The organism is Holdemania sp. 1001302B_160321_E10 (assembly GCF_015552275.1).
In the GTDB taxonomy this organism is placed as follows: Bacteria; Bacillota_I; Bacilli_A; order Erysipelotrichales; family Erysipelotrichaceae; genus Holdemania.
Map to the genome: position 1 here is coordinate 57,672 of NZ_JADNEM010000007.1, position 57,671 is coordinate 115,342.

Below are 57,671 nucleotides of genomic sequence, written 5' to 3' on the forward strand. Positions count from 1 at the left end.
CGAACACAATATGCATCCGATCGGAACCGGTCCGTTCAAATTTGAAAAATATACGCCGGGCGTTTCGATTGAAATGGTCCGCAATGACGATTACTGGGATGGGGCGCCGTATTTGGACAAGCTGATCATTTCGATCATTCCGGATGCTTCCACCGCCTATCAATCTTATCTCAATGGCGAAGTCGACGATATGCAGAGCGGCGTTCCGACTTCCAATCTGCAGGAGCTGATCGACGATCCTGAACATTATTCTGTTTATCAGTATGTTTCCAGTTCCAGAACCTATCTGTCGTTCAATCTTGGCGAAGATAAACCGTTCAGCGACGTTCGCGTCCGTCAGGCGATCGACATGGCGGTCGACCGTCAGGCGGTCCTGGACAAAGCAGCCAAAGGCTTCGGTGCGGTTTCTGAATACTACATCTCGCCGATGTACCCGTGGGCGCTCAACGAGGACGCCCGAATTCCGGCCCGGGATGTGGAGGCGGCCCGCAAACTGATTGAGGAAGCCGGCTACACTGCGGACGCTAACGGAATGTATTTCAGCTGTGAGCTGACAACCTTTGATTCCGGCGACTTCAAGGATTCCGCGATCGTTATTCAGGACAGCCTGAAACAGGTCGGTATCGACGTGAAGCTGAATATTCTGGAAATGGGCGCGTGGATGACGAAAGTGATCGACGATTACAACTTCGATATCGCCTTATGCTCAGGCGGACAGGGACCGGACGTTTCCGCGATCCGCAACCGCGTGCATTCGGAAGGCTCGCTGAATCTTGACAAGTATGTCAATCCGGAGCTGGATGAAGCGCTCAATCAGGGCGTACAGGTCTTCACGCAGGAAGAACGTGCTCCTTATTACAAGAAAGTCCAGCAGATCATGCACGACGATGTTCCAATCGTCATTCTGAAAGATTTCACCGCAGTTTATCCTGTCAAGAGCTACATTCACAACAGTCCGTTTGAGCCGGAAATGGCCAGCTTGTACGGCACGTATGAAATGGCCAAGGTCTGGATGGATCCCCAATAATCGAAAATCATAAAAAGAACAGGCAAATCCAGTCGATTTGCCTGTTTCTCGGGTTATCGGAAAATAAAAAAAAGGAGAATTGAAATGGCTGATTTTATTCAAAAACTGATCGACAACATTCCGGATTATCAACAATTTCTGACTGTGGATGAGATGGATGAAAATTCCAGGCGGCTGGCAGCAGAATTTCCGGGGATCGTAGAAATTTTTGAGGCCGGGAAATCACGCAAGGGACATCCGATTTACTGCCTGAAGATTGGCAAAGGTAGCCGCAACGCTTTGATGTTCGGCTGTCCGCACCCCAACGAACCGATGGGCGCGATGCTGCTGGAGTATTTCTCACGGGCGCTGGCTGAAAATGAAGATCTGCGCAAAGAACTGGATTATACCTGGTATCTGATCAAAAGCATCGACCTCGACGGTACGCAGCTCAACGAAGGCTGGTTCAAGGGACCGATCACGCTGACCAACTTTACCCGTCATTACTTCCGCCCGGCCGGGTATGAACAGGTTGAATGGAATTTCCCGTTCCACTATAAAAACTATACCTACGACAAGCCGATTCCGGAGACCGTCTGCCTGATGAATTTGATTGACAAGATTCAGCCGCAGTTTATGTATTCGCTGCATAACGCCGGCTTCGGTGGCACGTACTGGTATCTGACCCGGGAGATTCCGGAATTGTGGGATAAGTTCTATGCCGCGACCGCGAAGCAGAATATTCCGCTGCACTTGGGCGAACCGGAAGTCAACTACATCACGCCGTTCTCTCAGGCGATCTATCCGATGATCAGCTCCAGGGATACCTACGATTACAATGAGAAATACGGCACGGTCGCGCCGGAAAAGCTGATGTCCACGGGCACCAGCAGCGCTGACTATGCCAGCCAGCAGGGCTACGATACGACGACGTTGGTCACCGAGCTGCCTTATTTCTACGAGCCGCGCATTCAGAGCGATAAGCTGATGGATTTCACCCGCCGGGAAGCCGCGCTGAAAGGCCGCGAAGTCCTGCATGAAAACCGCAAGGCGGTCAAAGCTCGTTATGATCAGATTGCGGATCTGATCAGCGCCGACAACAGCTTCGCCAAGATGGTCAGCAACGGTTATGAACATTTTGAGGAAGACTATCGTCAGGAATGTGATTTTATCCGTCAGGACCCGAATTACGACGAATTGTGCAAGGAGTCCGAAGCGTTTGACAACCTGGAGATTCCGAAGTACCGCGTACTGCTTCAATGGACGCTTTTAATCCGCGCCTGCGAGCATGAGCTGGCGAAGAACCCAAGTCCGGAAGTCACAGAACGGCTGCAGCGCATTCATGACGAGGGCGAAAAAGAATTTGCGAAACGGGCGGAAATCGCGGAGAAAGAACTGCATTATCAGGTCATTCCGATCCGCAAGCTGATCGCCGTGCAGCTGGAAAGCGGCATGCTGGTGGCAGATTATCTGCAAAAACATCGTTAACCGTCGAAGCAAGGAAGTTGATCTTCCTTGTTTTCATTTCTTACATTGTTCAATGAATATTTTCATAAAGAATACCGAAAACGCTTAAATTTCACATATTGTCGGACACATAGACTTCACATTTTTGAGAAAATCGTTTATTATTAAACTAACGGTTGCTTTAAAACAATCGATAGAGGAGGAAAGAATACATGAAAAAACTGCTTAAAGTTTTAGTCGTGTGTTTGGCCCTGGCAATGACGCTTGCTGGATGTGGATCCAACAATGGCGGCACTGCCAATGAAGGCGGACAGACAGACGGCGAAAACAGCGGAATTCCTACGGATCAGACATTGATCATGGTTACCACGCAGGATCCGCAGAGCTTCAACCCGGACTTCAAGTCCGATGACGGCGCCTGGCCGATCAACCAGAATATTTTCAACCGTCTGGTAAAACTGGGCAACAACACAAAAATCAACCTGGATTTAGCTGAATCTTATGAATTCAGCGAAGACGGCATGCAGCTGACATTCCATCTTCATGATGGTGTTAAGTGGCATGACGGCGAGCCGTTTACCTCGGCTGACGTCAAGTGGACTTACGATACTGCGATCGCTGAAAAGTGGTCAAAAGCCGACAACCTGTCGAATATCGAAAGCATTGAATGCCCGGATGACAACACGGTTGTTATGAATCTGAAAACGCCGGACGTTTCGATTATTGCGAAGCTGGCCTGGTATGGCACATTCATTATGCCGAAGCATTTGTATGAAGGCACCGATACGGCGACTAACCCATACAACCAGAATCCAGTCGGAACGGGTCCGTTTAAATTTGTTGAATACAAAGCAGGCCAGTATGTAACGTTGGAACGCAATGAAGATTACTGGGGCGATAAGGCGATTGCCAAAACGCTGAAGTTTGCGATCATTTCTGATGAAAACACACTGTGGGAAGCCTTTATGAACGGTGAAGTTGACGATCTTTGCCGCCAGATTCCTGCATCTCACGCGAATGATCTGGATGGCAATGATAACTATACATTCTATTCTGAAATGGGCATCAACCGGACTTATATCACATTTAATCTGCAGGATGAGCGTTTCCAGGATGAGCGTGTCCGCGAAGCCTTTGCTTTAGCGATCGACAACCAGGGATGCTGGGATAGAACCGCTGGCGGCAATGGCGAACCTTCCAAGTATATGATTTCGCATGCCTTTACTAAGTACTTAGATGAAGATTCCAAATTACCGGAACGGAATGTCGAACAGGCCATGAAGCTGTTGGAAGAAGCTGGTTATACGAAAGATGCTGACGGCTATTACCTGCATGTAACATTAGATGCGTTCGAAAGCGGCAACTGGAAAGATCTGGCTGCGATTATCCAGCAGAATGTCAAAGAAGCCGGCATCGATCTGAAGATCAACATGATGGAAATGGCTGCTTGGCAGGATAAGGTTCAGGTTAACCGTAACTTTGAAATCACAATGTTAGCGGGCTATCAGGGACCGGATATTTCCGGTGTATCCGGACGTGTTCAGACTGGAACATCCATGAACATGGCTGGCTATTCCAATCCGGAACTGGACGCTTTATTAGACAAGGGCGTTACGCTGTCGAATGAAGAAGAAAGAATCGAATGCTACAAGGAAATTCAGAAGATCATGCGTGCTGATCTGCCGATCATCCCAATCATCGACAACGGCTACAAATATGCAATCAAGAAGGAAATGAAGGGTATGCCAATGGAACTGGACGATAAGACAGCTTCTTCGGAATACACCTACACTTACCGCGCTGAATAATTCATATTAGATTCTTAAAGACATGCTCATAAGGAGCGTGTCTTTTTCTTATGGTCATTTTTTTACTTCTGTCCGTCCGTTGAAAAACACTTTTCATAAATGATGAAATTATTTACATAAAAGTATTGAATAATTTTTCATCGTCCTGTATCATACACTTATGTGAATGGGAGGGATTCTATTGGAAAGTGATAATGCACCATAGTTTTTCATTTAGACAGGGAGGGAGTTTAGAAATGAAAAAATGTTTTAAGATTTTGGCAGCTTTACTCAGCGCCGCACTCTTGCTGACGGGATGTCAGGGCGGCGGCGAAAAACCGGCGCAGACGACAGATTCGAAAACCGAAAATACAGAAACCATCGGCACATTTATCACGGCGGTACAGGGAGATCCATCGAGCTTTAATCCGGATATGAAATCGGATGATTATCTGTGGCCGATGGCTCAGAACTTGTTTAACCGCTTGTATAAGCTGGCGCCGGGCGATGTTCCAATTCCAGATTTAGCGACTTCCTACGAGTGGAGCGACGACAATATGACGCTGACTTTCCATTTGCGTGACGGCGTAAAATGGCATGACGGCGAACCATTAACATCCAAAGACGTAAAATGGACCTACGATACAATCATTGAAAATAAATGGTCGAAGTCTGATACTTTTGTCAATGTCGATACGATTGAAGCGCCGGATGACCTGACAGTCGTCTTCAATATGAAAAATCCGGACGCCGGGCTTGTTCCTCTGTTAGCCTGGTATGCAACATTCATTCTGCCGGAGCACATCTGGAATGATCCTGCTTATCCGGATTTCGCAAAGAATCCGGCAATGCAGAAGCCAATCGGTTCCGGTCCGTTTAAGTTTGTTGAGTATAAGAGCGGACAGAGCGTTACTTTGGAACGCAATGAAGATTTCTTTGGCGGAGCTCCGGAAATCGAACGTCTGATCTATCAAATCATGCCGGATTTGAATACGACGTTAGAAGCGTTTAAAAATGGTGAAATCGACTACATTACGAGCTTGCCGACGGCGAATCTGCACGATTTCGACAATGACCCGAATTATGAAGTCTTCTCCTTCTTAAGCATTAACAGAACGTATCTGACCTTCAATATGGAGAAGGAACCGTTTAACAATCCAAAGCTGCGTCAGGCTGTCGCGTATGCGGTTGACCGTCAGGCGATCGTTGACCGGATGGGCAACGGCGTCAGCGCTTTGCCGGAATATTTCATTTCTCCGCTGTTTAAAGATTATCTGAATGATGATTACAAACTGCCGGAACGGGATATTGCGAAAGCGCAGGCATTGATGGAAGAATGCGGATTAAAGAAGAATTCCGACGGCTATTATATGACAGTCACTTTAGACGCTTTCGAAAGCGGCAACTTCAAGGATGTCGCGGCGATTGTTCAGTCCAGCTTAAAGGAAGCTGGTATTAAGGTTGATCTGAATTTAATGGAATATGCGGCTTGGACGGATCAGGTCAAAGAAGGCCGTAAGTTTAATATGACGATGCTTGCGGGCTATCAGGGACCGGATATCTCAGGTATTTATATGCGCGTTGGGATCAATGGATCGAACAACTTTACCGGTTATGCCAGCGACATCATGGAAGCTGCGCTGGAAAAAGGTGCTCAGAACTCGGATCCGGCGATTCGTAAGGAAGCCTATGACGAAGTTCAGCGCTTGATGAGCGAGGATATGCCAATGGTGCTTCTGCTCGACAACGGCCAGGTCATCCCGGTTAAATCCAAATTTGACGGTACGCCATATCAGGTTCCGGATAAGGCGGCGACGAGCGAATTTACGTATGTAACATTAAAAAAATAGGAAATGTTCAAAACGGAGCGTTTTTTACAGAAATGCTCCGTTTTCACTGTTTTTTCTCGCCGCTATTCCTGATATAATGAAATTAAGAAAGAAGAGGAAAATTTATGAAAAAATTTCTCAAACTGCTTGCGGTAGGCTTGGTTGCGGCGATGGCGCTGACGGCTTGCGGCGGGCAGAATAGCGACAATGCCGGCGAGCCGACCTCAGAATTATCCAACGATACGCTTGTTGCCATTGTAGCGAATGATCCGTCAAGTTTTCATCCAGACTTTAAGTCTGATGATAATGCCTGGGGACCAAACCAGAACATTTTTAACCGTTTGGTTAAATTGAATGCCTATGATCAGGTGATTCCGGATCTGGCGGAAACCTGGGAATGGAACGACGACAGCACTCAGGTTACATTCCATTTGCATGAAGGCGTGAAATGGCATGATGGCGAAGCATTTACTTCGGCGGACGTAAAATGGACTTACGATACGTTGATCGCGGAAAAATGGAATAAAAGCGACAGCTTTGCTTCCGTTGAATCGATCGAATGTCCAGATGACAACACCGTTGTGATGAATCTAAAATATCCGGATGTTTCTCTGATCGCAAAATTATCCTGGTATGGCACATTCATAATGCCAAAGCATCTGTACGAAGGTACCGATACAGCGACCAATGAATATAACATGAAACCAGTTGGCACAGGTCCATTCAAATTTGTTGAATTCCAGAAAGGCGTTCAGATTGTATTGGAACGAAATGAAGATTATTGGGGCGATAAGGCTAGAGTTGCAAAGGTGATTTATTCAATCATTCCAGATGCGACAACAGCTTTGCAGGCGTTTATCTCTGGTGAGGTTGATTACTACACATCAATTCCGACGCAGAATGCCAATGATTTTGATAATGATCCGAACTATGAGGTTTATCCAGTGGTCGGAATGAATCGATCCTATGTTACGGTAAATATGACAAATGATAAATTCAAGGACCCACGAGTTCGTCAGGCAATCGCTTACGGAATTGACCGGCAGATGATCTGGGATCGCTGTGCTGGCGGAACAGGCGCAGTGGCTTCGACATTCATCGCTCCGAATACCGGTTTTGCGGATGAAAAATACCAAATGCCGGAACGTGACGTAGCGAAGGCTCAACAGCTTTTAGAAGAAGCAGGATTGAAGAAAGACGCAAATGGAATTTATTTTTCTACGGAAATGAAATTCTTTGACAGTAGTTATTTTAAAGATGCGGCGACAATTATTCAGTCGAATCTGAAAGAAGTCGGAATTGACGTCAAGTTAACAATGCTGGAATATGCGGCCTGGGGTGATACTGTAAAAATGAATCATGATTTTGAGATGACAATGGCTGCAGGTTATCAGGGACCCGATGTTTCTGGAGTTTCCGGACGTGTCGCTACAGGAGCTTCCATGAATTTCATGGGTTATTCCAATCCTGAGTTGGACGCATTACTTGAAAAAGGTGTTCAGGTATCTGATGAAACAGAAAGAAAAGCCGTATACAGTGAAGTTCAGCGCATTATGAGTGAAGAGATGCCGCTTATTCTGTTTATGGATAATGGCGCCAAAGTCCCGGTTAAAAAGATACTGAAGGGCACGCCTTATCAGGAACCGACAAAAGCCGCTTCCAGTGAATTAACTTACGTTGAATTTGTAAAAGAATAGAACAAAGAACTGCAGTAAGCTCAATGAAAATCATGAAGAGCACTGCAGTTTTTCTATGTTTGCTTATGTAAAATTTACATTGTGAATAATGAAACTTTCTCACAATGATGAAACATGACGTGAAATGGATTGACGATGTTTTCCAACAAGCGTAAACTTAAAATTATCATTCATTCTTCACAAGTAAGGAGGGAAAATTATGAAGAAACTGACAAAGCTCTTAGCCGCCATGATGGTGGCCTGCCTCATGATGGCCGGATGCGCCGGCGGGGGCGGCACGGATCAGAAAGACCAGGCTGTACCACAGGATGTTCTGATCGTCAATGTTACAGGCGATCCGCAAAGCTTTAATCCGGATATGAAATCGGATGATTACGCATGGCCGATCAATCAGAATATTTACAGCCGGCTGGTAAAACTCAACAGCGACGATCAGGTAATTCCAGATCTGGCTGAAAGTTGGGAATTCAGCGACGATGGAATGAAATTGACATTCCATTTGAAGAAAGATGTGAAGTGGCATGACGGCGAAGCGCTCACTTCGGAGGACGTGAAATGGACGTTCGATACGATGATCGCCAATAAATGGTCGAAATCTGACAGTCTGGCTTCGGTTGAATCAATCGAATGTCCGGATGATCTGACTGTTGTCTTAAATATGAAAGTAAAAGATGTTTCTATCGTTTCCAAACTGGGCTGGTATGCAACGTTTATCATGCCGGAACATATCTGGAATGATCCGCAATATAAGGATTTTACATCCAATCCGGCAAACTGGCAGCCAGTAGGAAGCGGACCATACAAGTTTGATAATTATAAGAGCGGAGTCGCGACGACGTTAGTCAAGAATAGCGACTATTTCGACGGTGAGCCGATTGTTGAAAAATTAATCTTTACAATCGTTCCGGATTCGACGACCGCATTCCAGTCGTTTGTCAACGGTGAAATTGATTACTTTAACATTATTGTTCCGACGGCGAATAAGCATGATCTGGATAATAATCCGGATTATCGTTTCTTCGACTACATTTCAATCAATCGGACTTATCTGACGTTTAATATGAAAGAAGGCCGCTTTACAGATCCGCGTCTGCGGCAGGCGGTGGCGAAAGGGGTCGACCGTCAGGGGATTTTCGACCGGGTTTCCAATGGCGCTGGCGCTTTGGCAGAATACTTTATTTCGCCTCTGTGGGAAGGCAAATACCTTGATAAGCAGTATAGAATGCCGGAACGCGATATCGAAGGTGCAAAGAAGTTAATTGAAGAAGCCGGTTACACGATGGATGAAGACGGGTATTATTTCTCAATGACACTGGACAGCTTCGATGACGGAAACTTTAAAGATATTGCCCAGATTGTCAAAGAAAATCTGAAAGAAATCGGGATTAACGTTAATCTGAATATCATGGAAATGGCTGCCTGGCAGGATAAAGTAATGGGAGAAAACCCGGACTTTGAAATGACAATGCTGGCAGGCTATCAGGGTCCGGACGTATCCGGCGTGGCCGGACGCGTGGCCTCCAACGGTGGGACCAATGTCGGTATGTATAACAATCCTGAAATGGATGCGGCGTTGCAGGCGGCCGTCGAAATAGACGACGTGCAGGAACGGGCCAAGTATTACAGTGAAGTTCAGCGTATGATGTACGAAGATATGCCGATGGTTTTCTTATTTGAAAACGGCGATCATCAGCCGGTCAAGATTTCTTTGGACGGTACGCCTCGAGATGTGCCGGATAAAGCGGCTTCCAATGAGTTTACATACACGATGTTTAAGTAAACAACGCAGATTTCTTTATGAATTATGCGCAAAAGCGCAGGTTTGACATAAACCTGCGCTTTGCTTTGCTCAATAAGAATTGAAAAATGTTTCAAAAGAAAATGATAGAAATATACATTTACTGAAATAAATGTAAAATATCATCTTGACGTTCGCTTTTCCTCCGTGTAAACTCAAACTATATTCTTCTAAAATGAAGGAAGACGCAAGGAGGGAAAGGGTATGAAAAAATTACCGAAACTGCTGACAGCCTTATTGATTGCGTGTTTAATGCTGGCGGGCTGCGGCACCGATGAAAAGAAAACCGACAAGGATGGGACAACAGGGGAAACACCGGCACAGGATGTTTTAATCTATGCCGTTAACGGGGATCCGCAAAGTTTTAATCCCGATATGAAGTCTGATGACTATGCTTATCAAATCAATCAGAACGTTTACAGCCGGTTGGTCAAGCTGAATGCAAACGACCAGATTTTACCGGATCTGGCAAAGAGCTGGGAGTTTTCCGAAGATGGTCTGACGCTAACCTTCCATTTACAGGAAGGTGTGAAATGGCATGATGGCGAACCGTTTACTTCGGAAGATGTCAAATGGACGTTTGATACGATGAAACAGAATTCCTGGACAAAATCGGATTCGCTGGCGGCAGTGACTTCGATTGAATGCCCGGATGACAATACCGTCGTTTTGAATCTCAGCCAGCGCGACGTCGGCATCGTTCCTAAATTAGGCTGGTATGCGACGTTCATCATGCCGGAACATATCTGGAACGATCCGGCTTATTCTGACTTTGTATCCAACCCGGCGACATGGAATCCAGTCGGAACGGGTCCTTACAAGTTTGAAAAGTATGATGCAGGGATCGGGACAACGTTGGTTAAAAATGAAGATTACTTTGGAACGGAAGCGACAATCGAAAGATTGATCTTCCAGGTCATTCCGGATCAGACGACGGCTTATCAGTCTTTCCTGAACGGCGAAGTTGACTATCTGGGCGTAAGCGTTCCGACGGCGAATAAGCATGAACTGGACAACGATCCGAATTATAAGCATTTCCACTATCTGTCGATCAACAGAACGTATATTACCTTCAACATGGAAACCAGCATCTTCAAGGACGTTCGTCTGCGCCAGGCTGTCGCGATGGGCGTTGACCGTCAGGGCATTTACGATCGGGTTGCCAACGGAACCGGGGCGTTAGCTGAATACTTCATCTCGCCGTTATGGGAAGGCAAGTATCTGGATAAGCAGTACACGATGCCGGCTCGCGATGTAGAAGCGGCGAAGAAGCTGATTGAAGAAGCCGGTTATACATTACGCGACGACGGGTTCTATTTCGATATGACGATGGATATCTTTGAAAGCGGAAACTTTAAGGATATCGCGCAGATCGTGAAAGAAAACCTGAAGGAAATCGGCATCAACGTCACGTTGAATATCATGGAAATGGCGGCATGGCAGGATAAAGTCATTACCAATTCCAACTTTGATATGACGATGCTGGCAGGCTATCAGGGACCGGATGTCTCCGGTGTTGCCGGACGCGTCGCTTCCAATGGCGGAACCAACGTCGGATTGTATAACAATCCGGAAATGGATGCCGTGCTGCAGGCTGGCGTCGAAACTGACGACGATACAAAACGGGCCAAGGCTTACAGCGAGGTTCAGCGGCTGATGAGCGAAGATATGCCGATGGTCTTCCTGTTTGAAAACGGCGACTGTCTGCCGGTTGCGGTCAATCTTGACGGTACGCCGAGAGACGTTCCGGAATTGACGAGCGCCGCGGAATTCACGTACGCGAATTACAAATAAGTCTAAATTCAGAAAGCCGTCGGTTGACGGCTTTCTTTTGAAAGGAGCGGGAATCAGCGAATGGAAATGGAAACCGACAGAATCAGGTTACAACCTTGGGATAGGAAGGATCTGGAGGATCTTTACGCTTTCGCAAAGAATCCAGCCGTGGGGCCGCAGGCCGGTTGGCGGCCGCATCAAAGTAAAGAAGAAAGCAGTCAGATCTTAAGCCGGATGATAACCACTCCCGACGCGTTTGCGGTTGTGCTGAAATCTACGATGCGAGTCGTCGGGATGATCAGCGCGGGCGTCGATACTTCGCGGCGCAACCTGGCGGCGAAGACGATCGGCTGCGCACTGGATGAAGCATATTGGAATCAGGGCATCATGACGGAAGCGGTCGGTCTGATGATCCGGCATCTATTTGACGATCCGGGAACGGAATTGATCGCGATGGATCATTTCGTAGACAACTGGGGTTCGCGGCGAGTGATCGAAAAGAACGGCTTTCATTATGAGGGAACAATCCGGCAGAAAGTACGGTTGTATACCGGCGAGGTTAAGGATTGCCGATGTTATTCCATAACGCGGGCTGAATTTGAGGCCCTGCAAAATCAAGCTCCAATAACGGGAAATGCGTGAAAATAAAAATGAATCCGGTTTATTCGGATTCATTTTCAGTCTGGATTGACAGTCTAATTTTTTTGGCTGCGCTTTCTTTACGATATTTGTGAAACTGAGTCAGGAAAATAACGGGGAAGACGACAGCCGAAGCGGCGACCACAGACATTAAGCCGATCATCATCGACTGATAAACCGTTTCCATCGGGGATTGCTTCATGATATTCACACTCCTTATACTTCCTATTATAGCCTGATCGACGGTCAAATAGAAGACGACAAAACAGGTGAAATGGATAAAGGGAGAGCTTTGCGTTCTCCCTTTCCTTTGTTTATTTACAATGTTTGTCGAACCATTCGACCATCGCGGTTAAGCGCTGGATGCGGTGCGACGGCTTACCAAAGATCGGCAGGCCGTGGTGTTCGCCATGGAACAACAGGAACCGGGTTTCCACGCCATGCAGCTTCAGGGCGTAGAACATCTGAATCGGTTCGGCGATCCAGCAGCGGTAATCCTGATCGGAATGAATGAACATCGTCGGTGTTTTGACGCGGTCGGCATATTTCAGCGGCGACTGTTCCCATACCAGCGCGACGTCGGACCATGGGGTTGCGGCCTGATTGTCCATGTTGTAGGTGAAGCCGATATCGGTGCATAAGAACTTCGTGACGTAGTTGGAAATGGAAGCTTCCGGGATCGCCGCCTTAAACCGGTCGGTCTGCGTGATGATCCAGTTGCTCATATATCCGCCATAGCTGCTGCCGGTCACGCCTAAACGTTCGCCGTCCAGCTGCGGATACTGCGCCAGCACCGCGTCGGTAAAGGCCATCAGATCGCTGTAATCCTCTTTCCCGAAACGCCCGCGGATATCGGCGAAGGCATTGCCGCGGGAATCAGAACCGCGCGGGTTGCAATAGAAGACAAAATAGCCGTTGGCGGCGAAGACCTGCATTTCATGATTGATAACCGGACCAAAGGTTCCTTTCGGACCGCCATGAATCTCCAGAATGCCCGGATATTTCTTGTTGATATCGAAATCGGCCGGTTTGATCACGAAGCCTTCGTGCCGGATACCGTCGTTGTAGAACTCGATTTTTTCGATTGGGGAAACCGCGGTGGCCGCATGATACTCGCTGTTGAAATGCGTCAGCTGCGTTTCCGCTTCATTCTGCAGGAAGTAGATCTCCTGCAGCTTCTGATCGCGCAGACCGATGAAGACGATCCCCTCGTCCGTGACCTCGAAGTCCTCGATTCCGCCATGATAACCGGATAAGCGCTGCAGCTGGCCGTGTTCATCGAAGCATTTCAGACAGCCGTCGTTTTCATCGGTGCAGCTGAAATAGATCTTGTCGTTATACGCTTTGACCGCCGTGCCGAACTGCTGAATGCAGTCGGAGCCGAGCGAGGCGCCGTAGGAATTGTCATAATGCACTAACCGCGTACGCTGCTGATCTTCCTCGACGACAAACAGCGTGGCATGCTGATGCAGACCATATTCCTTGAAATCCGAGATCGCGGCGATGATCTTGTGATTGATATAGAAAGCCCAGCTGACGTTGACCTCATGATCCGGAATCAGCGTCAGATCTTTTTTTGTCGTGCAGTCGAACTGATGCAGCGAGCTTGGAATTTCCCGGACGGAGTTCATCGGATTGCTGATATAAAGCAGCTTGTTGTCCTGAATGTGCGCGATCGAGGCGTTGGCGGACGGTTCGGAGATCGCTGTTGCCGCCCGGGTATCCAGATCCAGCAGATAGAGGCGCGTGCGCTTCATGTTGGTGAGACCCTGACCGTTGGCCCAGAACGGAATTTCATCGAACCATTCGTAATCCTTGTGCGATTCACGTTCTTTTTTCCATTTCTTTTTCTCGTCGTCGGTTTGGCATTCAAAATCATTCATGCCGTCCGCGCGGTAGGCAACCGACAGGATCAGCTGGTTGTCGTTGACTTTCTGGAAGCTGCCGACCGGCATCGCCAGACGGAACCATTCCACAGCTTCCCCACCGTGAATGTTCAGCTTATAGAAGACCGTCATGCTTTCGCCATCTGCGGTTTTCTCCTTCAGTTTCGGATCGCGGCAGCCGGTGAATACGATTGTTTCGTCATCCCACCAGATCGCTTTCTTTTCTTCGCCGCCGGAGGTTAACTGGCGTGTTTTTTGAGTGGCCAGATCGAGCAGCCACAAATTGCCAGGATAGTTGTCGGCATCTTGATCGCCGGTGATGACGGTGAATACCGCGTGCTGCTGATCGGGGCTGACCTGCAGGCTGCCCAGATAGCGATAATCCATAAAATCTTGAATCTGTACTTTTTTCATGCTTTCTCTCCCATCTATCGTCTATTCTATCACAAGCCGCCGGGGAATGAAGGATAAATGACAGGAAGAGGGATGAAATTTTGAATCGGGGAAAAGGGAGGACAGAAAAAAGAACAGGTTGTCAGAACAGGCTGTTTTCTGGATTTCATCTCGTGGTATAATATGTCCAATCACATTCAGCGAGGGGGAATCACGATGGATTTTTACTCCAATAATTACGATCTGCTGACAGGCAGCGAGCGGACGCTGCTGCACTATATTCTGGACCATCCCGAGACAATTTCAAAAATGACGTGTCAGAAGCTGGCGGATCAATGCGGTGTGTCCAAAACCGTTGTGATCAACATGTCGCAGAAGCTGGGCTTTGAAGGGTATAACGATTTGCGTTTTTTCCTGAAAAACCGGGCGAAAGAGACGCTGCCGGCTGCGAGCGTGGAATCCGTGGAAGCCGAGATCACCGGCAACGTGACGAAAACGATGCAGCTTAACAAACCGGAAACCATGCGGCAGGCGGCGCAGTCCATCGTGAATTCGCAATGTGTCTATGTGATTTCCCGCGGGACGTCCAAAGCAGTCGGCAGCTATCTGGAGCATCTGCTGCTGACGCTCAACGTCAAGTGCATCAACATTCCGGATTACAACCTGCTGAATATCATTGCCCGGCAGATGACGCATGAAGAAGTATTGATCGCCATCTCACTGTCCGGGAAGACGCCGATTATCGTGGAAACAGCGAAGGTTGTCAAGGCGTATGGCAACGCTTTGATCACGCTGACCGCTTTTGTCAACGGTCCGCTGGTCCAGTACAGCGATCTGGCTTTGTATTGTTCCTCGAGCACGACCGATACCAAAATCGACGATATCGTAACGCGGATCGGCATGTTCGCGGTCGTGGATTTGTTAGTCCATTATGTTCAGGTCGAGCAGCTGCGTCAGCATAAAACAGGACTTTAAATTATTCGAAGGTAAATTGAAAAAGAACTTTAACCGCGGGACTGTCCGTGGTTATTTTTTTGTGCTCTTCGATCAGGTAAGCTTTTTGCCTGGATTTGTGACCGTGGTCATTTTCAGTGACCAGAGTAAAAAAGACTGTCGGAAATAACCGGTTGTTTTATTGAAATCGCTTTCAATCTCCGGTAATTTAGTAGGCAGGGAGGAACTGCTATGAAAAAGTATAGTGAGCAGATTCAACGTTTCGGTCGATCACTGCTGCTGCCGATCGGGGTTATGGCGCCGGTGGGCTTACTGCTGGGCTTGTCCGCGGCATTCACCCAGTCGTACATGATCGATCTGCTGCCCTTTCTGGGCAATCCAACCGTCAAGCTGATCTTTACCAGCATCCGTCAGATTTCCGATCTGATCTTCGGCAACATTCCGATTATGTTTGCGATGGGCGTCGCCTATGGGATGGCGAAACGTGATAAGGGAATCGCGGTCTTCTCGTCCGTGATGGCGTATCTGATTCTTTTGATCACGATGAAAATCTGGCTGTCAGCTTCAGGACAGCTGATTACCGAAGGCAATATCGCCGTCGGGGGTCAGGCGATGGTCTTAGGTATGCAGACGTTAAACGTCAACGTTTTAGGCGGCATCATCGCCGGTCTGGTCGCCGCCTGGGCTTCCGACAAGTTCTATAATCTGGAACTGCCGATTGCATTTGCCTTCTTCTCCGGCAAGAAATCCGTCCCGTTAATCTCGATGGGCGTGACGGTGGTGATCGGTTTGATTCTGCCGTTCTTCTGGCAATATTTCATTGCCTTCTGCAGCAGCTTGTCCGGCCTGCTTCTGCATAAGATTCTCGGACCGGTGCTGTCAGGCTTTGTCAACCGGATGATGATTCCGTTTGGTCTGCATCACGTCTGGAACGCGATGCTGCGCTTCACGGAAGCCGGCGGCACGTATGTGATCAATGGCCAAACTTACATTGGTTATCTTGATGCGATGAATGAAATTTTGTTTAATCTTGGACCGGAAAGCGAATACTGGGCGCTGATGCCGGAGCTGACCCGCTTTGGCGCGCAGAATCAGATGGTCAGAACGATGTTCGTCTTCCCGGCAATCGGTTTGGCGATGTACAAGACCGCTTATCCGGAGAACAAAGCGCTGGCGAAATCCTTAATTCTGACCTCGGTTCTGACGGCGGCGCTGGGCAATGTGACCGAACCGCTGGAATTTACGTTCCTGTTCATCGCGCCGGCACTGTATGTCATCTACGCGCTGATCGGAACCCTCGGCTCGTTAGCTCTTTACTTTATGGGAACGGCGGTCGGTTATATCCGCGGCACCGTGTTCGACTTCGTGATCTTCGGCGTCATGATGAAAAATTCCCACTGGATCAATATCGTGATCGTCGGCGTGATCAGCTTCTTCATCTATTATTTCCTGTTCAAATGGTGGATCGTCAAGTTTGACGTCAAGACGCCGGGACGGGAAGACGAACCTTCCGCGGATAACGTACTGATCCGGGAAAAGCGTTACGATGAAATCGCGAAGATTGTGATCGAAGCGCTGGGCGGGCCGTCCAACATCGGCACGGTCGACAACTGTATTACCCGCTTGCGGATTGATATCAACGACAACAAGAAGATTGACAAGGATCTTTTGAAAAAGTCCGGGTGTGCTGGAATCTTCTTCCCGACGACCAAGCATATTCACATTGTTTTCGGACCGCTGGTGGAATTTGTCCGCAATGCGGTCGACGATGAACTGGGGCGGCACGCATGAAGAGAACACCGCACACGATTACGATTTCCGGAGCCGGCAGCTGCCGGACGCCGGCCTTGATCGGGACTCTGATGCAGATGAAAGACCGTTTCCCGGTAAAGAAAGTCATCTTTTTTGATAAGGACCTGAATCGCTTCAGTAAAATTGAAGATTACTGCCGCCTGCTGCTGCACACCTTTTCCCCGGAAACCGAGGTCGTGGTGACCGGCGATATGGATGAAGCCTACTGCGCCTGCGACTTTGTTTTCTGTCAGATGCGGGTGGGTCAGAACACGATGCGTTCGTATGATGAAAAGATCCCGCTGAAATATGGACTGGTCGGACAGGAAACCTGCGGCCCGGGTGGTTTCGCCTATGGCATGCGTTCGATCGGCGGGATGAAGGAAATGGTCGACTGCGTCCGCAAATATTCCAAAGAAACGTGGATCCTCAATTACACCAATCCGGCGGCCATCGTCGGTCTGGCGCTGGACCGGTTATATCCTGACGATCATCGCCTGATCAATATGTGCGATCAGCCGTATTCGATGATGGTCAGCTTTGCCAAGATCCTCAACGTCGACGTTAAAACGCTGCGGGCCCGGTATTTCGGATTAAACCATTTCGGCTGGTTCACCGCGCTCTATGATACGGAAGGCCATGACTATTTTGATACGCTGCGCGATTACCTGATGAATCATGATTTTAAGCCTTACAATGCGGAACAGCGCACAAAGTCCTGGCTGGATACCTATCTGCGCGTTAACAAGATGATGAACTGTGTTTCAGAATATATCCCGACGACATATCTGCAATATTATTTCTATGCGGACGAGATCGTGAAAGAAAGTGATCCGCAGTTCACCCGTGCTGATGAAACGATCCTGACCCGGGAAAAAGAAGTCTGGGACGTCTGTGCGCTGGTCCGGGGAAAAAACGAGCTGGGCGGGATTCCGGTATTGACCTCACCGGTGTTCGGTTCAATGATGGTCGAGGTGGCAGAATCGATCGCCTATGACTTAAATCAGGAATTCATCGTGATGACGCGCAATACAGGACTGATTGACAACTTCCCGGCGGAAGCCGTCGTGGAAGTCGCCGGAACCCTGGGAAAAGACGGCGTGCGGGGAATTCCGTACGGCCCTGTGAAAACGTTCTATAAAGGTTTGATGGAGAATCAATACGCTTATGAAGAACTGACTTGCGAAGCCTGGATGGAAAAAGATTATACCAAGGCGCTGCAGGCGCTGACGCTGAACCGGACCGTCAATGATTTTGATAAAGCGAAGGCGGTGCTGGATGATCTCATGGAGGTTAACCAAGATTACTGGACATTGGAAAAGAGGGATTAAACGATGTATTTAAAATCAACAAGAATTTACTTTCCTCATCAGATCTGCCGCGGCGGTTATCTGGAAGTAGCGGGTGAGGTCATCCGGGGGTTCTCTACGGAAGTGCCAGCCGGCGCCGAGGTGATTGATTATGGCGATCATCTGCTTATCCCGGGTTTTATCGATCAGCATATTCATGGCTGGGGTACCGGCAGCTTCAACAACGATAAATCTGTCCATTCGATACAGGAAATGAAGAAAAACCTGCCGTATGAGGGCGTGACGAGTTTTTTGGCGACCTCCGGGGCGGAACCGGTCGAGGATCTGGTTGAGGGCATCAAAAATGCCAGCTGGGTTGTCGATCATCAGAAAGAGGACGGCGCAACGCTGCTGGGCGTTCATCTGGAAGGTCCGTTTATCAATAAGGAATACAAGGGCATGCAGCGGGAAGATTGCTGCATCGACCCGGACATGACGATCATGCGGCGGTTCATGGACGCTCAGTCCCACCCGCAGATCATCCGTCTGATGACGCTGGCGCCGGAGCTTCCGGGGGCGAAAGAATTGATTCAGTTCTGCCATGCGCATCAAATTCAGATCAATATCGGCCACAGCGCGGCGACCTTCGACTGCATCCGGGATCTGAAGGAGTATGGCTTAGGCGGCGTAACCCACATGTTCAGCGGCATGCGCGGGCTGCATCACCGGGAGCCGGGGGTGGCTGGCGCAGCGCTGTATTTCGACGATTTGAACTGCGAATTCGCGAAACAGACCGGCATGACCGTACGGCCGGAAGTGTTCGCCCTGACCTGGCGTTTAAAAAGCAAGGATAAAATCATCATGACGACGGACTGCGGCGGGATTGCGCTGACAAAAAAAGAAAAGTATCATTATATCCGGAAGCAGACGTTTATTCCCAACGGCGACGAGCTGATTCTGCGCAATGACGACGGCAGCGAGGAACACGTTGATATTCATGATTACAAGGCGGTGCGGAATCTGGAGCTGAGCTATATCAAATCAATCCGCAATCTGATCGCCAACGTCCATCCGTCCATTCATGAGATCATGAAGATCACGGCGGAAAATCCGGCGCGGTATATCGGTGTGGATGACCGCAAGGGAAGTCTGGAAGCAGGAAAGGACGCTGATATTCTTGTCGTCAACGATGCTTTTGAAATTCAGGCAACCTACTGCATGGGAAAATTGTATAAAAGTGAGGAGTGATGGTCATGTTTAAAAATCTGTTCAAGCCCAAACCGACAGATTTCGCCGCCCCGTTCAAGGGCCGGCTGATGACGCTGGAAGAAGTTCCCGATCCGGTGTTCTCAAGCAAGTCGATGGGGGCTGGATTTGCGTTGGAAATGTTGGAGGGCAAGGTGTTGTCGCCAGTGGCGGGCAAGATCGTCGCGGTCTTTCCGACTGGCCACGCAATCGGCATCAAGGCGGATGATCGCAACGAATATCTGATCCATCTGGGATTAGATACCGTGAATTTCAAAGGTGAAGGTTTTACGGCGCATGTCGTTTTGGATCAGCGGGTGAATCCGGGCGATCCGTTAGTCGACGTCGATTTGGAATTCTTTAAAAATCATAAGGTTTCCATGATTTGTCCGATTCTGGTCGTCAATGCCAACAGCCGTAAAATCCGCCTGCTGAAAGAGGGCGTCGTCCAGTCGCAGGAAAAAGACTTCCTTGCGATCACGGCATGAATCACAGCGAGATGAACGTAATTTTGGAATCTGCCCGCGCTGCGATCGCCCGGCATCGGCTGCCCTTAATGAAATACTGTCTGGCCGTGGCTTGCCTGTACTCGCTGATCTCGCTGGCTGCGCAGCAGTTTAACAATAATCTGATCCCGCTGGCCGCAACGCTGGCGATCAATCTGATTTTTCTGTTCGGATTGGATTTACTGATGCTGAAAGCACTGCATGACGAACCGTATTCTCTCCATGATTTCAGCCAGTTCACAGGTTATCTCAAGTCCCTGCTTCCGTTATTTGGAATCTACGGCCTGATTCTGGCCGGCGGCGTCTTTGCCCTCCAGGCAATGATCCATCTGGGGGCAGTCCTTCTTGTATTGCCCGCGCTGCTGGGGGTGGGCGTGATCTTTCTTAACTGCATCAATCATCTGACGCTGTTTTCAATGATTGAAACGCATCAAAGCGCATGGAGAGCCTTGAAAGGCGGGACAAAGCTGTTTTTTCAATCCGGAAAACTGATCATGCACATTGTTTTGAAAACGATTGTGCTGATCTTGTTGGGAAGTCTGGCGGTGTATGTGCTCAATGTGTTTGTTTACGCTCCGCAGATCGACGCTGTGCTGAAAAGCACGCCGGAAATCACGGAAGCCCTGATCGATCCTTATTTCTCAACGAATCTCAGTTATATGATTCAAAGCGTTGGCATGCAGCTGGTTGTCAGTTATATCGCAATCGTGTCAGGCATGACCTGTGGCGTCTATTATTTAAAGCAAAGGAAAGCAATAACGAGATAAAGGAATTTATTCGAAGAGTCTCATGTTCAGCTAATGGGGAAGATCAAGATTTCTGAAAAAGAGATTGAGATCTTCTTTTTTTATTTTCCGCAGGCGGGAAGTTGTTGGAAAAAACTTCATCGCAGGCTAGGAAAGTGCGGAAGAAATCATTATAATGGAAACAGACAGAAAAAGAATGGGGGTAATGATTTGATCTTAATACGAAATGGCCAAGTCCACGATGGTTCAGGTCAGGTATTAGCGAATACGGATCTTTTGATCGACGCGGGCAAGATTGTTCAGATCGGACAGAATCTGAAGGCGCCGGGGGCGCAGGTGATCGACGCGGCGGGAAAGTGCGTCATGCCGGGCTGGATCGATCCGTTAAGCGGCTGGGGCACGGCGGCCGGGCGCGGGCAGGCGCGCGACAACGATGAAACGAGCGATCCGCTGACGCCGCAGCTGGACGTCGTTTACGCGTTTGATCCGGATAGTATGATGTATCAGGAGCTGTGGGGTTATGGAATTACGGCGGCGGGCGTCGCTGCGAGCAATAACAATGTTCTCGGCGGCAGCGCGGCGGTGTTCAAGACGTATGGCAGAACGACGGAGACGATGTGCGTCAAGGCAAACGCCGCGATGAAGGGCTCGGTTGATGAAAAGGTCAAGCAGACCTATGGTCCGCGCAACAGCGCTCCGATGACAAAAATGGGGATCTTTTCCGCGCTGCGTGAATTGATCGCGAAGTGCGGCTCTGAGAAAGAAGAAGACCAGAAGGATCCGAAGGTTCAGGCGTTTACGCCGGTGCTGGAAGGCAAGCTGCCGCTGATCTTAAGCTGCAACACGAAAGCGGAAGCCGACGCAGTCCTGAAACTGTTTGAAAACATGCCGGTTAAGCTGGTGCTGGCGAATCTGTATCAGCTGGATGAAAGTTTGTTGGACAAGGACTGTGGTTTCATTCTGGGCGATCTGACCGATGGGTTTAACAAGTACAATGCGGCGGTGAACTATGCCGCGCTGTTTTCGCTGATCAAAGCGGGCAAGCCGGTGGCGCTAAGCGCCTTTGGCGATGCGGTTTCACCGGGCCGGGAGATTCTGATGTGGAACGCGCACGGCCTGATGGCGCAGGCGCGGCGCTTAGGTGCCGATCTGTCCAGCGAGGATGTGCTGAAAATGCTGACAAGCATTCCGGCGCAGCTGTTGGGCGTGGCGGATCGGATCGGGAGTCTGGCTGAGGGCAAGGATGCCGACATCGTGGTCTGGTCGGGAAATCCGCTGGAAACCTTCCGCGCATTACCGGAAATTGTCGTTATTTCCGGGGAAATAGTAAAGGGGGAAAAAGCGTGATGAAACGATTGATCCGCGGCGCCAAGATTCTGACGATGGGTTCGCAGGGCACGCTGGAAAAAGGCGATATTTTAATTGAAAATGGCAAGATCGCGGCGATCGGCGAACAGCTGGACTGCGAAGACGCTGAAGTCATCGACGCTGCGGGACTGACGGCCATTCCGGGGATCGTCGATGCACACAGTCATATCGGCGGGTTTGAGATTGCGACTGGGGCGCAGGACGTTAATGAAATGGTCAGGAATGTGACTGCTGAAGTTGAAGTGTTCGACGGGATCGATCCGCTGTCGCCTTCCTTTAAGGAAGCGCTGGCCGCCGGGGTAACCTGCAGCGCGATCGCTCCGGGCAGCGGCAACGTGATCGGCGGCGTGGTCTGCGCGGTAAAAAGCGCGGGTCAGGGCACAGTTGAGTCGATGTGCGTCAACCGGCATGTCGCGCTGAAAGCGGCGATGGGCGGCAATCCAAAGGGTGTCTATGGCAAGCGCAATCAGACGCCGATGACGCGGATGGGCGTAGCCAGCGTGCTGCGCCAGTATTTCCGCGATGTTCAGGAATACATGAAGAAGCAGGAAGAAGCGCAGAACGATCCGGCAAAAATGCCGAAATGGGATCCCGCGATGGAGAACGGCGCAAAGGTGCTGCGGCATGAAATGCCGGTTAAAATGCATTGCACGCAGTTTGATATGATCACCGTGATCGAACTGGCAAAGGAATTCAATTTTGAATTCACTCTCGATCATGCGTGGGGTGCTTCCGATTATATGGAACCGATCGTGGCGGCCGGCTGTCCGGTGATTTTCGGTCCGATTGCCGTGGCCAAAGGGTTCGGCGAGTCGATTAAAATTGATATCGACAGCGTGGTTGAAATGGACCGGCGCGGCGTGCTGTGTGCGATCATGACGGATGGTCCAGTCTATCATCCGTGGCTGATCGTCGAACAGGCTGGCGAGGTCGTGCGCTATGGAGCGCCGGTCGAACGGGCGATCGCAATGCTGACGATCAATCCGGCGAAAATCATCGGCTGCGATCAGCGGATCGGTTCGCTTGAAGCGGGCAAGGATGCCGATATCGCGTTGTTTGACGGGATGCCTGCGCTGGATCCGGCGGCAGTTGTGAAAATGACGCTGGTTAACGGCGAGGTCGTGTATCAAAGCAAGGGCTGTTAAGCCCTTTTCTTGTGAGGTGAGGTAAATGAGTGGGAAACAGAAGGTCGCGGCTGTGCGCTGCGCCGGTTATGATCAGGAATTAATCGGAAAACAACTGAATTTGTTAATGACGGCCATCGGCGCGGATACGTTGATTCAGCCGGGCATGAACGTGCTGATCAAGCCGAATCTGTTGTCGGCGAAAACGCCGGAGGAATTCACAACGACGCATCCGGAGGTCCTGCGGGCATTAATTTGCTACGTTCATAACCGCGGCGGGATCGTGACGCTGGCTGACAGTCCGGCCGGCCGGTTCACGCTGGATTCAATCCGGCGGATATATCAGAAAACAGGACTGCGGGCGCTGGCACAGGAGGAACAATGTTCATTAAATGAAAATCTGACCAGCGTTGAAAGCGGATTAAACGTCCTCAGCGAGCCGGTGCCGATACTGGAATGCGTTGCTCAGGCAGATTTGATCATCGACTGCTGCAAGTTCAAAAGTCACAGCTATACTGTGACCAGCGGTGCGGTGAAGAATATGTTCGGCGTCATTCCGGGATTGGTGAAGGCGCAGATGCATGCCCGTCTTGCTAAGCGTGAATCCTTTTGCCGCTTTTTATGCCAGCTGTGCGCAAATGTCAAACCCGGGCTGTGTCTGATGGATGCCATCGAAGGCATGCAGGGCAACGGTCCCAGCGGCGGCGAGCGGTATGACGGTCAGCGTCTGTTAGCGGCGAAGGATCCCTTTGCGCTGGACTATGGTGCGCTGAAACTGTTTGGGGTTGAGCCTGACTGGGCGCCGGTTCATCGGGAAGCTGTGAAACTCGGGCTGGTGAATCCAGCTGAGATTGAGCTGATTGCTTTGGAAGAAACCTGGGAAAGTTTATGCCGCAGTGATTTCAGACTGCCGGAAACGATGAAAGGTCTGATACAGCTGATTCCTTCCCCGCTGGCAGCGCTGCGCCGGCATTTTGCGCCCTATCCCAAGCCGGACCCTTCGCGCTGTCTGGGATGCGGAGAATGCGTGCGGGATTGTCCGGTTCAGGCGATGACGCTGACTGAGCACAAGGCTGTCGTCGACCGCCGCCGCTGCATCCGCTGCTACTGTTGTCAGGAAGTCTGTCCGGTTCATGTTGTTCAAATAAAACGTTAAAACCTTACAAAAATCTTAATTGTCAGCGAAAAACACAAGCGGGCAGTGAAAAAAAGGTATAATAAGACCAGCGATGGGAGAAATGTTATGAGTCAGAAACAAACGATGAAAAATCTGATGCGCACGGTAATTGCACTGTTGATTATTTTGGGCGCCTTATTGATGGTGCTGGCTGTGATTACGGTGCAGAAACCCCGGGATGGCGAGGTGCAGGTTGCCTTTACGCCGCAGCCGACCCTATCGCCGCAGCCGACGCCGGTTGTGGAAAAGGCCGAGCTGATCATGGCGGGAGATGCGCTGCTGCATGGGGCAGTGTATGCCGATGCCAGGACCTCTGAGGGAAGTTATGATTTTACCGATATGATGAGTACGCTGAACCGCGTTACGAATCATTATGATTTGAAGTATTATAACCAGGAAACCATCTTAGGCGGAACGGAATTGGGGTTGTCGACCTATCCTTGCTTTAACTCGCCGCAGGAATTCGGCGATACGATGATGAAGCTGGGATTTAACCTTGTTTCACTGGCAAACAATCACACGCTGGACCGGGGCGAGCAGGCCATCCTGAATTCACTGGATTACTGGTCAAACCAAAACGCGCTGACAGCCGGATCGTACAGCTCGTTCGATGACCGGGAAGAACTGCGGATTCGTGAAATCAACGGGATCAGCTATACGCTGCTCTCATATACCTATGGGACCAACGGAATTCCAGTGCCGGAAGGCAAGGAATATCTGGTCAATGTATATACGGATGAAATGCTGGCGGAAGACATTGCCAAGGCGCGTGGGGAAGTCGACGTCCTGATGGTGGCGATGCATTGGGGCGAAGAGTACACGCATGAGCCGACTGCTGAACAGCGGCGTTTAGCGCAGCTGTTGGCGGATCTGGGCGTCGATCTCATCATCGGCAGTCATCCGCATGTCGTTCAGCCGATCGAATGGATCGACGATACGTTATGTATTTATTCGTTGGGAAATCTGATTTCCGCACAGGATGGAACCTATAAGCGGGTAGGGCTGTTAGCGGGCGTGACAATCACGAAGACAACCTTCGAGGGGCAAAGTCATATCCAGCTGAGCGCGCCGCGGGCAGATCTGGTTTATACGCAGTATACCAAGGGATATCATCACTTCAAGCTGAAATTTTTTGATGAAATTGAAGAAAGCGAGCTGAAGGACGCCTGGGGTGTTTACGATCAATATGGCAAGATTGTAACGGAGGGCGGCGCCGTGAGTCAGCTGGGCGGCTTGTAGGAAATTTCTGTATCTGGAATTCCCGGAGGGGATTTTTATTGGAAGGCCGGGCTGATAGGCAGATTTCCCATTCGCCGAGGAAATCTGTCTTTTCTTTTGCTTTCAGGCGTGCATTTAAAGGTTTGTTGGAAGGAGCATGACGGAATGAATTTATTCGCAAGAATCGGCTTATTTTTATTGGAAATGACCATCGTGATGTCGGCCGACATCATGATATTCCGATGGCAAAACCGCAGGCTGTGGGCGTTATGCGGAGCGACCTGTCTTGCGGCCTGGTTGTTTTTTATATTTTCAGTGACGCTGAACGGTCCCTATTCTGATCATCCGTTTTCTGCCTGGAATCTGATTCCTTTCCAATGGATAGGGGAAATGATTCAGGAACTTCAAAGTGGAAAGTCAGTCTTGCTTGAAATTTGGCATATTCCAAAGCAGTTGATGGCCAATGTTCTGATGTTTATTCCAGGCGGTTTTTTATTAGCTGTGGTTTGTCCGCGTATCCGTCATTGGAAAGGAATTGTGATATGCGGCGCAGGATGTTCAGCCGCGATTGAAATTATTCAGTTCTTCATTGGTCGGATCGCGGATATTGACGATGTGCTGATGAACAGTCTTGGCGCAGCGATCGGATTCGCTTTGTTTCAGTGGGGGTGGCGGGAAATTCAAAAATCCGGACGCTTTGGCAGCCGGAATAAACAAGGCAAAGATTGAAAGCTCTTTTTCAGGTTCTTGCTTGCAGCTGGGTAAAGATAAAAAGATCAGGCCTATAAAGCATTATGGAAAGCTTTATACGGCCTGATCTTTAAAAAATGTCCAGTCTGCTTTAAACCGGGGAACAATCCTTTTTTATCTTTTATTCTCTTTTCATTTGTTTATAATTTCAGATTCAAGGAATGTGTTTTGAAAATAGTTACAAAACATTCTGTCAAGAATTCGAAAAAAGTAAAATTTTCTTGGAAAGGAGGAAGGCATTTTTAAAATTACCGCAATATTAACTTGTAGAGGAGGTGGCTGAATGTCCATCGATCTACGAAAGCGGAAAGAACTGAAGCATAAAAGGATTTCCCTGATGGATGACTGGGTATTTAAAGCGGTGCTTGGAAATCCGGAAGATACATTGTGTCTTTCCTGTCTGTTTCAGGCTATTGATCCCAGTTTCAAAAAGGTATGTTTGTTTCCCGGTGAAGAAAGTGTGGGGCATCCCCTGATGAAAGCGATTCGTTATGATATTTGCGGAATGATCAATGATGAAATTTATTTTGATCTGGAAATCCAGCAAAATGGAAATCCCGTGGATCAGGGTATCCGGATAGTTTTTTATCTGTCACGGCTGTTATCCGGGCAGAAAACAAAAGGAAAAGATTACCGTGAATTAAAACCAGTCCGGGTCATGATGATCACGAATTTTTCTTTTTTTGGCGAGGGGGATATCAGCAATGATGTTTTCCATTTAGTTGGTGAAAAAACAGGAAGAACCTTGACAAAACATATTCAAGTGAATATTATTGAGCTGGCGGGAGTAGAATATTTACAGCGAATTCCGGTCAAGGATTTAACGCCATTGGATCGGTGGCGTGTGGTGTTGAAATTTGCGGGTGATCCTGAAAAAGAAGTGTGGATTCAACAGATCATAGCGATGGATGAAGGATGCAGAAGGGCGGTGCAGAAAATGATGGAGATTCCGATGAGTATGATCGAGTACATGTGGGAAACAAAGCGACTGGACAGAGAACTGATGCGAAATACAGAAATCCGCGAGGAACGGGAAAGGGCTGTAAAGGAAGCTCGCGATCTGGCCTTAAAACAGGGGCTGGAACAGGGCATGGAACGGGGCATTGAGCAAGGCAGAGAAGAAGGCATGGAACAGGGCATTGAACAAGGCAGAGAACAGGGCAAAGATCTTGGTTCTTTGTTGAAGATCGTTACAATCACGTTGAAAAAGGCAAAGAAGGGAATGCAAGCCACAGAAATTGCGGACATTTTAGAGGAAGAAGAGGCTTTGATAGAAACAATTCTGAAACTTAAACAACAATTTCCAGATGCTGCTGAGATGCAGATTGCAGTGAAGATTCTCGGCGAGTTTGTTTATCCGGCAGCACTGCATAACGAAGTCAATCTTAATGAAGGAAACAAGACTTTCCTGGATCCGCAGATCTGACTTTCAAGATCAATGAAATTCATTTAAACTATCCCAGATTTTCAATCTATGAACAATCAGCCATAACTTAAGGTGCGTCTATCATTCCAGATGAAAACACTGGCCGGCAAAGCTTAACTTTGTCCAGCCAGTGTTTGTTTTTCTCATCGCTGCCTGTTCTCACGCATAGAAATATCAAATTTCTTAGCGAATCTCAATTCTGTTTACCACCAGGGTAATTTCCTCTCTCCCTGCGGCGCGATCCAGTTTTTCCCTTCCAGATACGGGATCAACATCCGGAAAAACAACACCAGCAGCACAATCTCAATCGGAAGCATAATCGTGTTTTTGACGAGGCTTTTTGCGAAATAATACAGATAACCCTTGGAATATAACATGTAGCTCCATAAGGATCCCAGACCGACATTGACGAACAGATTGATCAAAAGACGGCTGAGCGCAAGACGCAGCACGGTAATTTTTGTGCGGTAAAGAAATAAAGCGAAAATCAACGCGCCGGCCATGCTCGATAACGTGTAGCCCGGGAAGAAGGGGCCGTTGGGATGAATCGCGAATTCAATCAGGTCGCCGATTCCGCCGCAAAGCACGCCGACGACCGGTCCGCAAACCGCGCACTGCACAGCGGTGATCAGATACGTGAAATAAACATAGAGATTGTCGGCCACCGGAATCCGAAACGAAGCGATGGCCATTTTTAAGGCCATGCACAGCGCAGCGACCGCGAGAATCCGGACACGCCGCGTTTCGGCGGACGCTTCTTGCCAGTAAGCGCGGGAAAACGGATGAGAAAAGAGAGCTTTGGAAAACTGAGCCATAAAAAAACCTCCTCTTTTCCCTCTGACAGGTAAAAGAGAAGGCCATGCCTTCGATTTTCGGGTCAGCGGGATGCGGAACCTGCACCGCAAGAAACCTTTTCGTCCTTCTGACAACTCCCCGTTCAGAAAGCACTTAACGCGCAGGAACCTACTCTGTTTGTGAAGAATATACCCCGAAAGTACCCGGATGTCAAATGAAACTTATAAAACAAAGAACAGATACAACGAGTAACCTAAAATCAAGCTGAGGCCTTGCATTTTTGATCCCTTTTCTTTCAGCAGCAACGGCAGCAGCGCCAGCATGGTGATCAGCAGACACGCCGGCATGTCCACTGCCAGACTCTGTGCGGAAACCGGCAGCGCCTGACCGGAAACAAAAGAACAAACCGGCAGGATCAGAGTCAGATCGAGAATGTTCGCGCCGATCAGGTTGCCGATCGACAAGCTCGATTCCTTTTTGACAATCGCGGTGATCGTGGTGACCAGCTCCGGCAGCGATGTGCCGATCGCGATCATCGTGACGGCGACGATCCGTTCCGGTACCCCGAAGAAAGCCGCCAGTGCGCTGCCGCTGTTGACCAGCAGCTGCGATCCGGCGACAATGCCCAGCGCTCCGAATATAAACATCACGATCCGCCGTCCTGTTTCTTTGCGGGTTGTCTGGATCCGTTCGCTGTCTTCCTGCTGCTTCATCGCATTGCGGACATTTTCCGCCATCGAGATCAAAAAGATCGCGATCAGAATCAGACTGCCGGCTAAGCTCAAGGCTCCTGACAAGCTGAATCCAAGCAGCACCGCCGCGGCAGCGATCAACAAGCCGCAATGCTTGATGTAATCCTTACGCCGTATAGCGATCGGCATAAAAAGCATCGCCACTGCCAGAATCAGGCCGGTATTGGCCGTAACAGAACCGACCGCGTTGCCGATCGCCATTTCTGTTTTTCCCTGCAGCGCCGCCAGAACCGAAACGATCATCTCCGGCAGCGTGGTAGCCAGACTGACGATCGTCGCGCCGACAATAAAGGAAGGGATCCCGGAAGCTTTCGCGATCCAGCTGGCGGCGTCGACAAACAGATCGCCACCCTTGACGACCAGGAAAACCCCGGCAATAAATAAAATAACTGCGACTTCAATGCTCATAGTTCAATCTCCTCTTTCATTTCCCAGGTTCCGATAAAAAAAGAAGACCTGTCTTACGCTGTTCTCCTCAAGCGTCAGACAAGTCTTGTCAATTACCTCTAAGCCAGACGAAAAAACTTCGTCAGGTTGTTGACTTAGCAACGCGGTTGTCCGCGGTGACTACTCCCTTATCAATCTCGAATATTTTAACAAAAAGAACGTTGAGCGTCAATGTTAAATCCCGGTGAAAAACCGCACAACCCCGCAGAATGATTGACTTTTGAAACCCTGACCGTATAATTAAAGCGCAAGCTGTCCCAATGCGCGGAAAGGAACGAAAGATAAACATGACACAAATCAACTGGATTGCGGCGCTGCAGCAGGCAGCGTCGCTGGAAGAAATGAAAAACAGCGGGATGACGACGATCCGGATCGGGGTTGAAGGCTGCTCCGTCCGCACCGCCCGCTGTTTTTCGCCGGCTGAAGCCGAAGCGTTAGTCCGCCGCGTTCACGCTTCAGGACTTCGGTGCGAGATTGTTTTCAACCGCCTGTGGATGGAAGAAGAACTGGCGGAAATGGAAATGAAATTGAAGCAGATCCAAGCCTGGCAGCCGGAGGGAATTGTTTATATGGATCCGGCGGTTTTCATGAGTGCGGAGCGGTTGGGATTGAAAGACCGGCTGATCTACGCGCCGGACACGCTGATGACCAATTCCCGGGATATTCAGGAAATGCTAAAGCTGGGCGTAGGCCGCGTCGTCCTGGCTGCGGAGATCACGCTGGAAGAAATTCTCTCGATCGCCCGCAAGACCGACGGCGCCCGGCTGGAACTGCAGATTCATGGGCGGCAGGTGATGGCTTATTCGCGCCGTAAGCTGGTATCCAACTATTTGCAGGTGATCGGCAAGACAATCGACGATCTGTATGATCGTCGTGAACTGTATTTAATTGAAGCAACCCGAACTGGGAAAATGCCGATTCTGGAAGAAGCGGAAGGCACGGCGGTATATATGGAAAGCACGCTCTGTTCGCTGGATCAGATTTCACAGCTGGCAGCCAGCGGGATCGGTCATTTTACATTTGATAGTCTGTTTTCCTGCGATGCGGAATTGATCGACGCCCGGAAAGCCTGCGGCGCGGTGCTGGAAGGCGCGGACCCGGCCGTCGTGAAAGAACAGCTGAAGCAACGCTGGCCTGATCTGAATTACGGCTCCGGCTATTATCAGCAGAAGACCAATTTAACCAAGGAGGACGCGGCATGAGAAAAACGATTGAGCTGTTAGCTCCGGCCGGCGATCTGGCTCGTTTGAAAACGGCAGTCCGTTATGGTGCGGACGCAGTGTACCTGGGTGGCAAGCGCTTTTCGCTGCGATCCCGCGCCAGTAATTTTGAAATCGAAGATATCGCCGAGGGCGTACGCTTTGCCCGGGAATACGGTGCGCATGTCCATGTGACGGTCAATATCATTCCTCACGAAGACGATTTTGACGGCCTGGACGATTATCTGCGCCAACTGGAAAGGATCGGCGTGCATGCCGTGATCGTCGCTTCACCGACGATTGTCCGGCATGCGAAAACCGTTGCGCCGAAGCTGGAGGTTCATCTCAGCACGCAGATGTCCAGCACCAATTCTCAGGCTGTCCGGTTTTACCAACAGCTGGGGGCGGACCGGGTTGTGCTGGCCCGCGAATGCACGATGGATCAGATCCGGCAGATTTGCGATCACAGCGAAGTCCCGATTGAAACGTTTATCCATGGCGGTATGTGCGTGAACTATTCCGGGCGCTGCACCTTAAGCAACGCGATGACGCTGCGCGACGCCAACCGCGGCGGCTGCGCTCAGTCCTGCCGCTGGCGCTATCATCTTTATAACGGAGCGCAGAAGCTGAGCGACGACAACCTGTTATTCTCCATGGGCTCGAAAGATCTGATGGCCGCGGCTTATGTTAATGACATGATCCGCGCGGGCGTGGCCAGCTTGAAAATAGAAGGCCGGATGAAATCAGCCTATTACATCGCGGTCGTTGTCCGGGCTTACCGGAAACTGATCGACTGGTTTTTTGAGCACCCTGAAGAAGACCCGCAGCCGGCCGTTCTGGCAGCTCAGCGCGAACTGATGCGGGCTGAAAACCGACCTGCCTGCCTGGGCTTTCTGGCGGGCATTCCCGGTCCGCAGGATCATTTGTACGACAATGCACCTTCGCGGGTAACTCACGATTTTCTGGCGCAGGTGCTGGACTACAATCCAGATGACAAACAAGCCCTCATCGAGGTGCGCAATCACTTTGAAATCGGGGAAACGCTGGAAGCTTTTGGACCGCATCTGGAAAATACGCCCTTTGTATTGGAAACGATGAGGGATGAGGAAGGCGCGGTCGTCGAAATCGCCAATAAGCCGCTGCAGCGCTGCTGGATCAATACTCCGGCAGTTTTGCATCCGTATGATTTGATTCGCCGGAAGGAGCGTAAATTATGAACTGGTTTGAAGGCGCGCTGAGTGTCAAAGCCGTCATGATGGCGGGCCGCCGTCCCGTGATGAAGCTGGTCGTCGATCAGAAGAAGAAAGATAAGGATACGGCGTTTATTCTGCGTCAGGCTGCCCAGCGAGAAATCCCGGTAGAACGCTGGCCGCGTGAGAAGATCGATCAACAGGCGACCGGCCGGACGCATGGCGGGATTCTGGCGCTGGCAGGGGATCGGATCTATCAGTCGGTTTCGGATTGTCTGGAAAATCCCAAGCCGTTTGTCGCGGTTTTGGAAGGAATTGAAGACCCGTTTAACCTCGGTTATGCGTTTCGCACGTTGTATGCCGCCGGCTGTACCGGCGTGCTGATGGGCAGCCGGGACTGGCAGAGTGCGCAGGCTACGATCGTGAAGTCCAGCGCGGGCGCAAGCGAACAGCTCCCCTGGTGTTTGTGCGAGGATCTCGGGGCGGCGGTTTGCCAATGCCGCCAGGCGGGGTGTGTCTTATACTGTGCCCAGCGCAGTGATGCGATTGCTTATTTTGACGCCGATTTCAACCAGCCGATTGTGTTGGCGATCGGCGGCGAACTGCGGGGATTGAGCCGCGACGTGCTGAAGCAGAGCGATCAGAACATCGTGATTCCCTATGCCCGGCCTGTGCGCAGTGCGTTAAACGGCACCAGCGCCGTCGCCGCGATCAGCTTTGAAGTCGTGCGCCAGCGCCGCTGACCCTTCCCCCAACAGAATGAAATAAAAACATCAGCGGACCCGTAGGGGTAATGGCGAATTGAGTGCGTCCCTGACAAAACTGAAAAAACTGCGACGTCGGCCGGACTTTGAGCATAGACTAAAGCGGAGCGGCCAGACGCCTGGTATCCAATGCGGGAAGAATTGTTTTCTTCCTCCTATCAGCAGCCAGATCTGCCGCTTGGAAAAGGAATGAAACCAGTCTGTCTCTGATTCGACGAACATACCATAAATCATATAAGAAAACATAACAAAAAATATGAAAGAAATGAAAGCGTTAAGAAAGAACTTTCATTTCTTTTTGAAAGTGATATAATGGACTGGTGTTGAAGGAGGCCCGGCATGAAAGAAGCGATTTATCTCAAACGCAATATGGCGTTGATCAACTACACCAAAGCGTACTACACGACAGCGGAGGAACTGTTGTCGAGCGAAAGTTTTTCGATGTTTCTGGATTTATATTTAAATTCTTGTTCCCATACCAATCCCCAGCTGTTTGCGTGGCTGCGCCGCGGGCTTCCGATCGAAGAAGTCAAAAAAGATCTGATCCGCCTGTTAAAGGTCATGCAGGTGCTGGAGGTGGAAGAAATCGCCCATCCGTATTTTAAAGAACGTCAGAAGATGTTGGCGGTGATTGAGGATTGTTATCATTTCTGGCGGAATATGCAGCGCTATTCCGTCATTTATACGCGCAATGAGGAAGGGCTGCAGCTGGCGAACTTTATGGAGGCCGACGCGAAATTCCATCAGATGATCCTGGATTTTTACCGCACGGTCCAGCAGAAGACCCAGGGTTCGAAGAACCGTGTATACCGTCAGCTTCAGGCCGGAACCAACGCCAGCCTGCTGCTGCGCGATTACCCATGGCCGGCGCCGGAGGGGTATCGCGAGCTGGGCGACATTCCGTTTGTGCATACGATCATGATGCGCACACCGCTGATCATCCATCCTCGCAGCAACAAGCGCCTGGGCATGTTTACCGAGGTGGACGCAAATCCGATGGCTGAGTGGATCAAGGGCGACGAGGAATGGATGTGCTTTCCGTTAAAAGTCGGGTCGCTGTTGTGCTACACTTATTTTCATCGCGACTTTACCGCCGGGGCGGTGGCGCTGGCGAATCTGTTCGAGCTGGCGTCGGATGAGGACTGCATCGGCGCCAGACCGGATCTGCTTTTGTTGTTCGGCAATCCGGACGGCCAGAACGATACGGTTTTCTATCATGATAAGGCCAATGCGATGTGGGTCGGCAAGGTATCCTATGCCGATGTGATCGAATACTTCGGTTATTTAAAGAAGATGATCCTGACGCTGCACAATCTGGCGATGATTGAAAAAGGCTGGCTGCCGCTGCATGGCGCGATGATCAATCTGACGCTGCAGGACGGTACGAAAAAAGGCGTGATCATGATCGGCGACTCCGGCGCGGGCAAGTCGGAAACGATCGAAGCGCTGACCAACTTAAGCGAGGATGTGATCGTCAGCCGGGAGATCATCTTCGACGACATGGGCTCGCTGCATCTGGATGAACAGGGGCAGATCCGCGCCCAGGGTACGGAAATCGGCGCGTTTGTCCGGCTGGACGATCTGGACAAGGGCAGCGCTTACCGCGACATGGACCGGTCGATCTTCTTTAATCCGGAGAGCGCCAATGCGCGTGTCGTCATCCCCGCTTCGCCGTATGATACGATCATCACCGACCAGAAGGTTGATCTGTTCCTCTACGCCAACAATTATACCGACCGGCGCGGTCTGCGGGCTTTCGATAGTAAGGAAGAAGCGGTTCAGACCTTTATTGAGGGCAAACGGTTCGCTTTGGGCACGACGCAGGAAAAAGGATTGTCCACCACCTTCTTCGCCAATCCATTCGGGCCGATGCAGAAACAGCCGGAATGTCTGAAAATTATTGATCAGATGTTTGCGGCGCTGCTGAAACAACATATTTTCCTGGGTGAAATTTACACCGGCCTGGGCTTGCCGGAAAAGGGCGGCAATGCGCTGGAAATCGCGGCGAAGGAACTGTTGGCCAAAATCAGTGAAAAAGAATAAAACTGCCTGTCAGACTGCGCAAACGAAGGGGATTGTAAAAAGTCCGCAGGCTCAATAAAAAATAACGTCAGAAAAAACGCCGGGTTTCGCCGGCGTTTTATTATAATAAATAAGGAAGGTTAGACTTAAAGCACGGCGGCGAACAGGTCGTTGAGACCTTCGCTCATCGTCGGATGAGTGTAAATGCCATCGCGCAGAACGGGATACGGAAGTTTGGCGTCCATCGCCAGCTTGATCAGATTGATCATTTCATGCGATTCCTCACAGAAGAAGTGCGCACCGAGTATCTGATCGGTTTTCGCGTCGATAATTACTTTTAACAGGCCGTCGGTTTTGCGTAATACCTGCGCCTTCGGAATGGCAGCGGCCGGAATTCTGGCAATTTTAAGATCATAGCCGGCGCTTCGGGCTTCTTCTTCGCTCAAACCGACACGGGAGAACGGCGGATCCATAAAGACGCTGTAAGGCACCGCACCGCGATTGGCGGTGGTGCGCGGTCCCGAATTCAGAGCGTCGCGGACGATCCGTGAATCATCCAGCGAGATATAGGTGAATTGCAGACCCCCAGTGACGTCGCCCATCGCCCAGATATGATCGACCGAGGTCTTCAGTTGTTCGTTGACGGCGATTGCGCCGCGGGAAGTCAGGGCGATCCCCGCCGCTTCCGGATGCAGATTGTCCAGCTGCGGACGCCGGCCTGTCGCGACTAACAGTGCGTCGCAGCGCAGTTCTGAATCCATTTCGTCCTGCTTTAAAATCAGGACGGTTTCCGCAGCTTCATCCCGCACTTCCTTTAACGCCGTATTGCGCATTAGCCGCACGCCCCGGCGGGCCAGGCTCGTTTCCACCGCATCCGCGATCTCAAGATCCTCACGCGGCAGAAACCGCTGATTTGGCTGCAGGATGGTGACCTGAGATCCAAAATTTGCAAACATCGAAGCGAATTCCAGTCCGATGTAGCCGCCTCCCAAAATGACCAGCCGCCGCGGCAGCGTTTCCAATTCCATGATGCTTTCGCTGAGATAAACCCGCGGACTCTGCTTCAATCCGGGAATGTCCGGGACAAACGGCTTCGCTCCGGTATTGATGAAAATGCGGTGAGCTTCAAGAATTTCCGGGCCTTCTTTTGTCAAAACCTGGACGTGATGATCATCGAGAAAGGACGCTTCTCCATCCATCACTTCGACGCCGGAGGAAACAAGCTTGTCATAATTTTTCTTCCGCAGCATTGCGGTCAGGCGGCGTTTTTCCTCGATTGCCTGCCGGAAATGAAGCTGCCGGGCAGCGTCATCCCCACCTTGAATCGCAGACTGGCGGGCGCTGTTTTCTAAGGATTTGGTTGGCAGGCAGGCGACGTTGATGCATGTGCCGCCATACATTAACGGTGATTTTTCAACCAGCGCTGTGCGCTGGCCGGCTTTCGCCAGGCTGGCAGCCAGCGTTTTTCCCCCTTTGCCGAAGCCGATGATCAGATTATCGTATGTTTTCATGAATGGGTTCCTCCTTTTTATTCATGATGATCTGTTCCGGCTGCGTGACAAAGAGATCCTGAAGCAGATCCCACAGCGTCAGCCGATCCAGACTTTCCAGACATTGTTCGTTTAACTGGCGGTAGATTTTATCCATTTCCCGCGCCATGCCGGAGGCGACCAGACAGCTCATTTCGGGATCGCCGCTTTGCCACCGGCTTTCCACCAACGCGGCGTGCAGCGCGTCGGCAATCTGGCGCAGCGTAATTTCCTGAGGCTTGCGGCACAGGCGGTAGCCGCCCTCGCTGCCTTCTTGGGAGATCGCGATCCCGGCCCGGCACAAGGCAGCCATGATCTTGCGGACCCGCACTGGATGGGTGCAGATGTTGACAGCCAGTTCCTCGCTGGACTGCGGGGCGTTTTTATGCGCCAGATACACCGCGGCGTGAATCGCGACGGTCAGCTCGCTGGTCATTTCTGCCCCTTGCGAACCGTTTCGTAAGGCCATTGAAGCAGCCCGCCGAAATCATAGACATGGTTGTAGCCGAGCTGGACCAGTTTGTTTGCGGCCTGCGCGCTGCGATGACCTGACCGGCAATACACCAGCAGCACGGCGTCCTCATCGCTCAAAGTGACCAGCGCGGTGTGTGCGATCGTTTCGTTGGGCAGATTGATCGCTCCGGGAATATGACCCTGGGCAAACTCCTGTGGCTGGCGTACGTCGAGGATCGTAACCGTTTCGCTCTCCATTTTCTGTTTCGCCTGCGCAGGCGTCAGCCTGATGGGTTGTTTCTTCATCGTTTTGTTGAAGAAGCGGGAAAAGAATGGCAACATGAGTTCCTCCGAAAGAACGAAATGTTCTTTTGATACTGTAATCATAATAGTTACAGTTTATTCTGTCAACATGAACACTCTCTGAAAAGCAGAAAAACACATAAATTCATGATAAGATAGAAAAAATCAACTTTTCTTGAGAAAACAGTTGACACTCCCGTTAAGGGAGGATCTATGCTTTGTTTGCGGAGGAGGAAACAAGATGCTGAAAATAGGAGATTTTTCAAAAATGGGAAAGACGACGGTCAAAACACTGCGGTATTATGATTCGATCGGTCTGCTGCGGCCGAAGCAGATCGACGAGGAGACTGGATACCGCTGGTATTCGACGGAACAGCTGATCGCATTGGCTCAGATTCAGCAATGGCGGCAGCTGGGACTTGGCGTGGCGCTGATCCGCAGGATTCTGCATGGCGAAGTGAGTGAAAACGACGCTCTGAGCCAGCGCCGCCGTCAGATCGCCGCCGATCTTGATTCGCTGCAGCATCAGTTTCGCCGCATTGAACGCGTCTTAACGACAGGCGCAAAGGAGAGCGTTATGAAAATCAATGTTATCGTCAAAGAACTGCCGGAATGCATCGTGATGGCCCGCAAGGTGGCCCTGCCCGCGTATCGTGATCTGCTTGGCGAGATCCCGGCGACGGGAGCGAAGGTTGCCTCACGGTATCCGGATCTGAAATGCACACAGCCGGAATATTGCTTCGTAAAAGAACTGGATGGCGAATACCGGGAAAAGGACATTCACGCCGAGATCTGTCAGGCGGTTGAAGTGATGAAGCCGGATTTCGACGACGTCCAGTTCCGCAAAGAACCGGCGGTGGAAGCGGCCTGCGCGTTGTTTAAAGGCGGCTATGAAGGCTTCAGCGAGGTTTATGCCGCTTTGATGCAGTGGGTGGAGGACAATCACGCCGAAATCATCGGTGAACCACGCGAGAGCTATATCGACGGTATCTGGAATCAGGACTCGGAAGAAGACTGGCTGACAGAAGTTCAGATCCCGATCCGCCGGGGCTGAAAGAGTCTGTTCAATGCTGTTTGCTGAACACTGCTGAAAGGGACAGGAAACAATTCGATCAAGGCTTGAAATGCGAGAAACATCAGGAAGGGAAAGCAAACTTTCTGATGTTTTTTTTGCTGATCAAAAGGGTTCTCGCTGATCTTTTCATCAAGCCGTGAAAGCTGGGAGAGTTTGGGTTCTTATTTGAATACCGACAAAGATAAAATAGGCAGGATGAAGGGAGAGATCACATTTCATCCTGTCTGCTTCGTGTTGGGAAATTCCAGGTTTGCCCTGAATGGAGTAAGCACCCGGGGTTGTTTCAACGTCTTTTTTCTTCGCTAAGAACATACAGTGATAACGAAGGTGAGAAGCGTGAAAACAAAAACAAAATGTCGGTTGGGGATTTGTCTTTTCATTTTAATAGCGGCCTGTGTTCTGATCGGTCAGTCGTGGCAGCGGGAAAGTCAGCGGCGGCGTCTGCCGGAAGCGATGCGTCAGACGATTGAGGAAAATCATCGCATCGGAAAGATGAAACAGAAGATCAAGGTGACTGGCCAGCGGGCGATCGCGGTGTACTATCCGCATTTAAACAGCGCGGAGATCGACGCGAATATCGAAGCGGCCGTCAACGAAGCAATCGCAAGATTTGAACAGGAAAATCAGGGTGTCGAAGGGTTGTGTACCTTATATGCCGATTATGAATCCTATGAGCTGAACGAACGGTACGGCTCAGTGCAGATCAGCTTTGAGCGGACCGGCGCCATCAACATGAAAGAAGTCCGGGCCTGGACCTTCGATCTGCAGCAGGATCGGCTGATTCGTTTCAGCGATCTGTTTTCAGCGGACGGTATGAAGCATCTGGCTTTTTTAATGCGCAGCTTCTTGACAACACTGGTGCCGGAAACGACCAATCCGGATTATGAAGTCGATGAGAACGTGCTGATTGATAACAAGGCGGAATTGTTTCTGAACGAAGACGAACTGCGCGTCGTCCTGCCGCCGCAGACATTACCTGCTCAGAGCGAGGAGCTGATCGCGGTGATTCCGCTGAATAAAGTCATCGGCTACGTCGATGAGGATACGCGCAATCTGCTGGGGCTGCAGGCCCGGGGCCGGATCATCGACCCGACTCGGCCGATGGTTGCGATGACCTATGACGATGGACCGAACCGACAGGTGACGCCGGTGATTCTGGACGCGCTGCAGGAACATGACGGCGCGGCAACTTTCTTCGTGCTGGGCAGCCGGGTCGCAAATCACAAGGATATCGTCGCGCGGATGCTTGCGGAAGGCAGCGAAGTCGGCAACCATACGTTCGGGCATGTCGATCTGACCAAGCAGAGCAGCCAGGGCATACTCGATCAATTCAGCGCGACCTGGGATGCGATCGGGGAGGCGGGATATCTGGAGCAGCAGGAACTGTTAGTTCGTCCAACCTATGGAGCATATAACGATATGCTGAAGAAAACCTCGCCGTATCCGCTGATCCTGTGGTCGATTGACACGCGCGACTGGGCGCATCAGAATGCCGATAAATCAGTGGATGTGGTCATGCGCGAGGTTCAGGACGGCGATATCATCCTGATGCATGATATGTATGAGCCGACGGCCCAGGCCAGCGTCCGGGTGATCGAATGGCTGAGTGAGAAAGGGTATCAGCTGGTGACCGTCAGCGAATTGTTTGAAGCCCGCGGAATCCAGCTGGAGCCCGGGAAAACCTATAATTGCGCGTATCCGCACGCGGACCGTTGAGCGGCGTCAGAATAAAAATGAAACCGGAATCGAAAAAGATTCTGGTTTTTTCCACGCTGATTGATTATCATAATGAGAGAGACAACAGGAGGCGGATTTATGGAAATCAATTCCCCGATGAATGAGAAAGTAAAAAACTGGGCGAAGCTCCAGCGGAAAAAATATCGTGATCAGACAGGTCAGTTTCTGATCGAGGGCGAACATCTGATCGGCGAGGCTCTGAAAGCAGGCGTGGTTGAACTGCTGTTGGTCGAAGCTGGCCGGACAAATCCGTTTCATCAGGAAAAGGAAGCGATCGTCTGCAGCGAGAGCGTCATGCGCAAGCTCAGCGCCAATGTGTCCGGCGCCTGGCTGATCGCCGTCTGTGCGCAGAAGGTCAGCCGGAAATCGAGGAATTCGCGGATTGTGGCGCTGGATGGGGTGCAGGATCCCGGCAACGTCGGAACGATCATCCGCACGGCGGTGGCGTTTGGTTTCGATCAGGTGCTGCTTTCGCCCGACTGCGCCGATGTCTACAATGAAAAATGCGTGCGCTCCACCCAGGGCGCGCTGTTTCACATCGCAATTTCGCGGACTGAACTGATCCCGACGCTGAGGTCGCTGAAGGAAAAAGGGGTTATGGTGATCGCGACGGCGCTGCATGAAGCCCAGCCCCTGAGCGAACTGCCGATCGTTGAAAACGTGGCCCTGGTGCTGGGCAATGAAGGACAGGGAATCCGGCCGGCGACGCTGGAAATCTGCGATCAGCGGGCGTTTATCGAAATGTCCAGCTTTGAATCGCTGAACGTCGCGGTCGCGGCGGGCATCTGCCTGTATCGCTACCGGAGGCGCGGATGATCCGCCATGGCTTATTTGCCAGGCGCCGCAGAAAACGGGTTCTGATCGCGATTCATGGCTTCGGCCGGCGCAAGCAGGAAGATTTTCACTACCTGAAAACGATGTGCGAGACGGATTCCAGACTGGAATATCGCTGTTTTGATCTGTACGACGAAGATAAAAATGACAAGGAATGGCTGATCTGGGTGGCGCGCGCCAACCAGGAGGTCACGGCCTATCTGGAAAAAGGATATGAGGTGACGCTGCTGGGGTTTTCGATGGGCGGGGTGATCGCCGCGTTTCTGGCTTCATTTCTGGCGGTGGATAAACTCGTGCTGGTTGCGCCGGCATTTGAGTATATGAATCTGGAAACAGTCAGCCGGCTGATTCCCAAATATGCCGCGATTTTGAAGCACAGCGAATCGCAGTTCAAGGCGTATATGGAGGAGCGGTTGTTGGAATATGAGTATTTCCCGCAGTTTTTTGAGCTGGTGAAAAAGCTGAAGCCGGCCGTGAAAAAGGTGAGCTGTCCGACATTGATTTTGCAGGGGCTGCAGGATGAATTTGTGCCGCTGTCGTCTTCGCAATACGCCTATCATCAAATTCAAAGCGAGCGCAAACAGCTCGTCTGCTTTGAGGCCTGCGGTCATGAGCTGTTGGAAAACGAGGGCTGCCGCGAGGACGCGTTCAGTCTGATCCGGCAGTTTATCGACGATCGCTGGGGTCAGGCGTCCGCAAAACCGCATTCCCGTTCGTAATTTGGACAAAGAAAGCCGGACGTTCCGCATGAAATGCGGTATAATAGAAGAAATCAGGGAGAAAAACATGCGGAAAGAGAAGTTCAGCGCCGGCTTGGCGAAAATGGAATCCTGCCGACTGATCCGCGCGGTCAGGGCGGGATTGACGATCGCGATTCCGATTTTAATGATCGGGTCCTTTTCGTTATTGATTCGAACGTTTGCGGGTTATTTTCCTGCGCTGGCTTTTATCGAAGAACTGGCGGAACTGCTTTATCAATGTACCTTCGGCATTCTGTCGGTGCTGCTGACAGGGTGTCTGGCCTGGGGCGCGCTGCAGACCGAGGAGAAACCGCTGGCCGGGGATTGGATCGTTCCGCCGGCGGCCGTCATGGTGTTCATCATTCTCAACGGCGGCCTCAAGCTGGAATCGGCGGGAGCGGTCGGAACGTTTACCGCGGTGTGCGCGGCATTCTTTACAAGCTTTACGTATTGCGGGCTGCGGCGGAAGCTGCCGGACGAGCATTTCTTTACCCCCGGCGCGGATTACAATTTCAATCAGGCGCTGACGGCGATTCTGCCGATGCTGGCGGTGCTGCTGGGGGCGGCGGTGTTCAACGAGGGAATCCGGCTGGTGTTCCATATTGAAAGTTTCCAGGAAGTGTTCGTGCTGTTGTCCAATACGTTGTTCCGGCACATGGGACGGGGACTGGTCAGTTCGGCGCTGTTTGTGTTTTTGTCTTCCGTGCTGTGGCTTTTGGGAATCCATGGCGCCAACGTTCTGGAGAATGTTTCACGTTCCCTGTTTCAGGAGGGAATGCAGATCAACGTTGCCGCGGCGGCGGCCGGAATGGCGCCGACGGAGATCTTTACCAAGACATTTCTGGATAATTTTGTATTCATCGGCGGCTGCGGGACATTGATCTGTCTGCTGATCGCGCTGATGTTGTTCAGCCGTCAGCGTGTCAGTCGGACGCTGGCAAAAACGGCGGTCATTCCGATGTTGTTCAATATCAATGAGCTGATGATTTTCGGCCTGCCGGTTGTGTTTAATCCGGTGTTTGTAATTCCGTTTTTACTGACTCCCTTAGTCTGTCTGTTCACCTCGTCGCTGGCGATGGGAATGGGATGGGTTCCGGTGTGCGTGCAGGGCGTGGAATGGACGACGCCAGCGTTGATCAGCGGCTATCTGGCAACCCGATCGTGGACAGGAGCGCTGCTTCAGATTGTGAACATTGCGCTGGGCGTAGGAATTTACGCGCCGTTTGTGCTGCTTTACGATAAGATGCTGATCCGCCAGTCGCAGCAGCAGATGAGCGAGCTGATCGAAACGCTGGACGCCCAAATGGAGCAGGGCAAATCGGCGAATTTGATCGGAATGCATGGCGCCGTTGGCAATTTCGCAAAGCTGCTGGCGGCGGAGATTAACAACGATTTGCAGCAGAACCATATTGAAATGGGCTATCAGCCGCAGTTTGACGCGGAAAACCACTGCTTCGGCGTGGAAGCGCTGCTGCGGTACACTCATCCCCGCTATGGCAAGGTTCCCCCGCCGCTGATCATTGATCTGGTAAAGGAAACCGATCAGCTGCAGGCGCTGGAGATGGCGGTGTTCACGCAGGTGCTGCAGGCGGATTTCAGCGGGATCGACGCGGTGATTTCGATGAACGTCACCGTCGATACCTTGAAATCGGAGGTGTTCGCGGATTTTCTCCGGCAACATCCGGTGCCGAAAGGCCGGTATTGCATTGAGGTGACGGAGCAGAACACGCTGCTTCTGGACGAGGCGATGCGCCAGCGGCTGAAGGAGTTTAAAGATCTGGGCTATTCGCTGGCAGTCGATGATTTCTCAATGGGCAGTACGTCGCTGAAGTATTTGCAGAGCAGTCAGTTTGAGCTTGTCAAGCTGGATGGCAGCCTGGTGAAAAATGCCCGGGTGAACGCGAGCGGACGGCAGATCATCCAGTCAATTCTGTATCTGGCCCAGTCGATGAACTTCACGGTCATCGCGGAATATGTCGAAACTGCAGAACTGCGCGACTTGCTGAAAGAATTGGGCTGTACGCATTATCAGGGGTATTTATACAGTCCGGCGGTGCCGCTGAAACAGCTGCGGACGGTAATCCGGGAGATCGAAGCGCAGCGGTAAACTGAAAAACGCAAAGTTTGGGACAAGGCATGATTCTATCAAGCCTTGTCTTTTTTTGTTCAGCGGGACGAAATTTGGTGACAGGAACGCAAAATTGCCTCAAATTTCAAGCGGAACATGGAATAATTACGAATAAACTTGTTATATCATGTATTCATAATTGACATTTTTATATGACATGTTAGTATAAAGGTATAACAAGATGCGCAGCTTGCTTGACGAAAGAAGAGGTGATCCGTTTGAAAATGCTCGACGCTCATTCTCATCTGGGGACAACCAGCTCTGGCGATCCTCATGACGTTCATCAGCTCGTAAAGGACATGCTCAGCCATGGCATCACGCAAACCGGTATCAGCAGTCTGTCCGGTACCGATAATCGCCGCCAGAACGACCTTGTCTATGAAGCCATGCAGTTGTATCCAGAACAGATTCGGGGTTATGCGTTCATCAATCCCAAGGCGCCCGATGTCCATCAGGAAATTGATCTGGATCTGGGGCAGCGGCACATGGTCGGCGTGAAATTTCATCCCTGGAAACATGGGTATTATTCTGATAATACGCCGCAGCTGCAGGAGGTCCTCGCGCATATTTTTGAATATCCGGTTCAGGTCCAGGTTCATGTCGGAACCAGTCCGCTGTGCACCCCGTTTGCCTGGATCCGCTACGCGAAGATGTTTCCTGATCATCCGTTTGTTTTCACACACATGGGAAGCCGGGAGTTTGGTTATACCGTCGTTGAGGCGGTGCGCGATGTTCCCAATATTTACCTTGAAACATCCGTGCAATACCAGCGCGACGTGCTGCTTAAAGCTGCCCGCGAAATTGGATCCCGGCGGATCTTGTTCGGCGTTGACTGGCCATATAAGCCGATCGAAACCGAAGTCCGCAAAATCCAGCTGCTAGGTTTTTCGCAAACTGAACTGGAAGACGTTTATTACCGCAACATTGAAGAATTATGGCAGAAAGCGGAGGGATAAAGATGGAGATTACCGTGATTCGGATTGACGATCGGTTAATTCATGGACAAATCATTACAAAATGGATTGCGGAAGCGAGGGCGGAACAAATTCTGGTTGTAGACGAGAAGAGCGCCGCGGATCCAATGCTCCGGATGATTCTGGCGCTGGCGGTCCCGTCGGGGATTCATTTGGAAGTCCTGGCGCAGGAGGCTGCCCTGAAGCTGATCAATGAGGACACCTCCGCTCGGCGGACGCTGATGATTGTCCGCACGCCGCAGGCGATGCTGGACATGGTCCGGGCAGGATTGGATGTGAAAGCCCGGGAGATCATCTTGGGAAATATGAGCTTTGACGAGAAAAAAGCCGGAATCCGGCATGTTCTTGACTATCTGTATGTCAACGATCAGGATGTCGAAACGCTGAAAGCGCTGGCGGCGTCCTGCGCTAAAATGACCATTAAAGCCGTTCCAGAGGAACGGGGAAAAGAGCTTAAGATTCTGCAACAAAAATAAACAAACCGGAAAGGAGAACTTATGTTACTGAAAGCATTTTTAGTCTCGCTCGTCGTCTGGCTGGGATTTTTGGATAAAGCCTTTCTGTCGACTTTCATTTACCGGCCAATTTGTCTGGGGCCGATCGTCGGTCTGATTTTCAATAATCTGCCGATGGGATTGGAGGTCGGCGTCACGATTGAACTGATGTTTCTGGCAGTCGTCTATGTCGGGACCGCAGTTCCGCCGGATGAGGTGATCAGTGCGGGAATCGCTACGGCTCTGGCCTGTCTGTCCGGCAGCGCCGCGCTGGGAATTACGACGGCGATCCCGATTTCATTGTTAGGTCTGATCGGCCGTCAATTCCGGAACGCAACACTGCAGGAATTCACGACCCGTCAGGTAGAAAAAGCCGCAAAGAAAGCGGATGTCCGGGGGATTAAGATCTGGACGTCGCTGATGCCGGCGATCGTCAATTATATCTTATTCGGACTGCCGACGTTCATCGCCGTTTACTTCGGAGCGGAAGTCGTTCAGAATTTCCTGAACGTCATCCCGGCCTGGCTGACCAGCGGCGTGCGCGCCGGCGGCGGCATGTTGGGCGCCGTGGGCGTTGCGTTGTTGTTGGGGACGATTAAAAACAAGAGTTCCTGGCCTTATTTTGTTCTGGGCTTTATCATCGCGGCGTATCTGGGAATCAATATGATCGGGATGGCGGCGATTGCGCTAGTCTGCGTCGCCCTGAATTACTATGTGGAAAAAGAAGACGCGCCGCAGACCGTTTTGTCCTCCTCAGCGCAGGAAGGAGCGCCGAATCATCTGAGCAAAAAGACGCTGTGGAAAACCTACATGTATTCTCTGGCGATTGAAAGCGGCTGTTCCAATACAAAACAGGAAGCGCCGGGGATTGTCCAGGGCCTGATTCCGGTTATTGAAGAGGTCTATACCGATCCGAAGGACAAGGCGGAAGCCTATCAGCGGCATACGCAGCTGTTTCTGACGGAGGGCCGGATGGCGTCTTTCTGCATCGGGATTTCCGCCGCGATGGAAGAGCGGAATGCCCGCAGCCATGATATCGATCCGGAATCGATCAATCAGATTAAAGTGGCGCTGATGGGGCCGTTAGCCGGCATTGGCGATTCCCTCATCCATGGCACATTGCGGCCGATCATGGCCGGATTGGGCTGTTCGATGATCATGGCCAGTCATTACACCAGCGCCGCGGGAGCGGTTGTGTTTGTCCTGGTGATGACGCTTGTTCAGCTGTTAGTTCGCTATTTCGGTATTTTCAAAGGCTATCTGGGCGGCTTGAATTTAGTCGCGCGGCTGCAGATGGGCGGCATCCTGGATAAAATTACAAAATATGCCGGAATCGCCGCGTCGTTAATTTGCGGCGGTTTTATCTCCTCGCTGGTTTCGATCAATCTGGCGATTCAGTTTGCGGCGGGCGACGACGTGATCCAGCTTCAGGAAGTGCTCGACGGGTTAATGCCGAACTTGCTTCCGCTGCTTCTGACGCTGTTGATGGTCTGGTTAATGGGACGGAAGAAAGTGAACATGATCGTTTTGATGATCGCAGTCTTCCTGCTGGGAATTGCCGGGGTGGCTCTTGGCATTCTGGCTTAAGGAGGGGCGATTATGATTTTTGATTTTCATGCCCATTTGCGCAGAAATGCGCAGTCCCATCAATACGAGATTGAAGAACAACTGGAGGATATGCGGGCGAATCATATCGCTTACCGTGTTCTTTCCACTTTCGAAGGGGCGTCCATGGCGTCGGCCAACAATGCGGTGATCGCCCTGCATCAGCAATATCCGCAGATCATTCCCTGCGCCGTCATCAATCCGAAACAGGACGAAGCCGTTGCGGAAACCCGCCGGGTTTTGAGCAATCATCAGGTGAGGCTGATCGAAATGGATTCTCTGGAGTGCGGGTTCCTGCCGGAAAAGCTGGAATCCACGATCAATGCGATCCTGGACGTTTGCGCGCAGCATCAGGCGGTGGTCAAAATTTTTACCGGTTCCACACACCGCGGAGCGCCCGATCAGTGGCTGAAGTATTTCCGGCGCTTTCCGCAGCTGACATTTGTTCTGCTGCACATGGGGGCAGGCGATTTCCAATACGGAACGGTTGATCTGTGCCAAGAAGTTCCCAATCTGATGCTGGAGACATCGGTTGCCTGCGAAGCCCCGGCCCTGCAGAAAGCCTTGCGCGTGCTGGCGCCTGAGCGATTTCTGTTCGGCAGCGACTTCCCGGAGTATTTTACAGAACTGGAGGTCATGAAATTGAATTATTATGGATTAACGAAGACGCAGCTGCAAAACATCTATGCGGAAAATGCCCGCCGGCTGCTTCCGGATTTGTTTGAGGATGCGAAAGCGGTGAATGTATGCGGCTGATGGAAAAGGAAGCGATGCGGAACGCGCTGCCGGAAGCAGCCCGGCCGTTGTTTGACGATATCGTAGTCCCGCGGATACTGGGCGCTTCGGCGCATATCGACCGGATCAGTCAGATCGTCGGGGAGATCGGCCGGCAGGATTCCTCGCCGGCCGGCCTGATCCTGATCAACCAGCTGCTTGATTATTGCTGCGCGACCCGGGGCCAGTCCAGCTATGCGATCATCAACGCCGTCAGCGAGCTGAGCGCCCGGATCCAGACTCAGCTTCAGGCGGACTTTGAGGTCGGCCGCGCAGTGCAGGCGGCTGTGGAACAATTTCAGTCCGCCGGCCGCGCGCATCGTCAGGCAATTATTGCCACGGCTTCCGCAGTATTGAAAAACTGCCGGAAAATTCTGCTTTATGATTATTCCAGCACGGTGGATGCGGTGGTTCAGCAGCTGGCTTCCGATACGGAGATTGTCATCGCGGAGAGCCGGACGATCAGCGGCGGTCTTCCGTTTGTCAAAACCTGTGTTCAGACGCATCAGTCTGTTTCATTCATTCCGGATGCGGCGCTTTGCCAGGGGCTGAAGGGGTGCGACGCCGTGTTGATCGGCGCGGAAACCTTTTATCCCGACGGCACGGCCTTGAATACGGCGGGTTCGGAGATGGCTGCGCTGCTGGCGCATTGGCAGCATGTTCCATATTATGTGCTGACAACGGCTCAAAAGGCGGATATGAGGGCGCTGCAGGGCGGCGGCAAGGTGATCGAACCGAAAGATTTGCGCTTCAAAATGGCCGAAGGAATGGCGGAGGCGGACGCTGAACGTCTTGATTTCCATGTTCAGGGGTGCGTTCCGATTGCGCCGGAGTTCATCACTGCCTATATCACGGAACTGGGCGTGCTGCCGCCAGCGGCCTTGTTCAGCGCTTTATGGGCCTGGAAGCCGGAATATTTCAGAAGGAGGGAAGAAACGGAATGATGTCTGAACGATCGCGCATCCTGGCGATGCTGCAGCCGGAGGCCATGCCGGGAAGTTATTTGAATCAGGGCCGGCGTTTTCCGGAGATTGCTGCCAATTTGATGGCGGAAGCCCGGCAGCTGGCGGAGATTGGCTATGATGGTTTTATTTTGCAGAATATGCATGACGGTCCGCTGCGTCAACAGGCTCAGCCTCAGACGCTGACCTTTATGACGGCGCTGGCGGTAACCCTGCGGAAGACATTTCCCGATAAGCTTCTGGGAATTCTGGTAAACTGGGACGGCGTCGCTTCATTAGCGGTCGCGGAAGCGGCGCAGGCAGATTTTATCCGGGTCGAATATTTATATACCGGTCTCAGCGTCAGCTTATGCGGTCTGGTTGAAGGGCAATGTGCCGAGATTCTGGAATTGAAAAAAAAGCTGGGCAGCACGATGCCTGTGTATGCGGATGCGCAGGAAGTCAGCGGGCATTTTCTGGGAGCGCCGGATAAGATTGAAGAAGCGGTGCGGATCGTGCAGCGGGCCTATGCCGACGGCCTGTTTCTGAGCGGAAAGGATCAGCAGGAAAGTCTGGCGTTGCTTGAAAAGCTTCGTCCGAAGCTTCCGCAGACTCCGGTTATTCTCGGCGGCCGGGCAACCGGCGATAATATTTATGAATTGATGAAAGTTTATGACGGCGTGTCGGTCGCAACCTGGATAAAAGACGGCGATATGCGCAATCCTGTCAATCTGGACAAAGCGCGGTTCTTTTATAATGAAGCCCGCCGCGGCTGGCTGGCAAGGAAAAACCATGGGTAATGTTCTCTTGTGTACCCACAGCACCCTCGCTGAAGGGTTTGAGCGTGCGGTGATGATGATCGTCCGCGCCGCGCCGTCGCTGGAAATTCTCTGCTTTGAAGATGGCTGCAGTATTGAAACGCTGATGGAACAGATGCGGAAAAAAACAGAGCGGTTTCGTCAGGCGAACGAGACTTACTGCATCGTCACCGATCTGTTCGGCGCCTCTCCCTTTAACGCCGCGATGCAGGTCTGCGCGAAAGAGGCAGGTTTCGTTGTAACCGGCGTGAATCTGGCTCTGCTTCTGGAGCTGTTGACGCTGCCCGCATCCAAGATGACGCAGGAACGATTGAAAACGCTGATCGAGCAGGCGCAGGATCAAATTCGTTGTTATGATCCGGCAGCTCTGATGAAATCATCCGATTCAGTATAACGGAAATCAACCCCATCGACGGCTTGACGTGTTTAAGCCGCTGATGGGGTTTTTGTTTTGACCTCAGGTCTTTATAAAACGAAAAAGCTCCAACAGGAATACTGGAGCTTGAAGATTCGTCGCAAGCCCGTTTCTCAAGGGCGATCACGCCGGTTTCTCCGCGCGCTGCTTTCTCAACGATCTCGCTAACGTGTGTTATTTAAATGGACGACATATTTGTAATCGAGCGCCCGATAGCTGTTTTGCGAAAACTCAATCGGTTTGTTGTCCGCAGTGTAGGTAATCCGCTCCCGATACATAATCGGTTCATCTTCGCTGATGAATAGTTCCTGTTTCAGCTGGCGCGAGGCGATGCGGGCTTCTATGATTTCATCCGCGCAGCCGATCTGAATTCCCAGGGTTTCATATAACTCATAAAGCGAGGTATTTTCATCCAGATCTTCCGGTTTGATCAGGCAGCCGATCTGCGGGTGAATATACGTGTCATGAACGCCGATAATCCGGCCGTTCTTTAAACGCAGCCGTTTTAAAAAGTAAACCTCCCCGCCTAACGGAAGCTGAAGATATTCGCTGACCAGCGGATTGGCAGGCTCGGTTTTAAACTGCAGAATGATCGACGAGGGCCGGCCGCCGGATTTCTTAAGCGAAGTTGAAAAACCAACGACCTCGCCAAGGTTGCTGTAGGTTCTTAACGGCATCACTTTTGCCAGTTTTCCCCGTTTGCGGCTGATATAGCCGGCGTCTTCCAGATCTTTCAGCGATCGGCGGATAGTGATCCGGCTGACATTGAATTCTTTTTGAAAATCGAGTTCCGAAGGCAGACTTGAATTCTCAGGATATTGCCCTGTTTCTATCCGACTTAGGATAATCTCATAAATTTTCATGTATAAAGGCGCTTTTTTTTCCGACGCATTCCCATTGATTTCCGAGGTCATTCTATAAGATTCCTTCCGCATGGTAGATCAATTTTATTGGCCTCATTATACCATGGATAAAGTGGGTTTTCAATGTAGCCCGGCCGTTCTGACGCTGCGGAAAGTTACGGTGTCCGCGGGTTTTATGCGGCAAATTTTAAAATAAGCTTGAACGATGAACGAAAACAAAGTCTGACGGACTGCCTTGTTTTCTCAATCCGGTATACTTTTAAGCGTAAACAGAAAAATCCCGACCCGGCGAAGCGGCGCCGGAACGGGATTCAGGAAAGGCGGAACGTCTGAACTGAGGAACATCAGTTCCAACAGAAATGATTGGTATGAAGAAGGGAAAGGCGGACTCGTTTATTTCGTGTAATAGCTGGTGTCGCCTTCATAGGAAGCCCGCAGGATGTCGATCATATCATTGACCATCGGCACGCGCGGATTGGCTGGGGAGCACTGGTCCTCGTAAGCCAGATAAGCGATCTTTTCCTTCGCGGCGTCCCAGGCCTTCGCATCCAGCCCCTGTTCCTTGAAGCTCATCTTGATGCCGCAGTCCGCGCCCAGATCCGCGCAGGCTTTGGCGTAAGCGACGACGCCTTCTTCAACCGTGTTGAACTTCAAGCCGATCAAGCGGGCCAGTTCCGCGTATTTCTCATCGGCTTTGTAATAGTTGTATTTCGGCCAGACGCCCGGCTTTTCCGGCTTGGTTCCGTTATAGCGGATGACGTATGGCAGTAAGATCGCGTTGGCGCGGCCGTGCGGCACGTGGAATTCAGCGCCGATCTTGTGCGCCAGAGAATGGTTCATGCCTAAGAATGCGTTGGCGAAGGCCATGCCCGCTAAGGTTGCGGCGTTATGCATCTTTTCGCGCGCTTCCGGGTCATTCTTGCCGTTGGCAACCGCCCGCGGCAGATATTCGAAGACCATCTTGATCGCCTGCAGCGCCAGACCATCGGTGAAGTCGGAGGCCAGCGTGGAAACATAGGCTTCTGTGGCATGCGTCAGCACGTCCATGCCGGTGTCGGCGGTAATCGAAGCCGGCAGACTCATCGTCAGCGCCGGGTCGACGATCGCGACAGTCGGCGTCAGGGAGTAGTCGGTCAGCGGGTATTTCTTGTTTTCCTCTTTATCGGTAATGACGGCGAACGGCGTTACTTCTGAACCGGTGCCGGAAGTCGTCGGGATGCAGACCAGCTTGGACTTTTTGCCCAGTTCCGGATAGCGGAAGGCCCGCTTGCGGATGTCCATGAACTTCTGCTTCAGATCGTCAAAGTTGACGTCCGGCTGTTCGTAGAATAACCACATGCCCTTCGCCGCGTCCATCGAGGAACCGCCGCCGATCGCGATGATCGTATCTGGCCGGAACGCCTGCATCAGGCTCAGGCCCTTCTTGACGGTCTGGATGGACGGATCCGGTTCGACGTCGCAGAACAGCTGAACCTGAACCTTGTTGCGGCGCTGTTCCAGCTGATCGGTAACGCGGGTGACATAGCCCAGATCGACCATCGAGCGGTCGGTAACGATGAAGACCCGCTCCACGTCCCGCATGCTGTGGAGATATTCGATGGAATCTCTTTCAAAATAGATCTTGGACGGCACTTTAAACCACTGCATATTGTTTCTCCTCTTTCCGATCTTCTTGATGTTCAGCAGGTTGACGGCGCTGACGTTATCCGATACGGAGTTGTGGCCGTAAGAGCCGCAGCCCAGGGTCAGGGATGGGATAAAGGAGTTGTAGACGTTGCCGATGCCGCCGAAGGTGCTCGGTGAATTCCAGATGATCCGGCAGGCTTTGATCCGTTCGCCGAAGCGCTTCGCCAAATCCGCGTTGGCAGTGTGGATGGCGGCGCTGTGACCGATGCCGTTGAACATGACCATCGCTTCCGCCTTATCGAACCCATCTTCGACCGCTTCCGCTTTCAGCATGGCCAGCACCGGCGATAATTTCTCGCGGGTCAGCGGTTCGTTCGGTCCGACTTCCTTGCATTCGACGATGATGATGCTGGTGCGCGGATTGACGGTGAAGCCGGCCCGCTCGGCGATCCAGGCGGCGGACTTGCCAACAATATCCGGATTCAGCTTGGCTGCGCCGACATTTTTGGTGAAGGCCTTGACGCCGAACATGTACTGCTCGAGCATTTCTTTTTCTTTCTTATTTGCATAGTGGACATTGTAATTTTTGAACTGATCCTTGACGTCGTCATAGATTTCCTTGTCGACGATGACGGCTTGTTCCGATGCGCAGATCATGCCGTTGTCAAACGCTTTGGACAGCGCGATGTCGTTGACGGCCTGCTTGATATCGGCGGTCGTTTCAATGTAAGCCGGAACGTTGCCCGCGCCGACGCCCAGGGCCGGCTTGCCGCAGCTGTACGCCGCCTTGACCATCGCGTTGCCGCCGGTAGCCAGGATCGTTGCGACGCCCGGATGATTCATCAGCGCCGAGGTTGCTTCCATGCTCGGATGTTCGATCCACTGAATGCAGTTTTTCGGCGCGCCTGCTTTGACCGCCGCTTCATAGACGACCTTGGCGGCCGCAACGGAGCACTGCTGGGCATTCGGATGGAAACCGAAGATGATCGGGTTTCTCGTCTTCAGACAGATCAAACTCTTGAAAATTGCGGTGGACGTCGGATTGGTGACCGGGGTGACGCCGGCGACGACGCCGACTGGTTCGGCGACATAGGTTAATCCCTGAACCTCGTCTTCCTTGATGACGCCGACCGATTTCAGATGCCGCATATGGTTGACAACATATTCGCAGGCGAACAGATTCTTGGTGGCCTTGTCTTCAAAGACGCCGCGCTTGGTTTCCTCAATCGCCAGTTTGGCTAATTCGCCGTGTTTATCCAGGGCTGCGACCGAACATTTGGCGACGATGTAGTCGACCTGGTCCTGATCCAGCTTTAAAAAGTCATCCAGGGCTTTCAAGCCGTTTTCAACTAATTGATTGACTTCCGCCTGAGCCGGGCTAAGTGTTTCTTCCATCAGAATATCCTCCTTGTTGTGAATTGTTTCACTTGTCTTTACGGGTGTGATTATAGCATGTCGAAATGGACGTTGCAATAGGCTTATGACAACTTTTTCACAAGTAAACGGTTACATTGGAAAAATGTTTTTCCGGTACCGCTTACATCAAAATTCTTCAAAAATCGACAGAATTCCGACGGCCTGCCCAGCTGAAAAAGCCGCCGCCGCATATCGTAGCAGTGGAGGTGACAGCGATGCAATATGGTACTTTAATCGTAGAAGTAACCGTCGCTCAGCAAGCACTGCCGATCGAAGGCGCGGCGATCTTGGTGACTAACGAAGATCAGACCATCAACCTGCGGTTAAGCAGCGGAGCGAACGGGAAGAGTCCGGTAATTCGAATCGAAGCGCCCGACCGCGAGTTGAGCTTGAATCCCGACAACCAGACAACCCCGTACGCGCAGGTGCATGTAACGGTGTCCAAGGCCGGATTTGCGGACCGGACATTCCGCAACGTTCAGATTTTTGCGCAGGAGGAAGCGCTGCTGCAGGTGGACCTGCTCAATGCCGACGAGGAACTGGCCCCGCAGTTTGAGGAATTCATCGAGATTCCCGAACATGCCCTGACCCGTTCCATGGCCCGTTCCTGCGGCTGCTCGCGCGGGGGCTGCTGCGGCTTTAACGAGAGTGTTGCCGCGGGCGATGCCGAGGAATCAATCGCGCCGTACATTCTGGATTATCCGATTATCCCGAAATATGTAACCGTGCATCTGGGCCGGCCGACATCCAATGCCCAGAATGTGACGGTAACCTTCAAGGACTACATTAAGAATGTAGCGTCCAGCGAAATTTATCCGACCTGGCCGGAACAGAGTCTGCGCGCGAATATCTACTGTCAGATTTCACTGTGCTTGAACCGTGTGTATACCGAATGGTACCGCAGCCGCGGTTATTCGTTCGATATCACCAACAGCACGGCGTTCGATCAGTATTTCGTGTATGGCCGGGATATTTTTACCAGCATCAGCAAGATCGTCGACGATATTTTCAACGAATATATCCGCAAGGTAAACACGGTCAATCCGTATTATGCGGAATATTGCGACGGCCGGCAGGTATGGTGCAAAGGCTTAAAGCAATGGGGCACCGTCGATCAGGCGAACAAGGGGCTCAACGCTTTCGAAATCCTGCAATATTATTATGGCGACGATATTGAATTGATTGACACAAGCCGGATCGAAGGGGTTACCGGATCGTTCCCGGGCTTGAATCTGCAGCGCGGCGTGCGCAGCGACAGCGTGGCGATCATCCAGAATCAGCTGAACCGGATTGCCGTGAACTATCCGAACATTCCGCCGACCTATCCGATCGACGGCATTTTCGGGGAAGGTACGGAAAATGCGGTCAGGGCGTTTCAGCGTCAGTTCTCGCTGACGGCGGACGGCATTGTCGGCAAAGCGACGTGGTATAAAATTTCCTATATCTATGTAGCGGTGAAAAAGCTGGCCGAACTGAGTTCTGAAGGTGTTGAGGACCGGCTGCCGGGCGTCTATCCGGGAAGAGCGCTGCGTCAGGGCGACCGCAATGTCTATGTGCAGGAAATTCAGTTTTACCTGCAGAAGATCGCGCTGTTTACCTCGCGCGTGCCGACGGTGAAGATCGACAGCAGCTTCGGCGCTTCGACCCGCAATGCTGTCGTGGCATTTCAGCGGCTGGCAGGCTTAACGCCGGACGGCATCGTGGGCCGGCAGACCTGGGATACCCTGGTGCGGGCGTATCGGGAAACGCAGTCGATCGTCCCGCCGCTCTCACAGAAGATTCCGGCCTATCCGGGAACGTCGCTGCGCTTAGGCAGCCGCGGTGAGAATGTCAGCATCATGCAGATGGCGCTGAATGTAATCAATCAGGGCTGGGGCAATTCCAATCAGCTGGTCGTCGACGGGATCTTTGGTGCGGCGACGGAAGCGGCGGTGCGGGCGTTCCAGACCCGCGTGGGCTTAACGGCCGACGGGATCATCGGACGAAATACCTGGGGTGCGATTTCCGAACAGTACAGCATTGCGACCAACAACGCGGTGGCTTTGTCGGAACAGAATTTCGAGTTGTACCGGTTCTTATATGAGAACTATACAAGCTTGATGTATTCCGTGGATAACGATCAGTCGAATTTATAACGAGAATCTTCACGTAACGAGAATCTTCACGGCAGGAATTGAATTAAGCCATGAAAAAGGTTCGCCTGTAAGCGCGGACCTTTTTCTGTCTGGATTGCGTGAGGAACAATCGCATTCGCGATGCGTCAGACTGCGGCGGAGGATGCTGCAGGAGGCTTAAGTGCGGGCGGCCTGTAAAAATAAAAAGATGCCGCAAGTCGGGCATCCAGAATAAAGCTTCATGAATTTCCAAGTCAATAACGAACGGTAAACCGTTTTTCTTTTAATTGAGTAGGGATCGGCTTGCAACTGAGGTTTTCGACCTGGATAAACCGGTCGCCCCTGCGGATCCGGCTCAGCAGTTGATGCAAAGCTGCGGTTTCGCCCTGCAGCTCCATTTCCACCATCCCGTTTTCCATGTTGCGGATCCAGCCTGTAATTTGCAGCGAATTGGCCAGCGACTGGACAAACCATCGAAAGCCCACGCCCTGGACCTGTCCCTGAACTACGGCATATATTCTTTCCATGATGTCTCCGCCCTTTCTGCTTTTATGAATATGGTTCACCCTTGTTTAATCTCATTGTACTGCGAAGAAGGAAGGCCTGTCCAGCGAAGAACGTGCTGAAAATATGAATTTTCAAGATGATAAGTTTCTGTTTTCCGGTTACAATAAGATTGAGGTCAAAAATCCGATCTGCTGGAAGATGGATGCGCAAAACAGACTTTAAAAATCTGATCAGCCTGATCAAAGAGCTCCTGGCCGCAAACAGAAAATGAATTGGGCTACACTTGTGTTTAAATGTCTAATTCTGGAAGATGAATGCTTGACAGTTCTTCAACTGAATGATATATTACGCTTGCCATTGGATCAATGGGGAGTAGCTGCGCAGCGATGCGTGCTGTATTCGTCATCACGATCTGTTCTTACAGATCCGGATGCAGCAATCAGAAATGATGGGCAAGACCGTTATCTTCAGGTTTTGAAGGTAGGCTTGCCTTTTTTTGTGAAGGCAGCGAAGGAGGAAGATGTAGATGAAAACCAGTCAAACCGCGCAGGAAGTGATCGAGGAATTAGGCAGCGATCTGAGTGCCGGGCTTACCGAGCAACAAGTAAAGGAACGGACAGAACGATATGGGTATAACGAACTGCAGGAAGTCAAGAAGGATTCTTTGCTGAAACGTTTCTTATTGCAGTTTACCGATCCGCTGATCATCGTTTTGATCTTGGCGGCACTGATTTCCATTATTGTGGATCCGGGCGAGTGGATCGACAGCTTGATCATTGTGATCGTTGTGCTGTTCAACGCAATACTGGGCGTCGTGCAGGAAAATAACGCGGAGAAATCGCTGGAAGCGCTGAAGAAGATGAGCGCGCCGCAGGCGAAGGTTATCCGCGGGGGACAGAAAAGAGTGATTCCGTCCCGGGAGCTGACCGTCGGGGACGTTGTGCTGCTGGAAGCGGGCGATTTTATTCCCAGCGACGGCCGGATTGTGGAATCCTTTAATTTACAGATCGACGAATCAGCGCTGACCGGCGAATCGGTGCCGGTCAATAAGACCAGCGAAGCGCTGGGGCAGGACGATGTTCCGCTAGGCGACCGCAAGAACATGGCGTTCTCCAGCACGGTGGTTACCTATGGCCGGGGCACGATGGTCGTCACGGCGATCGGCATGGAAAACGAAGTCGGCAAGATCGCCGGCATGTTGATGAACAGCGGCAAGGAAACCACACCGCTGCAGAACAAGCTGGCGCAGATTTCCAAAACGATCGGCATGCTTTGCTTAGTGATCTG

Annotated in this window: 48 protein-coding genes and 1 riboswitch (2 of these 49 cut by a window edge); of the genes, 38 read left to right on the forward strand and 10 right to left on the reverse strand. The window is 51.2% G+C overall.

Annotated elements, in window-relative coordinates; translation table 11 throughout:
* The 8 genes from I2D94_RS05820 to I2D94_RS05855 form a co-directional block, all read left to right on the forward strand.
* Nucleotides 1-1,027: the 3' portion of an ABC transporter substrate-binding protein gene (locus tag I2D94_RS05820; protein ID WP_195395956.1), read on the forward strand. It extends 581 nt beyond the left edge of the window; 1,027 of the gene's 1,608 nt are visible here — the last part of the coding sequence; its start codon lies off the left edge, out of view; its stop codon occupies nt 1,025-1,027.
* 84 nt (nt 1,028-1,111) lie between these two features.
* Nucleotides 1,112-2,494 (forward strand): M14 family zinc carboxypeptidase, encoded by a 1,383-nt coding sequence (locus tag I2D94_RS05825; RefSeq protein WP_195395957.1) that lies wholly within the window; start codon nt 1,112-1,114, stop codon nt 2,492-2,494.
* A 191-nt stretch (nt 2,495-2,685) separates the two neighbouring features.
* A complete protein-coding gene (locus I2D94_RS05830; RefSeq protein ID WP_195395958.1) occupies nt 2,686-4,281 on the forward strand; it encodes an ABC transporter substrate-binding protein in 1,596 nt (531 codons plus the stop codon).
* Nucleotides 4,282-4,517: 236 nt separating this feature from the next.
* Nucleotides 4,518-6,110, forward strand: a complete 1,593-nt coding sequence (locus I2D94_RS05835; protein WP_195395959.1) for an ABC transporter substrate-binding protein — start codon at nt 4,518-4,520, stop codon at nt 6,108-6,110.
* Between the two features lie 104 nt (nt 6,111-6,214).
* Nucleotides 6,215-7,786: an ABC transporter substrate-binding protein gene (locus I2D94_RS05840; protein ID WP_195395960.1), complete on the forward strand. Its 1,572-nt coding sequence runs from the start codon at nt 6,215-6,217 to the stop codon at nt 7,784-7,786.
* Nucleotides 7,787-7,985: 199 nt separating this feature from the next.
* Nucleotides 7,986-9,566: an ABC transporter substrate-binding protein gene (locus I2D94_RS05845; RefSeq protein WP_072685861.1), complete on the forward strand. Its 1,581-nt coding sequence runs from the start codon at nt 7,986-7,988 to the stop codon at nt 9,564-9,566.
* Between the two features lie 222 nt (nt 9,567-9,788).
* Nucleotides 9,789-11,378: an ABC transporter substrate-binding protein gene (locus tag I2D94_RS05850; RefSeq protein ID WP_195395961.1), complete on the forward strand. Its 1,590-nt coding sequence runs from the start codon at nt 9,789-9,791 to the stop codon at nt 11,376-11,378.
* A gap of 60 nt (nt 11,379-11,438) precedes the next feature.
* Entirely contained in the window at nt 11,439-11,999 is a 561-nt protein-coding gene (locus I2D94_RS05855) for a GNAT family N-acetyltransferase (protein WP_195395962.1), read from the forward strand.
* Between the two features lie 19 nt (nt 12,000-12,018).
* Here I2D94_RS05855 and I2D94_RS05860 read toward each other — a convergent pair whose 3' ends face one another.
* Nucleotides 12,019-12,198, reverse strand: coding sequence for a hypothetical protein (locus tag I2D94_RS05860; RefSeq protein WP_072685869.1), 180 nt, complete (start codon nt 12,196-12,198; stop codon nt 12,019-12,021).
* A 112-nt stretch (nt 12,199-12,310) separates the two neighbouring features.
* The gene (locus I2D94_RS05865) at nt 12,311-14,296 is read right to left on the reverse strand and encodes a S9 family peptidase (RefSeq protein ID WP_072685871.1); all 1,986 of its coding nucleotides are present in this window, start codon (nt 14,294-14,296) and stop codon (nt 12,311-12,313) included.
* A gap of 195 nt (nt 14,297-14,491) precedes the next feature.
* Here I2D94_RS05865 and I2D94_RS05870 point away from each other — a divergent pair, with 195 nt between their 5' ends.
* The 12 genes from I2D94_RS05870 (at nt 14,492) to I2D94_RS05925 (ending at nt 27,869) form a co-directional block, all read left to right on the forward strand.
* Nucleotides 14,492-15,250, forward strand: coding sequence for a MurR/RpiR family transcriptional regulator (locus I2D94_RS05870; RefSeq protein WP_072685873.1), 759 nt, complete (start codon nt 14,492-14,494; stop codon nt 15,248-15,250).
* Between the two features lie 210 nt (nt 15,251-15,460).
* Nucleotides 15,461-17,020: a PTS transporter subunit EIIC gene (locus tag I2D94_RS05875; protein WP_195395963.1), complete on the forward strand. Its 1,560-nt coding sequence runs from the start codon at nt 15,461-15,463 to the stop codon at nt 17,018-17,020.
* Nucleotides 17,017-18,351 (forward strand): 6-phospho-alpha-glucosidase, encoded by a 1,335-nt coding sequence (locus I2D94_RS05880; protein ID WP_195395964.1) that lies wholly within the window; start codon nt 17,017-17,019, stop codon nt 18,349-18,351. Before I2D94_RS05875 ends, I2D94_RS05880 begins: the two co-directional genes overlap by 4 nt.
* 3 nt (nt 18,352-18,354) lie before the next feature.
* Nucleotides 18,355-19,557: an N-acetylglucosamine-6-phosphate deacetylase gene (gene nagA, locus I2D94_RS05885; protein ID WP_195395965.1), complete on the forward strand. Its 1,203-nt coding sequence runs from the start codon at nt 18,355-18,357 to the stop codon at nt 19,555-19,557.
* 5 nt (nt 19,558-19,562) lie between these two features.
* Nucleotides 19,563-20,042 (forward strand): PTS glucose transporter subunit IIA, encoded by a 480-nt coding sequence (locus tag I2D94_RS05890; protein ID WP_229056774.1) that lies wholly within the window; start codon nt 19,563-19,565, stop codon nt 20,040-20,042.
* A gap of 11 nt (nt 20,043-20,053) precedes the next feature.
* Complete coding sequence (locus I2D94_RS05895) at nt 20,054-20,827, forward strand: hypothetical protein (RefSeq protein WP_195395967.1); 774 nt, start codon at nt 20,054-20,056, stop codon at nt 20,825-20,827.
* 189 nt (nt 20,828-21,016) lie between these two features.
* Complete coding sequence (locus tag I2D94_RS05900; RefSeq protein WP_195395968.1) at nt 21,017-22,153, forward strand: amidohydrolase family protein; 1,137 nt, start codon at nt 21,017-21,019, stop codon at nt 22,151-22,153.
* Nucleotides 22,153-23,319, forward strand: coding sequence for an amidohydrolase family protein (locus I2D94_RS05905; RefSeq protein WP_195396015.1), 1,167 nt, complete (start codon nt 22,153-22,155; stop codon nt 23,317-23,319). Before I2D94_RS05900 ends, I2D94_RS05905 begins: the two co-directional genes overlap by 1 nt.
* Before the next feature lie 25 nt (nt 23,320-23,344).
* Entirely contained in the window at nt 23,345-24,454 is a 1,110-nt protein-coding gene (locus I2D94_RS05910) for a DUF362 domain-containing protein (protein ID WP_195395969.1), read from the forward strand.
* 87 nt (nt 24,455-24,541) lie between these two features.
* A complete protein-coding gene (locus I2D94_RS05915; protein ID WP_195395970.1) occupies nt 24,542-25,714 on the forward strand; it encodes a CapA family protein in 1,173 nt (390 codons plus the stop codon).
* Between the two features lie 144 nt (nt 25,715-25,858).
* Entirely contained in the window at nt 25,859-26,422 is a 564-nt protein-coding gene (locus I2D94_RS05920; RefSeq protein WP_195395971.1) for a VanZ family protein, read from the forward strand.
* A gap of 358 nt (nt 26,423-26,780) precedes the next feature.
* Complete coding sequence (locus tag I2D94_RS05925; RefSeq protein WP_229056784.1) at nt 26,781-27,869, forward strand: PD-(D/E)XK nuclease family transposase; 1,089 nt, start codon at nt 26,781-26,783, stop codon at nt 27,867-27,869.
* Between the two features lie 203 nt (nt 27,870-28,072).
* Here the strand turns inward: I2D94_RS05925 and I2D94_RS05930 are convergent, their stop codons facing one another.
* Together I2D94_RS05930 and I2D94_RS05935 are read right to left on the reverse strand one after the other, a co-directional pair.
* The gene (locus I2D94_RS05930) at nt 28,073-28,684 is read right to left on the reverse strand and encodes a folate family ECF transporter S component (protein ID WP_195395973.1); all 612 of its coding nucleotides are present in this window, start codon (nt 28,682-28,684) and stop codon (nt 28,073-28,075) included.
* A 61-nt stretch (nt 28,685-28,745) separates the two neighbouring features.
* A riboswitch (THF riboswitch) is annotated at nt 28,746-28,842 on the reverse strand.
* Nucleotides 28,843-28,885: 43 nt separating this feature from the next.
* Nucleotides 28,886-29,824: a calcium/sodium antiporter gene (locus I2D94_RS05935; RefSeq protein WP_072685897.1), complete on the reverse strand. Its 939-nt coding sequence runs from the start codon at nt 29,822-29,824 to the stop codon at nt 28,886-28,888.
* A 326-nt stretch (nt 29,825-30,150) separates the two neighbouring features.
* On the opposite strand from I2D94_RS05935, the gene I2D94_RS05940 reads away from it, so the two are divergent.
* The 4 genes from I2D94_RS05940 (at nt 30,151) to I2D94_RS05955 (ending at nt 35,059) form a co-directional block, all read left to right on the forward strand.
* Nucleotides 30,151-31,065 (forward strand): peptidase U32 family protein, encoded by a 915-nt coding sequence (locus I2D94_RS05940; protein ID WP_195395974.1) that lies wholly within the window; start codon nt 30,151-30,153, stop codon nt 31,063-31,065.
* On the forward strand, nt 31,062-32,279 hold the full coding sequence (locus I2D94_RS05945; RefSeq protein ID WP_195395975.1) for a U32 family peptidase: 1,218 nt from the start codon (nt 31,062-31,064) through the stop codon (nt 32,277-32,279). Before I2D94_RS05940 ends, I2D94_RS05945 begins: the two co-directional genes overlap by 4 nt.
* The gene (locus tag I2D94_RS05950) at nt 32,276-32,995 is read left to right on the forward strand and encodes an RNA methyltransferase (RefSeq protein WP_195395976.1); all 720 of its coding nucleotides are present in this window, start codon (nt 32,276-32,278) and stop codon (nt 32,993-32,995) included. The genes I2D94_RS05945 and I2D94_RS05950 overlap by 4 nt, the downstream gene beginning before the upstream one ends.
* Nucleotides 32,996-33,355: 360 nt before the next feature.
* A complete protein-coding gene (locus tag I2D94_RS05955; protein ID WP_195395977.1) occupies nt 33,356-35,059 on the forward strand; it encodes a hypothetical protein in 1,704 nt (567 codons plus the stop codon).
* Nucleotides 35,060-35,184: 125 nt separating this feature from the next.
* Here I2D94_RS05955 and I2D94_RS05960 read toward each other — a convergent pair whose 3' ends face one another.
* From I2D94_RS05960 to I2D94_RS05970, 3 genes are read right to left on the reverse strand one after another with little or no spacing between them, the layout of a single operon-like run.
* Nucleotides 35,185-36,549: an FAD-dependent oxidoreductase gene (locus tag I2D94_RS05960; protein ID WP_195395978.1), complete on the reverse strand. Its 1,365-nt coding sequence runs from the start codon at nt 36,547-36,549 to the stop codon at nt 35,185-35,187.
* The gene (locus I2D94_RS05965; RefSeq protein ID WP_229056775.1) at nt 36,533-37,036 is read right to left on the reverse strand and encodes an Rrf2 family transcriptional regulator; all 504 of its coding nucleotides are present in this window, start codon (nt 37,034-37,036) and stop codon (nt 36,533-36,535) included. Before I2D94_RS05965 ends, I2D94_RS05960 begins: the two co-directional genes overlap by 17 nt.
* The gene (locus I2D94_RS05970) at nt 37,000-37,362 is read right to left on the reverse strand and encodes a rhodanese-like domain-containing protein (protein ID WP_229056776.1); all 363 of its coding nucleotides are present in this window, start codon (nt 37,360-37,362) and stop codon (nt 37,000-37,002) included. Before I2D94_RS05970 ends, I2D94_RS05965 begins: the two co-directional genes overlap by 37 nt.
* Nucleotides 37,363-37,564: 202 nt before the next feature.
* Here I2D94_RS05970 and I2D94_RS05975 point away from each other — a divergent pair, with 202 nt between their 5' ends.
* The 12 genes from I2D94_RS05975 to I2D94_RS06030 all read left to right on the forward strand — a co-directional run bounded on the left by I2D94_RS05975 (nt 37,565) and on the right by I2D94_RS06030 (nt 49,837).
* Nucleotides 37,565-38,377, forward strand: coding sequence for a MerR family transcriptional regulator (locus I2D94_RS05975; RefSeq protein WP_195395980.1), 813 nt, complete (start codon nt 37,565-37,567; stop codon nt 38,375-38,377).
* Nucleotides 38,378-38,734: 357 nt separating this feature from the next.
* Nucleotides 38,735-40,114 carry a polysaccharide deacetylase family protein gene (locus tag I2D94_RS18660; protein ID WP_195395981.1) on the forward strand — a complete coding sequence of 460 codons (1,380 nt, stop codon included), beginning with the start codon at nt 38,735-38,737 and terminating at the stop codon, nt 40,112-40,114.
* Nucleotides 40,115-40,213: 99 nt separating this feature from the next.
* Nucleotides 40,214-40,951, forward strand: a complete 738-nt coding sequence (locus I2D94_RS05985; protein ID WP_195395982.1) for an RNA methyltransferase — start codon at nt 40,214-40,216, stop codon at nt 40,949-40,951.
* On the forward strand, nt 40,948-41,688 hold the full coding sequence (locus I2D94_RS05990; protein ID WP_195395983.1) for a carboxylesterase: 741 nt from the start codon (nt 40,948-40,950) through the stop codon (nt 41,686-41,688). The genes I2D94_RS05985 and I2D94_RS05990 overlap by 4 nt, the downstream gene beginning before the upstream one ends.
* A 67-nt stretch (nt 41,689-41,755) precedes the next feature.
* Nucleotides 41,756-43,816: a PTS sugar transporter subunit IIC/EAL domain-containing protein gene (locus I2D94_RS05995; RefSeq protein ID WP_195395984.1), complete on the forward strand. Its 2,061-nt coding sequence runs from the start codon at nt 41,756-41,758 to the stop codon at nt 43,814-43,816.
* A 215-nt stretch (nt 43,817-44,031) separates the two neighbouring features.
* Nucleotides 44,032-44,793, forward strand: a complete 762-nt coding sequence (locus I2D94_RS06000) for an amidohydrolase family protein (RefSeq protein ID WP_229056777.1) — start codon at nt 44,032-44,034, stop codon at nt 44,791-44,793.
* Nucleotides 44,794-44,795: 2 nt separating this feature from the next.
* Nucleotides 44,796-45,287 (forward strand): PTS sugar transporter subunit IIB, encoded by a 492-nt coding sequence (locus I2D94_RS06005; protein ID WP_195395985.1) that lies wholly within the window; start codon nt 44,796-44,798, stop codon nt 45,285-45,287.
* A 21-nt stretch (nt 45,288-45,308) separates the two neighbouring features.
* The gene (locus I2D94_RS06010) at nt 45,309-46,892 is read left to right on the forward strand and encodes a PTS system mannose/fructose/sorbose family transporter subunit IID (protein ID WP_083538685.1); all 1,584 of its coding nucleotides are present in this window, start codon (nt 45,309-45,311) and stop codon (nt 46,890-46,892) included.
* A 12-nt stretch (nt 46,893-46,904) separates the two neighbouring features.
* Complete coding sequence (locus tag I2D94_RS06015; protein WP_195395986.1) at nt 46,905-47,666, forward strand: amidohydrolase family protein; 762 nt, start codon at nt 46,905-46,907, stop codon at nt 47,664-47,666.
* On the forward strand, nt 47,657-48,628 hold the full coding sequence (locus I2D94_RS06020) for a hypothetical protein (protein WP_195395987.1): 972 nt from the start codon (nt 47,657-47,659) through the stop codon (nt 48,626-48,628). Before I2D94_RS06015 ends, I2D94_RS06020 begins: the two co-directional genes overlap by 10 nt.
* Nucleotides 48,625-49,425 carry a BtpA/SgcQ family protein gene (locus I2D94_RS06025; RefSeq protein WP_139248677.1) on the forward strand — a complete coding sequence of 267 codons (801 nt, stop codon included), beginning with the start codon at nt 48,625-48,627 and terminating at the stop codon, nt 49,423-49,425. The genes I2D94_RS06020 and I2D94_RS06025 overlap by 4 nt, the downstream gene beginning before the upstream one ends.
* The gene (locus I2D94_RS06030; RefSeq protein WP_195395988.1) at nt 49,418-49,837 is read left to right on the forward strand and encodes a PTS sugar transporter subunit IIA; all 420 of its coding nucleotides are present in this window, start codon (nt 49,418-49,420) and stop codon (nt 49,835-49,837) included. The genes I2D94_RS06025 and I2D94_RS06030 overlap by 8 nt, the downstream gene beginning before the upstream one ends.
* A 185-nt stretch (nt 49,838-50,022) precedes the next feature.
* On the opposite strand, the gene I2D94_RS06035 is transcribed toward I2D94_RS06030, so the two are convergent.
* Nucleotides 50,023-50,721, reverse strand: coding sequence for a GntR family transcriptional regulator (locus I2D94_RS06035; protein ID WP_229056778.1), 699 nt, complete (start codon nt 50,719-50,721; stop codon nt 50,023-50,025).
* A gap of 393 nt (nt 50,722-51,114) precedes the next feature.
* Nucleotides 51,115-53,742, reverse strand: a complete 2,628-nt coding sequence (adhE, locus tag I2D94_RS06040) for a bifunctional acetaldehyde-CoA/alcohol dehydrogenase (protein ID WP_195395989.1) — start codon at nt 53,740-53,742, stop codon at nt 51,115-51,117.
* Nucleotides 53,743-53,978: 236 nt separating this feature from the next.
* Here adhE and I2D94_RS06045 point away from each other — a divergent pair, with 236 nt between their 5' ends.
* The gene (locus I2D94_RS06045) at nt 53,979-55,898 is read left to right on the forward strand and encodes a peptidoglycan-binding protein (protein WP_229056779.1); all 1,920 of its coding nucleotides are present in this window, start codon (nt 53,979-53,981) and stop codon (nt 55,896-55,898) included.
* Between the two features lie 233 nt (nt 55,899-56,131).
* On the opposite strand, the gene I2D94_RS06050 is transcribed toward I2D94_RS06045, so the two are convergent.
* Entirely contained in the window at nt 56,132-56,404 is a 273-nt protein-coding gene (locus tag I2D94_RS06050) for an acylphosphatase (protein WP_229056780.1), read from the reverse strand.
* Between the two features lie 506 nt (nt 56,405-56,910).
* Here I2D94_RS06050 and I2D94_RS06055 point away from each other — a divergent pair.
* Nucleotides 56,911-57,671, forward strand: partial view of a calcium-translocating P-type ATPase, PMCA-type gene (locus I2D94_RS06055; protein ID WP_195395990.1) — the 5' portion only. 1,852 nt of this gene lie beyond the right edge of the window; 761 of the gene's 2,613 nt are visible here — the first part of the coding sequence; it begins with the start codon at nt 56,911-56,913; the stop codon falls past the right edge of the window.

What these genes read in the sequence shown, in the direction of transcription:
- I2D94_RS05990 (WP_195395983.1), top strand. Translation starts at nt 40,948, where the DNA reads ATGATCCGCCATGGCTTATTTGCCAGGCGCCGCAGAAAACGGGTTCTG.
- I2D94_RS05955 (WP_195395977.1), top strand. Translation starts at nt 33,356, where the DNA reads ATGAAAGAAGCGATTTATCTCAAACGCAATATGGCGTTGATCAACTAC.
- nagA (WP_195395965.1), top strand. Translation starts at nt 18,355, where the DNA reads ATGTATTTAAAATCAACAAGAATTTACTTTCCTCATCAGATCTGCCGC.
- I2D94_RS05940 (WP_195395974.1), top strand. Translation starts at nt 30,151, where the DNA reads ATGACACAAATCAACTGGATTGCGGCGCTGCAGCAGGCAGCGTCGCTG.
- I2D94_RS06025 (WP_139248677.1), top strand. Translation starts at nt 48,625, where the DNA reads ATGATGTCTGAACGATCGCGCATCCTGGCGATGCTGCAGCCGGAGGCC.
- I2D94_RS05950 (WP_195395976.1), top strand. Translation starts at nt 32,276, where the DNA reads ATGAACTGGTTTGAAGGCGCGCTGAGTGTCAAAGCCGTCATGATGGCG.
- I2D94_RS05995 (WP_195395984.1), top strand. Translation starts at nt 41,756, where the DNA reads ATGCGGAAAGAGAAGTTCAGCGCCGGCTTGGCGAAAATGGAATCCTGC.
- adhE (WP_195395989.1), bottom strand. Translation starts at nt 53,742, where the DNA reads ATGGAAGAAACACTTAGCCCGGCTCAGGCGGAAGTCAATCAATTAGTT.
- I2D94_RS05935 (WP_072685897.1), bottom strand. Translation starts at nt 29,824, where the DNA reads ATGAGCATTGAAGTCGCAGTTATTTTATTTATTGCCGGGGTTTTCCTG.
- I2D94_RS05840 (WP_195395960.1), top strand. Translation starts at nt 6,215, where the DNA reads ATGAAAAAATTTCTCAAACTGCTTGCGGTAGGCTTGGTTGCGGCGATG.
- I2D94_RS05855 (WP_195395962.1), top strand. Translation starts at nt 11,439, where the DNA reads ATGGAAATGGAAACCGACAGAATCAGGTTACAACCTTGGGATAGGAAG.
- I2D94_RS06035 (WP_229056778.1), bottom strand. Translation starts at nt 50,721, where the DNA reads ATGAAAATTTATGAGATTATCCTAAGTCGGATAGAAACAGGGCAATAT.
- I2D94_RS06045 (WP_229056779.1), top strand. Translation starts at nt 53,979, where the DNA reads ATGCAATATGGTACTTTAATCGTAGAAGTAACCGTCGCTCAGCAAGCA.
- I2D94_RS05975 (WP_195395980.1), top strand. Translation starts at nt 37,565, where the DNA reads ATGCTGAAAATAGGAGATTTTTCAAAAATGGGAAAGACGACGGTCAAA.
- I2D94_RS06050 (WP_229056780.1), bottom strand. Translation starts at nt 56,404, where the DNA reads ATGGAAAGAATATATGCCGTAGTTCAGGGACAGGTCCAGGGCGTGGGC.
- I2D94_RS05865 (WP_072685871.1), bottom strand. Translation starts at nt 14,296, where the DNA reads ATGAAAAAAGTACAGATTCAAGATTTTATGGATTATCGCTATCTGGGC.
- I2D94_RS05920 (WP_195395971.1), top strand. Translation starts at nt 25,859, where the DNA reads ATGAATTTATTCGCAAGAATCGGCTTATTTTTATTGGAAATGACCATC.
- I2D94_RS05930 (WP_195395973.1), bottom strand. Translation starts at nt 28,684, where the DNA reads ATGGCTCAGTTTTCCAAAGCTCTCTTTTCTCATCCGTTTTCCCGCGCT.
- I2D94_RS06020 (WP_195395987.1), top strand. Translation starts at nt 47,657, where the DNA reads ATGCGGCTGATGGAAAAGGAAGCGATGCGGAACGCGCTGCCGGAAGCA.
- I2D94_RS05860 (WP_072685869.1), bottom strand. Translation starts at nt 12,198, where the DNA reads ATGAAGCAATCCCCGATGGAAACGGTTTATCAGTCGATGATGATCGGC.
- I2D94_RS06015 (WP_195395986.1), top strand. Translation starts at nt 46,905, where the DNA reads ATGATTTTTGATTTTCATGCCCATTTGCGCAGAAATGCGCAGTCCCAT.
- I2D94_RS06005 (WP_195395985.1), top strand. Translation starts at nt 44,796, where the DNA reads ATGGAGATTACCGTGATTCGGATTGACGATCGGTTAATTCATGGACAA.
- I2D94_RS05830 (WP_195395958.1), top strand. Translation starts at nt 2,686, where the DNA reads ATGAAAAAACTGCTTAAAGTTTTAGTCGTGTGTTTGGCCCTGGCAATG.
- I2D94_RS05910 (WP_195395969.1), top strand. Translation starts at nt 23,345, where the DNA reads ATGAGTGGGAAACAGAAGGTCGCGGCTGTGCGCTGCGCCGGTTATGAT.
- I2D94_RS05970 (WP_229056776.1), bottom strand. Translation starts at nt 37,362, where the DNA reads ATGTTGCCATTCTTTTCCCGCTTCTTCAACAAAACGATGAAGAAACAA.
- I2D94_RS05895 (WP_195395967.1), top strand. Translation starts at nt 20,054, where the DNA reads ATGAACGTAATTTTGGAATCTGCCCGCGCTGCGATCGCCCGGCATCGG.
- I2D94_RS05960 (WP_195395978.1), bottom strand. Translation starts at nt 36,549, where the DNA reads ATGAAAACATACGATAATCTGATCATCGGCTTCGGCAAAGGGGGAAAA.
- I2D94_RS05965 (WP_229056775.1), bottom strand. Translation starts at nt 37,036, where the DNA reads ATGGCCTTACGAAACGGTTCGCAAGGGGCAGAAATGACCAGCGAGCTG.
- I2D94_RS05850 (WP_195395961.1), top strand. Translation starts at nt 9,789, where the DNA reads ATGAAAAAATTACCGAAACTGCTGACAGCCTTATTGATTGCGTGTTTA.
- I2D94_RS05905 (WP_195396015.1), top strand. Translation starts at nt 22,153, where the DNA reads ATGAAACGATTGATCCGCGGCGCCAAGATTCTGACGATGGGTTCGCAG.
- I2D94_RS05985 (WP_195395982.1), top strand. Translation starts at nt 40,214, where the DNA reads ATGGAAATCAATTCCCCGATGAATGAGAAAGTAAAAAACTGGGCGAAG.
- I2D94_RS05925 (WP_229056784.1), top strand. Translation starts at nt 26,781, where the DNA reads ATGGATGACTGGGTATTTAAAGCGGTGCTTGGAAATCCGGAAGATACA.
- I2D94_RS05825 (WP_195395957.1), top strand. Translation starts at nt 1,112, where the DNA reads ATGGCTGATTTTATTCAAAAACTGATCGACAACATTCCGGATTATCAA.
- I2D94_RS05945 (WP_195395975.1), top strand. Translation starts at nt 31,062, where the DNA reads ATGAGAAAAACGATTGAGCTGTTAGCTCCGGCCGGCGATCTGGCTCGT.
- I2D94_RS05915 (WP_195395970.1), top strand. Translation starts at nt 24,542, where the DNA reads ATGAGTCAGAAACAAACGATGAAAAATCTGATGCGCACGGTAATTGCA.
- I2D94_RS05845 (WP_072685861.1), top strand. Translation starts at nt 7,986, where the DNA reads ATGAAGAAACTGACAAAGCTCTTAGCCGCCATGATGGTGGCCTGCCTC.
- I2D94_RS05870 (WP_072685873.1), top strand. Translation starts at nt 14,492, where the DNA reads ATGGATTTTTACTCCAATAATTACGATCTGCTGACAGGCAGCGAGCGG.
- I2D94_RS05890 (WP_229056774.1), top strand. Translation starts at nt 19,563, where the DNA reads ATGTTTAAAAATCTGTTCAAGCCCAAACCGACAGATTTCGCCGCCCCG.
- I2D94_RS06010 (WP_083538685.1), top strand. Translation starts at nt 45,309, where the DNA reads ATGTTACTGAAAGCATTTTTAGTCTCGCTCGTCGTCTGGCTGGGATTT.
- I2D94_RS05875 (WP_195395963.1), top strand. Translation starts at nt 15,461, where the DNA reads ATGAAAAAGTATAGTGAGCAGATTCAACGTTTCGGTCGATCACTGCTG.
- I2D94_RS05835 (WP_195395959.1), top strand. Translation starts at nt 4,518, where the DNA reads ATGAAAAAATGTTTTAAGATTTTGGCAGCTTTACTCAGCGCCGCACTC.
- I2D94_RS06030 (WP_195395988.1), top strand. Translation starts at nt 49,418, where the DNA reads ATGGGTAATGTTCTCTTGTGTACCCACAGCACCCTCGCTGAAGGGTTT.
- I2D94_RS05880 (WP_195395964.1), top strand. Translation starts at nt 17,017, where the DNA reads ATGAAGAGAACACCGCACACGATTACGATTTCCGGAGCCGGCAGCTGC.